This window comes from Micromonospora purpureochromogenes (assembly GCF_900091515.1).
Classification (GTDB): domain Bacteria; phylum Actinomycetota; class Actinomycetes; order Mycobacteriales; family Micromonosporaceae; genus Micromonospora; species Micromonospora purpureochromogenes.
Genome location: NZ_LT607410.1, coordinates 3,787,719 through 3,842,775, shown reverse-complemented (window position 1 = coordinate 3,842,775; position 55,057 = coordinate 3,787,719). Strand labels below are relative to the sequence as shown.

Annotated in this window: 55 protein-coding genes, 1 tRNA gene and 4 pseudogenes (2 of these 60 only partly in view); 24 read left to right on the top strand and 36 right to left on the bottom strand. The window is 74.3% G+C overall.

The features are described 5' to 3' along the window. Positions 1-191 carry the 3' portion of a phosphatidylethanolamine-binding protein gene (locus GA0074696_RS17735; RefSeq protein WP_088962130.1) on the top strand. It extends 19 nt beyond the left edge of the window, so only the last 191 of its 210 coding nucleotides appear in the window; its start codon lies beyond the left edge, outside the window; it ends in the stop codon at positions 189-191. Continuing rightward, entirely contained in the window at positions 188-664 is a 477-nt protein-coding gene (locus tag GA0074696_RS17730; RefSeq protein ID WP_088962129.1) for a hypothetical protein, read from the top strand. The genes GA0074696_RS17735 and GA0074696_RS17730 overlap by 4 nt, the downstream gene beginning before the upstream one ends. On the opposite strand, the gene GA0074696_RS17725 is transcribed toward GA0074696_RS17730, so the two are convergent. Beyond that, positions 661-873, bottom strand: coding sequence for a hypothetical protein (locus GA0074696_RS17725; protein WP_088962128.1), 213 nt, complete (start codon positions 871-873; stop codon positions 661-663). The genes GA0074696_RS17730 and GA0074696_RS17725 overlap by 4 nt on opposite strands. A 127-nt stretch (positions 874-1,000) precedes the next feature. Between GA0074696_RS17725 and GA0074696_RS17720 the strand changes: the two genes are divergently transcribed. Further along, entirely contained in the window at positions 1,001-1,654 is a 654-nt protein-coding gene (locus GA0074696_RS17720) for a hypothetical protein (protein WP_088962127.1), read from the top strand. Between the two features lie 3 nt (positions 1,655-1,657). Here GA0074696_RS17720 and GA0074696_RS17715 read toward each other — a convergent pair whose 3' ends face one another. From GA0074696_RS17715 to GA0074696_RS17670, 10 genes are all read right to left on the bottom strand, one after another. After that, complete coding sequence (locus GA0074696_RS17715; protein WP_088964647.1) at positions 1,658-1,843, bottom strand: hypothetical protein; 186 nt, start codon at positions 1,841-1,843, stop codon at positions 1,658-1,660. Between the two features lie 65 nt (positions 1,844-1,908). Further along, entirely contained in the window at positions 1,909-3,186 is a 1,278-nt protein-coding gene (locus tag GA0074696_RS17710) for a hemolysin family protein (protein ID WP_088962126.1), read from the bottom strand. A 57-nt stretch (positions 3,187-3,243) separates the two neighbouring features. Beyond that, positions 3,244-3,441, bottom strand: a complete 198-nt coding sequence (locus GA0074696_RS17705) for a hypothetical protein (RefSeq protein ID WP_088962125.1) — start codon at positions 3,439-3,441, stop codon at positions 3,244-3,246. 73 nt (positions 3,442-3,514) lie between these two features. After that, the gene (gene selB / locus GA0074696_RS17700; RefSeq protein WP_088962124.1) at positions 3,515-5,278 is read right to left on the bottom strand and encodes a selenocysteine-specific translation elongation factor; all 1,764 of its coding nucleotides are present in this window, start codon (positions 5,276-5,278) and stop codon (positions 3,515-3,517) included. A 1-nt stretch (position 5,279) separates the two neighbouring features. Further along, on the bottom strand, positions 5,280-6,584 hold the full coding sequence (selA, locus tag GA0074696_RS17695; RefSeq protein WP_088962123.1) for an L-seryl-tRNA(Sec) selenium transferase: 1,305 nt from the start codon (positions 6,582-6,584) through the stop codon (positions 5,280-5,282). 24 nt (positions 6,585-6,608) lie between these two features. Continuing rightward, positions 6,609-6,704 (bottom strand) — tRNA-Sec (locus GA0074696_RS30835). A 44-nt stretch (positions 6,705-6,748) separates the two neighbouring features. Further along, positions 6,749-7,780: an NrfD/PsrC family molybdoenzyme membrane anchor subunit gene (gene nrfD / locus GA0074696_RS17690; RefSeq protein WP_088964646.1), complete on the bottom strand. Its 1,032-nt coding sequence runs from the start codon at positions 7,778-7,780 to the stop codon at positions 6,749-6,751. Positions 7,781-8,229: 449 nt separating this feature from the next. After that, positions 8,230-9,321 (bottom strand): 4Fe-4S dicluster domain-containing protein, encoded by a 1,092-nt coding sequence (locus GA0074696_RS17685; protein WP_088962122.1) that lies wholly within the window; start codon positions 9,319-9,321, stop codon positions 8,230-8,232. Continuing rightward, positions 9,314-12,610 (bottom strand): formate dehydrogenase, encoded by a 3,297-nt coding sequence (gene fdh / locus GA0074696_RS17680; protein WP_269458674.1) that lies wholly within the window; start codon positions 12,608-12,610, stop codon positions 9,314-9,316. Before fdh ends, GA0074696_RS17685 begins: the two co-directional genes overlap by 8 nt. 705 nt (positions 12,611-13,315) lie before the next feature. Continuing rightward, complete coding sequence (locus GA0074696_RS17670) at positions 13,316-13,909, bottom strand: hypothetical protein (protein ID WP_088962119.1); 594 nt, start codon at positions 13,907-13,909, stop codon at positions 13,316-13,318. Between the two features lie 749 nt (positions 13,910-14,658). On the opposite strand from GA0074696_RS17670, the gene GA0074696_RS17665 reads away from it, so the two are divergent. Further along, complete coding sequence (locus GA0074696_RS17665; RefSeq protein WP_088962118.1) at positions 14,659-14,991, top strand: hypothetical protein; 333 nt, start codon at positions 14,659-14,661, stop codon at positions 14,989-14,991. Then, positions 14,988-15,647, top strand: coding sequence for a nucleotidyl transferase AbiEii/AbiGii toxin family protein (locus GA0074696_RS17660; protein WP_231925054.1), 660 nt, complete (start codon positions 14,988-14,990; stop codon positions 15,645-15,647). Before GA0074696_RS17665 ends, GA0074696_RS17660 begins: the two co-directional genes overlap by 4 nt. A gap of 31 nt (positions 15,648-15,678) precedes the next feature. On the opposite strand, the gene GA0074696_RS17655 is transcribed toward GA0074696_RS17660, so the two are convergent. Continuing rightward, positions 15,679-16,581: an SDR family oxidoreductase gene (locus GA0074696_RS17655; RefSeq protein WP_088962116.1), complete on the bottom strand. Its 903-nt coding sequence runs from the start codon at positions 16,579-16,581 to the stop codon at positions 15,679-15,681. 228 nt (positions 16,582-16,809) lie between these two features. On the opposite strand from GA0074696_RS17655, the gene GA0074696_RS17650 reads away from it, so the two are divergent. Continuing rightward, the gene (locus tag GA0074696_RS17650) at positions 16,810-18,603 is read left to right on the top strand and encodes a bifunctional metallophosphatase/5'-nucleotidase (protein ID WP_088962115.1); all 1,794 of its coding nucleotides are present in this window, start codon (positions 16,810-16,812) and stop codon (positions 18,601-18,603) included. 78 nt (positions 18,604-18,681) lie between these two features. Here the strand turns inward: GA0074696_RS17650 and GA0074696_RS17645 are convergent, their stop codons facing one another. Beyond that, entirely contained in the window at positions 18,682-18,873 is a 192-nt protein-coding gene (locus GA0074696_RS17645; RefSeq protein WP_088964645.1) for a hypothetical protein, read from the bottom strand. Positions 18,874-18,975: 102 nt separating this feature from the next. On the opposite strand from GA0074696_RS17645, the gene GA0074696_RS17640 reads away from it, so the two are divergent. Next, complete coding sequence (locus GA0074696_RS17640; RefSeq protein WP_088962114.1) at positions 18,976-20,010, top strand: NAD(P)-dependent alcohol dehydrogenase; 1,035 nt, start codon at positions 18,976-18,978, stop codon at positions 20,008-20,010. Between the two features lie 10 nt (positions 20,011-20,020). Here the strand turns inward: GA0074696_RS17640 and GA0074696_RS17635 are convergent, their stop codons facing one another. Next, positions 20,021-21,199 (bottom strand): geranylgeranyl reductase family protein, encoded by a 1,179-nt coding sequence (locus GA0074696_RS17635; protein ID WP_088962113.1) that lies wholly within the window; start codon positions 21,197-21,199, stop codon positions 20,021-20,023. Positions 21,200-21,337: 138 nt separating this feature from the next. Between GA0074696_RS17635 and GA0074696_RS17630 the strand changes: the two genes are divergently transcribed. Then, entirely contained in the window at positions 21,338-21,574 is a 237-nt protein-coding gene (locus tag GA0074696_RS17630; RefSeq protein WP_088962112.1) for a hypothetical protein, read from the top strand. Positions 21,575-21,611: 37 nt separating this feature from the next. Continuing rightward, positions 21,612-23,042, top strand: a complete 1,431-nt coding sequence (locus GA0074696_RS17625; protein ID WP_088962111.1) for an MFS transporter — start codon at positions 21,612-21,614, stop codon at positions 23,040-23,042. A gap of 440 nt (positions 23,043-23,482) precedes the next feature. On the opposite strand, the gene GA0074696_RS17620 is transcribed toward GA0074696_RS17625, so the two are convergent. Beyond that, the gene (locus GA0074696_RS17620; protein ID WP_088962110.1) at positions 23,483-24,076 is read right to left on the bottom strand and encodes a hypothetical protein; all 594 of its coding nucleotides are present in this window, start codon (positions 24,074-24,076) and stop codon (positions 23,483-23,485) included. A 981-nt stretch (positions 24,077-25,057) separates the two neighbouring features. Here GA0074696_RS17620 and GA0074696_RS17615 point away from each other — a divergent pair. Next, positions 25,058-26,686 carry an alkaline phosphatase D family protein gene (locus tag GA0074696_RS17615; protein WP_088962109.1) on the top strand — a complete coding sequence of 543 codons (1,629 nt, stop codon included), beginning with the start codon at positions 25,058-25,060 and terminating at the stop codon, positions 26,684-26,686. Positions 26,687-26,763: 77 nt separating this feature from the next. Here GA0074696_RS17615 and GA0074696_RS32740 read toward each other — a convergent pair. The 4 genes and pseudogenes from GA0074696_RS32740 to GA0074696_RS17600 all read right to left on the bottom strand — a co-directional run. Continuing rightward, positions 26,764-27,195: pseudogene (locus tag GA0074696_RS32740) on the bottom strand (hypothetical protein); the annotation flags it as partial. Positions 27,196-27,276: 81 nt separating this feature from the next. Further along, positions 27,277-27,456: pseudogene (locus tag GA0074696_RS32735) on the bottom strand (hypothetical protein); the annotation flags it as partial. A gap of 241 nt (positions 27,457-27,697) precedes the next feature. Further along, a complete protein-coding gene (locus GA0074696_RS17605) occupies positions 27,698-28,807 on the bottom strand; it encodes a DUF3626 domain-containing protein (protein ID WP_088962107.1) in 1,110 nt (369 codons plus the stop codon). 53 nt (positions 28,808-28,860) lie between these two features. Further along, a complete protein-coding gene (locus tag GA0074696_RS17600; RefSeq protein WP_088962106.1) occupies positions 28,861-29,325 on the bottom strand; it encodes a VOC family protein in 465 nt (154 codons plus the stop codon). 200 nt (positions 29,326-29,525) lie between these two features. Here GA0074696_RS17600 and GA0074696_RS17595 point away from each other — a divergent pair, with 200 nt between their 5' ends. From GA0074696_RS17595 to tsaA, 3 genes and pseudogenes are all read left to right on the top strand, one after another. After that, a complete protein-coding gene (locus tag GA0074696_RS17595) occupies positions 29,526-30,383 on the top strand; it encodes an MEDS domain-containing protein (RefSeq protein WP_172894315.1) in 858 nt (285 codons plus the stop codon). Continuing rightward, positions 30,380-31,333, top strand: a pseudogene (locus GA0074696_RS32285) (anti-sigma factor RsbA family regulatory protein). Before GA0074696_RS17595 ends, GA0074696_RS32285 begins: the two are co-directional and overlap by 4 nt. Continuing rightward, positions 31,330-31,743 carry a tRNA (N6-threonylcarbamoyladenosine(37)-N6)-methyltransferase TrmO gene (gene tsaA / locus GA0074696_RS17585; protein ID WP_088962104.1) on the top strand — a complete coding sequence of 138 codons (414 nt, stop codon included), beginning with the start codon at positions 31,330-31,332 and terminating at the stop codon, positions 31,741-31,743. The pseudogene GA0074696_RS32285 and the gene tsaA overlap by 4 nt, the downstream one beginning before the upstream one ends. Before the next feature lie 18 nt (positions 31,744-31,761). Here tsaA and GA0074696_RS17580 read toward each other — a convergent pair. Both GA0074696_RS17580 and GA0074696_RS17575 read right to left on the bottom strand, forming a co-directional pair. After that, positions 31,762-32,389 (bottom strand): annotated as a pseudogene (locus GA0074696_RS17580) (MBL fold metallo-hydrolase). Beyond that, on the bottom strand, positions 32,386-33,474 hold the full coding sequence (locus tag GA0074696_RS17575) for an S-(hydroxymethyl)mycothiol dehydrogenase (RefSeq protein ID WP_088962103.1): 1,089 nt from the start codon (positions 33,472-33,474) through the stop codon (positions 32,386-32,388). Before GA0074696_RS17575 ends, GA0074696_RS17580 begins: the two are co-directional and overlap by 4 nt. A 142-nt stretch (positions 33,475-33,616) precedes the next feature. Here GA0074696_RS17575 and GA0074696_RS17570 point away from each other — a divergent pair, with 142 nt between their 5' ends. Further along, entirely contained in the window at positions 33,617-34,036 is a 420-nt protein-coding gene (locus GA0074696_RS17570) for a hypothetical protein (RefSeq protein ID WP_088962102.1), read from the top strand. Positions 34,037-34,049: 13 nt separating this feature from the next. Here GA0074696_RS17570 and GA0074696_RS17565 read toward each other — a convergent pair whose 3' ends face one another. From GA0074696_RS17565 to GA0074696_RS17555, 3 genes are all read right to left on the bottom strand, one after another. Continuing rightward, the gene (locus GA0074696_RS17565) at positions 34,050-35,357 is read right to left on the bottom strand and encodes an MFS transporter (protein WP_197700738.1); all 1,308 of its coding nucleotides are present in this window, start codon (positions 35,355-35,357) and stop codon (positions 34,050-34,052) included. Beyond that, positions 35,354-36,016, bottom strand: coding sequence for a GntR family transcriptional regulator (locus GA0074696_RS17560; protein ID WP_088962101.1), 663 nt, complete (start codon positions 36,014-36,016; stop codon positions 35,354-35,356). Before GA0074696_RS17560 ends, GA0074696_RS17565 begins: the two co-directional genes overlap by 4 nt. Positions 36,017-36,103: 87 nt before the next feature. Beyond that, positions 36,104-37,225, bottom strand: coding sequence for a CapA family protein (locus tag GA0074696_RS17555; protein WP_088964643.1), 1,122 nt, complete (start codon positions 37,223-37,225; stop codon positions 36,104-36,106). A gap of 100 nt (positions 37,226-37,325) precedes the next feature. Here GA0074696_RS17555 and GA0074696_RS17550 point away from each other — a divergent pair, with 100 nt between their 5' ends. Beyond that, on the top strand, positions 37,326-38,240 hold the full coding sequence (locus GA0074696_RS17550; protein ID WP_088962100.1) for a glycosyltransferase family 2 protein: 915 nt from the start codon (positions 37,326-37,328) through the stop codon (positions 38,238-38,240). A gap of 42 nt (positions 38,241-38,282) precedes the next feature. Here GA0074696_RS17550 and GA0074696_RS17545 read toward each other — a convergent pair whose 3' ends face one another. From GA0074696_RS17545 to GA0074696_RS17535, 3 genes are read right to left on the bottom strand one after another with little or no spacing between them, the layout of a single operon-like run. Then, a complete protein-coding gene (locus GA0074696_RS17545) occupies positions 38,283-39,221 on the bottom strand; it encodes an alpha/beta fold hydrolase (protein WP_088962099.1) in 939 nt (312 codons plus the stop codon). Beyond that, positions 39,218-40,120 (bottom strand): SDR family NAD(P)-dependent oxidoreductase, encoded by a 903-nt coding sequence (locus tag GA0074696_RS17540; RefSeq protein ID WP_088962098.1) that lies wholly within the window; start codon positions 40,118-40,120, stop codon positions 39,218-39,220. The genes GA0074696_RS17545 and GA0074696_RS17540 overlap by 4 nt, the downstream gene beginning before the upstream one ends. A gap of 38 nt (positions 40,121-40,158) precedes the next feature. Further along, positions 40,159-41,658 (bottom strand): flavin-containing monooxygenase, encoded by a 1,500-nt coding sequence (locus GA0074696_RS17535; protein WP_088962097.1) that lies wholly within the window; start codon positions 41,656-41,658, stop codon positions 40,159-40,161. A 112-nt stretch (positions 41,659-41,770) separates the two neighbouring features. Between GA0074696_RS17535 and GA0074696_RS17530 the strand changes: the two genes are divergently transcribed. Next, positions 41,771-42,427, top strand: a complete 657-nt coding sequence (locus GA0074696_RS17530; RefSeq protein ID WP_088962096.1) for a TetR/AcrR family transcriptional regulator — start codon at positions 41,771-41,773, stop codon at positions 42,425-42,427. Between the two features lie 36 nt (positions 42,428-42,463). On the opposite strand, the gene GA0074696_RS17525 is transcribed toward GA0074696_RS17530, so the two are convergent. Both GA0074696_RS17525 and GA0074696_RS17520 read right to left on the bottom strand, forming a co-directional pair. Next, positions 42,464-42,922, bottom strand: coding sequence for a hypothetical protein (locus GA0074696_RS17525; RefSeq protein WP_088962095.1), 459 nt, complete (start codon positions 42,920-42,922; stop codon positions 42,464-42,466). Continuing rightward, a complete protein-coding gene (locus GA0074696_RS17520) occupies positions 42,919-43,395 on the bottom strand; it encodes a hypothetical protein (RefSeq protein WP_088962094.1) in 477 nt (158 codons plus the stop codon). The genes GA0074696_RS17525 and GA0074696_RS17520 overlap by 4 nt, the downstream gene beginning before the upstream one ends. Positions 43,396-43,439: 44 nt before the next feature. On the opposite strand from GA0074696_RS17520, the gene GA0074696_RS17515 reads away from it, so the two are divergent. Then, positions 43,440-44,477, top strand: coding sequence for a helix-turn-helix transcriptional regulator (locus tag GA0074696_RS17515; RefSeq protein WP_088962093.1), 1,038 nt, complete (start codon positions 43,440-43,442; stop codon positions 44,475-44,477). A gap of 2 nt (positions 44,478-44,479) precedes the next feature. Here GA0074696_RS17515 and GA0074696_RS17510 read toward each other — a convergent pair whose 3' ends face one another. Both GA0074696_RS17510 and GA0074696_RS17505 read right to left on the bottom strand, forming a co-directional pair. Further along, positions 44,480-44,839 carry a hypothetical protein gene (locus GA0074696_RS17510; RefSeq protein WP_197700736.1) on the bottom strand — a complete coding sequence of 120 codons (360 nt, stop codon included), beginning with the start codon at positions 44,837-44,839 and terminating at the stop codon, positions 44,480-44,482. Positions 44,840-44,959: 120 nt separating this feature from the next. Continuing rightward, positions 44,960-45,565 (bottom strand): MBL fold metallo-hydrolase, encoded by a 606-nt coding sequence (locus GA0074696_RS17505; protein ID WP_088962092.1) that lies wholly within the window; start codon positions 45,563-45,565, stop codon positions 44,960-44,962. 211 nt (positions 45,566-45,776) lie between these two features. On the opposite strand from GA0074696_RS17505, the gene GA0074696_RS17500 reads away from it, so the two are divergent. Next, positions 45,777-46,460, top strand: a complete 684-nt coding sequence (locus tag GA0074696_RS17500; protein WP_088962091.1) for an esterase/lipase family protein — start codon at positions 45,777-45,779, stop codon at positions 46,458-46,460. 57 nt (positions 46,461-46,517) lie between these two features. Here GA0074696_RS17500 and GA0074696_RS17495 read toward each other — a convergent pair whose 3' ends face one another. Then, positions 46,518-46,850, bottom strand: coding sequence for a hypothetical protein (locus GA0074696_RS17495; protein ID WP_088962090.1), 333 nt, complete (start codon positions 46,848-46,850; stop codon positions 46,518-46,520). Positions 46,851-46,909: 59 nt separating this feature from the next. Here GA0074696_RS17495 and GA0074696_RS17490 point away from each other — a divergent pair, with 59 nt between their 5' ends. After that, entirely contained in the window at positions 46,910-47,335 is a 426-nt protein-coding gene (locus GA0074696_RS17490; RefSeq protein ID WP_088962089.1) for an archease, read from the top strand. A 5-nt stretch (positions 47,336-47,340) separates the two neighbouring features. On the opposite strand, the gene GA0074696_RS17485 is transcribed toward GA0074696_RS17490, so the two are convergent. Beyond that, complete coding sequence (locus tag GA0074696_RS17485; protein WP_088962088.1) at positions 47,341-48,759, bottom strand: RtcB family protein; 1,419 nt, start codon at positions 48,757-48,759, stop codon at positions 47,341-47,343. 76 nt (positions 48,760-48,835) lie between these two features. Here GA0074696_RS17485 and GA0074696_RS17480 point away from each other — a divergent pair, with 76 nt between their 5' ends. Continuing rightward, entirely contained in the window at positions 48,836-49,645 is an 810-nt protein-coding gene (locus GA0074696_RS17480) for an SDR family oxidoreductase (protein WP_088962087.1), read from the top strand. 309 nt (positions 49,646-49,954) lie between these two features. Next, the gene (locus tag GA0074696_RS17475; RefSeq protein ID WP_088962086.1) at positions 49,955-50,374 is read left to right on the top strand and encodes an SSI family serine proteinase inhibitor; all 420 of its coding nucleotides are present in this window, start codon (positions 49,955-49,957) and stop codon (positions 50,372-50,374) included. 51 nt (positions 50,375-50,425) lie between these two features. Here GA0074696_RS17475 and GA0074696_RS17470 read toward each other — a convergent pair whose 3' ends face one another. Next, a complete protein-coding gene (locus tag GA0074696_RS17470) occupies positions 50,426-51,034 on the bottom strand; it encodes a hypothetical protein (protein ID WP_088962085.1) in 609 nt (202 codons plus the stop codon). Positions 51,035-51,210: 176 nt separating this feature from the next. Between GA0074696_RS17470 and GA0074696_RS17465 the strand changes: the two genes are divergently transcribed. Then, positions 51,211-52,116 carry a pentapeptide repeat-containing protein gene (locus tag GA0074696_RS17465; protein WP_157745998.1) on the top strand — a complete coding sequence of 302 codons (906 nt, stop codon included), beginning with the start codon at positions 51,211-51,213 and terminating at the stop codon, positions 52,114-52,116. Positions 52,117-52,158: 42 nt separating this feature from the next. Further along, positions 52,159-52,413 carry a hypothetical protein gene (locus GA0074696_RS17460; protein ID WP_088962083.1) on the top strand — a complete coding sequence of 85 codons (255 nt, stop codon included), beginning with the start codon at positions 52,159-52,161 and terminating at the stop codon, positions 52,411-52,413. A gap of 166 nt (positions 52,414-52,579) precedes the next feature. On the opposite strand, the gene rnhA is transcribed toward GA0074696_RS17460, so the two are convergent. Then, positions 52,580-53,080, bottom strand: a complete 501-nt coding sequence (gene rnhA / locus GA0074696_RS17455) for a ribonuclease HI (protein ID WP_088964642.1) — start codon at positions 53,078-53,080, stop codon at positions 52,580-52,582. A gap of 213 nt (positions 53,081-53,293) precedes the next feature. Here rnhA and GA0074696_RS17450 point away from each other — a divergent pair, with 213 nt between their 5' ends. Further along, a complete protein-coding gene (locus GA0074696_RS17450; protein ID WP_088962082.1) occupies positions 53,294-53,875 on the top strand; it encodes a dihydrofolate reductase family protein in 582 nt (193 codons plus the stop codon). Here GA0074696_RS17450 and GA0074696_RS17445 read toward each other — a convergent pair. Next, a protein-coding gene (locus GA0074696_RS17445; protein ID WP_088962081.1) for a lycopene cyclase family protein crosses the window boundary here: on the bottom strand, positions 53,860-55,057 show its 3' portion. It continues 29 nt past the right edge of the window; the window shows 1,198 of its 1,227 coding nt (coding positions 30-1,227); the start codon falls outside the window, past its right edge; the stop codon is at positions 53,860-53,862. The genes GA0074696_RS17450 and GA0074696_RS17445 overlap by 16 nt on opposite strands.

Below are 55,057 nucleotides of genomic sequence, written 5' to 3'. Positions count from 1 at the left end.
GAAGCAACGCGTACGACAAGGCACGCGCGCGCCTGCGCGACCTGATCGAGCAGTCGGGGCGGGCGGCGGACCAGGAAGCCAACCAGGTCGCCAACCGGATCCTGCAGGAGGATCGCGGCCAACGGGGCGTGGTCCGGGGGGAACGGACGTTCGGCCCGAAGGGTGAGCGCGAACCCGGCGATCCGAAGTGAGGGTTTCGGGTGTGGTCGACGGGGCGATCGCCGGCGCGGTCGGCAGCGCCGCGTTGAACGTGGTCAGCTACCTGGACGTAGCGGTCCGGGCCCGACCGACGAGCAGCACCCCGGAGGAGACCGTCGGACGGCTCGCCGGTCTCGCGCATGTGGACCTGGGCCCCGAGGACCGGGCGGCCAACCGCCGCTCGGGCCTCGGGGCCGTCCTCGGCTACGCCCTGGGTATCGGGGCCGGCGCCGTGTTCGGGGTGCTCGCCGGCACCCGCCGGATGCCGCTGCCGGTGGCGACCGCGCTGCTCGGCGGCGCGGTGATGGCCACCACGGGCGGCTCGTTGGCCGTCCTGCGGATCAGCGACCCGCGCACCTGGCGCCGGTCCGACTGGGTCGCCGACCTCGTGCCGCACCTGGCGTACGGAATGGCGGCCGCAGCCACCTTGAACCGGCTGCGGCCGCCCTCCCTGCGGTGCGGTTAGCCCCGGTCGTCGGTGTCGTCCTCGGCGATCGGCTCACCGGCCGGGCCGTACGGCGACACCTGCCCCTTCGGCACCGGCCGCCCCACGTCCGCGTTGGACGTGCCCTTGTTCAGCGGATGCCCGCTCGCGTGCGTGGCGGTCTTCCGACTGTCCGTACTGGTCGCGCCCTTGGCGTTGCGGCGGAACTCCATCTGCTGCGGGTTCACCACGGGTCTCTCCTTCCGACGGGGTGCACGGCCGACAGGTCGCGCACCCCGTCGGCTTACCCGCCGCCGTGGCGCACATTCGACCGGCGGCGGCCCGGCTGATCCGCGCCAGGGCGGGTACTGCACGGTGATGGGGGACGACCGACGGGTGGCCCGGGCCCTGCTGGACCGACAGGGACGCACCTACGCCGAGGAGGCCGGCATCCGGCTGACCGACCGGCCGGGGCCGCTGTACCAACTGCTGGTGCTGGCCACATTGCTGAGCACCCGGATCCGGGCGGGGGTGGCGCTCGCCGCCGCGCGGGAACTCTTCGCCGCCGGCTGGCGCACCCCGCAGGCGATGGAGGCGGCGAGCTGGCAGGAGCGGGTCGACGCGCTGGGGCGCGGGCACTACCGCCGTTACGACGAGCGGACCGCCACGATGCTCGGCACCGGCGCCCGGCTCTGCCTGGACCGCTGGCACGGTGACCTGCGCCGGCTGCACCGGGAGGCCGACGGGCAGCCAACCGCGCTGCGCCGGCTGCTCACCGAGTTCCCCGGCATCGGTCCGACCGGCGCGGACATCTTCCTGCGGGAGGCGCAGGAGGTCTGGCCGGACGTGCGCCCGTACGCCGACCGGCGGACCCTGACCGGGGCGCAGCGGCTCGGGCTGCCGGCGAACCCGCGCGGGCTGGCCGGCCTGGTCGGCGAGGGGGACTTCGGCCGACTCGCCTCGGCGCTGGTCCGGGTGGCCCTCGGCGAGGAGTCCGCGGGCGAGGTCAACCGGACGGCGGCGGCGCGTTGAGCCTCACTTGACCGGCTTGTCCCCCGGCTTGGTCAGGTTCCACACCAGCAGCGCGGCGGCCAGGGCCAGCAGGACCACCCCGCCGGAGATCCCGCCGCCCTCCTCGGCGCTGCGCCCGGTGGCGCCGAAGTAGATCACCGCCAGTCCGGCGAGCACCGCCAGGAACGTCCGCATTCCTCGGTCCTTCACGTTCCGCACGGTACGACGGGTTCCGCCCCGGTACGGCGGTTTTCGTGGCCGGTAACCCGTCCGGGTCACTCCGCCCGGCCGCCGGCCGCCGGGCCGCGCAGCCGGACCTGCCGGACCGCCCGGTCGGCCACCTCGACCACCTCGACGGTGAGTCCGGGCAGCCGCACCGACTCCCCCGGCCGCTCGGGCAGCCGGCCCAGCCCGGCCAGGACCAGCCCGGCGACGGTGGTGTAGTCGCGCGGCAGCGGGAAGGCCAGCCGCACCCCCACGTCGGCCAGGTCGTGCAGCGGGAAGTCACCGGGGAGCAGCAGCGCCCCGTCCGCCTCCCGCAGCACCCCGGAGACGTCCCGGTCGGTCTCGTCGTACAGCTCGCCGACCACCTCCTCCAGCAGGTCCTCCATGGTGATCAGGCCGTCGATCCCGCCGTACTCGTCGACCACCAGGGCGAGCTGTTCGTGGCGTTGCCGCAGCTGGCGCATGGCGTCGGCGACCGGCAGCGTGCCGGGCAGCAGCACCGGTCGGCGGGCCCGCTGGCCGGCCGTGTCGCCGTGGCCGTCGACCAGGTCGCGGATGTGCACCATGCCCCGGACGTCGTCGAGCCCACCCGGCCCCACCACCGGGGCGCGGGAGCGCCCGGTCGCGGCCATCCGGCGCATCGCCTCCGCGGCCGACAGCGAGGCGGGCAGCACCGTCACGTCCCGTCGGGGGACCAGGATCTCCCGCAGGGTACGGCCGGCGATGTCGAACGCCCCGGACAGGATCTCCCGCTGCTGCGCCGACAGCCCGCGCTGGCTGACCAGCATCTCCCGCAGCTCCTCCTCGGTCACCTCCTGGCGCCGCGCCCGCGGGTCCCCGCCGGCGAGCCGGACCAGCAGGTCGGTGGCGCGGCTGAGCAGCCAGACCGCCGGCCGGGACAGCCGGGCCAGCACGTCCAGCGGGGGCGCGCTGAGCAACGCCCACCGCTCCGCCCACTGCATCGCCAGCCGTTTCGGGGCCAGCTCCCCGACGACCAGGGTGACGAAGGTCAGCACCACGGTCACCAGCACCACGGCCACCGGCCGGGCCGCGCCGCCGAGGAAGCCGAGCGGGCCGATCAGCGGCTGGGCCAGCGAGACGGCGGCGGCCGCCGAGGCGAGGAACCCGGCGAGGGTGATGCCGAGCTGGATGGTGGCCAGGTAGCGGTTCGGTTCCCGGGCCAGCCGGGCCAGCCGCGCCCCGGCCCGACCGGAGCGCCCGAGCCGGCGCAGCTGGGCCTCCCGCAGCGTCACCAGCGCCATCTCGCTGCCGGACAGGGCGGCGTTGACCAGCACCAGCACCGCCACCAGTGCGAGCTGCCCGAGCATGCCACCCCCTCCACCTGGCCCCTACTCAACCGCAGCGGTGCCGCCGGGGAGGCCGGGTCAGTCGTTTTCCAGGTCGTCGAGGGAGATGGCGTGGGTCATCAGCCAGCGGGCCAGCGCCGACATGCCGAACAGCCACAGCGGGGCGGACTCGGTGGTGCCGTTGGTGGCGAAGATCGCGAACCGCAGGTCCGGCGCCCGGTACGCCTCGATCCGCCAGCGGTGGTTCTTGTCCCGCCAGACCGCCGATGGGTCCATGGCGTCACGGTAGGCGACCCGGCGCCCGCCCCGGTGCGGCTTCGGGCCAGCCCGCAGCCTGAGATTGCGGAGGTCAGGACGGGCGGCCGACCACCTCGCGGGCGTCGTCGGGCAGCCGGCGGGTGGCGCCGCGCCGGTCCAGCAGTTCCAGCAGCGGCACGGCGACCCGGCGGGTGGTGTCCAACGCCTGCCGGGCGGCGCTGAGCGTGAACGGCTGCGGCAGCCCGGCCAGCACCCGGACCGCGTCGTCGACCGCGCCGGGCAGCAGCACCACGTTCTCCGCCAGCCGCAGCAGCGCCCCGGCGCGCACGGCAGCGCCGATCTCCCGGGGGCCCAGGCCGAGGGTGGCCAGGCGGTCCGCCTCGGGGGCGCGGAACGGGTGGTCGGCGTACTCGGCGCGGACCCGCTGCACGGCCCGGGCCACCGGTGCGGGCAGCGCGTCGACCTCGGCGGCGGTGACCCGGCCGGCGCGCAGCGTCAGCGGCGGGCGGACCAGGGCCTCGACCAGCGCGCGGTCGGGCAGGTTGAGACGCCGGCGCAGCACCTCCACCGGGACGCCCGGGTCGAGGGGGTGCTCGCGCGCGTACCGTTTGGTCTCCTCGGCCAGCCGGGTGGCCAGCCGCCGCCAGTGCTCGGGGTCGGCGAGCCAGTCGCCGGCGACCGGGGCGACGGTGGCCCGCACCCCCATCCGGGTCAGCTCCCCGGCGCGGACCAGGGCCCGGCGGCGCAGCTCCCCGGCGAGGTCGGGCCGCCCGTCGAGGTCGGCGAGGACGGCGGCCCGGGCCGCGGCGGCGCCGCGCCGGCGCAGGGGCGGTGGCGCCACGTCCAGCACCGTCACCCCGCCGCTGACGTGGTGCCGTCCGGGGTCGCGCAGCAGCGCCCGGTCACCGACGAGCAACGGCAGCGGCCGGGCCAGCCGCAGCCGGACGGTGTCGTGCCCGAGCGGGCGGACCCGGGCCGGCACGGCCGCCGAGCCCACGTGCAGGGTGAGGGTGGCGGGCAGGTCGCCGGCCGGGTCGCCGGCCAGCCGGACGTCGAGCAGGTCGGTGAGCCGGAACCGGCCGGCGGTGAGCAGCGCGTCACCCCGGCCCAACCGGTCCTTCGGCACGCCTCGCAGGTTGACCGCGACCCGGGCCACCGCGGCCACCCGGTCGTGGGCGGCGCCGAGGGAGTGCAGGCCGCGTACCCGGACCGGCTCGCCGGTGGTGGCCAGCTCCAGCTGGTCGCCGACCAGCAGCCGGCCGCCGCCGAGGGTGCCGGTCACCACGGTGCCGCTGCCCCGGATGGTGAAGGACCGGTCCACCCAGAGCCGCACCGGCACGTCCGGCGCGGCTGCCGGCAGGCGGGCGACCAGCCGGTCCAGGGCGGCGCGCAGCTCGGGCAGGCCCGCGCCGGTGACCGCGCTGACCGGTACCGCCTCCACCGCGCCGAGGCTGGTGGCGGCGAGCTCGGCCCGGGCCCGGGCCAGCGCGGGCCCCGGGTCGGCCAGGTCCGCGCGGGTCACCGCCAGCAGCCCGTACGGCACCCCGAGCGCGTGCAGCGCGGCCAGGTGCTCGGCGGACTGCGGCATCCAGCCCTCGTCGGCGGCGACGACCACCAGCGCGGCCGGGACGGGCCCGACGCCGGCGAGCATGTTCGGCACGAAGCGCTCGTGGCCGGGAACGTCGACGAAGGCGATGGTGCCGCCGGCGGGCAGCGTGGTCCAGGCGAAGCCGAGGTCGATGGTCATGCCCCGGCGGCGTTCCTCGGCCCACCGGTCGGGTTCCATCCCGGTCAACGCCCGGACCAGCGTCGACTTGCCGTGGTCGACGTGGCCGGCGGTGGCGACGACGTACATGTCAGCCGGCCGCCGGGACCCGCAGCACCGCGGCGCGCAGGGTGTCGTCGGCGGCCGCGGGGACGCAGCGCAGGTCCAGCAGGAGGCGGCCACGCAGCACCCGGCCGAGCACCGGCGGCGCGCCGAGGCGCAGCGGCCCGGCGTACGCCTCGGGCAGGCTCAGCGCCCACGAGTCCAGCACGACGCCGGGTGCGCCGCCACCGCCGACCACGGCGCTGCTCGGCACCACCTCGGCCTTGCAGCCGTCGGCGCCGAGCGCGTCACGCAGTCGTTCGGCACGCTCCCGCAGCGCGGCGGGGTCGGCGTGCAGGGCGGACCGGGTGGGGGTGTCCGGGCCGTGCAGGGTGGCCGCCAGGGCGGCCAGGGTGAGCTTGTCGACCCGCAGCGCACGGGCGAGGGGGTGCCGACGCAGCCGCTCGACCAGCGCGGCGTCGCCGAGCAGCAGCCCGGCCTGCGGCCCGCCGAGGAGCTTGTCGCCGCTGGCGGTGACCAGCGCCGCGCCGGCCCGTAGGGTGCCGGCGGCGTCCGGCTCGTCGGGCAGCAGCGGGTCCGGCGCGAGCAGCCCGGAGCCGATGTCGGCCACCACCGGCACACCGAGGGTGGCCAACGCGCGGACCGGCACGGCCGAGGTGAAGCCGGTGACCAGGAAGTTCGACGGGTGCACCTTCAGCACGAAGCCGGTCGCCGGGCCGATCGCCGCCGCGTAGTCGGCCAGGGCGGTGCGGTTGGTGGTGCCGACCTCCCGCAGCCGGGCGCCGGTGCTCTCCAGCAGGTCGGGCAGGCGGAACCCGTCGCCGATCTCCACCAGTTCGCCCCGGCTCACCACGATCTCGGCGCCGGCGGCCAGGGCGGTGGCGGCGAGGACCAGCGCGGCGGCGCCGTTGTTCACCACATGCACGGCCGCCGCGTCCGGCACCGCCGCGGCGAGCGCGTCGAGGGCGTCGCGTCCCCGCCGGGCGCGCCGTCCGGTGCGCAGGTCCAGCTCCACGTCCGTGTGCCCGGCGGCGGCGGCGACCGCCTCGACGGCGGCGGCCGACAGCGGCGCCCGGCCGAGGTTCGTGTGCAGCACGACGCCGGTGGCGTTGAGCACCGCGCGCGGCGCCGGCGCGGGCAGCGCGGCGAGGACGTCGTCGGGTACCTGTTCGGGGGTGATGTCGCCGCGGCGGGCGCGCTCCTGGGCGCGGCCCACGGCGGCCTTGACCCGCTCGCGGCCGAGGGTGGCGACCGCCGCGGCCAGGCGCGGGTCGGCGAGCAGGGTGTCGGTGCGCGGCACCCGCCGCCGTGGGTCGGCCGGCGCCTCGCCCATGCGCGTCATCTCTCTCGAGCGGTTTGGCGGAGACGGACGGGAATCGAACCCGCCTGACCCGGGTCCCGGGCCACACCGGTTTTGAAGACCGGGAGGGGCACCAGCCTCCTGAACGCCTCCGCCCAGGAGTCAACCACAGCCCTCGGCCCGCCGCGCGGCGAGCCTCAGCCTTCGCCGGCCTCGCGGCGGCGCACCCGCTCCCGCTGCGGCACGACCGTGTACTTCGGATCGCGGGCCGAGGCGACGCCGCCGTGGAAGATGCCGAACCGGGTGGCCACCGACGCGGCGAGCAGCGCCCCGCCGGAGAGCGCGGAGATCACCCGGCTGCGCCGGCCGACCAGCGCCCCGGCCACCCCGGCGGCGGTCAGCGCCCGCCCGGCGCGCAGCAACCGGCCGGCCCGGCCCGTCCGGTACGGCTCGCTGAGCAGCCCGAGCCGGGTCTCCACCGAGTGCGAACCGAGCAGCTCCAGCGCCGCGCCGGCCACGGCCATCCGCCGCGCCGGGCCGGCCTGCGCGCACGGGGCGGCGATCAGCCCCACGCCGGCGCCGCTGGCCAGCGCGCTCCCCGCGAAGATGGTCGGCAGTTCCGGGTACGCCTCGTGCCAGGACGGCACCGCCGTCCCGGCCAGCAGTACCCCGGTGTACGTGGCCAGGGCGGGCGCGGTGGCGGCGGCGGCCAGCCCGGCGGCCTGCCCGACCGGGGGCAGCACCCGGCGGGCCAGCCCGAGCACGCCGCGCTCGGGGAGCCAGGGCGCCGCCTCGGCGATGGCCGCAACGCCGGCGGCCGGCCCGAAGGCGCTCAGGATCCAGGTGCCCACCGACATCGGCGAGGTCGGCTTCGCGACCCGCAGCATGTGGTGGAAGCGGGACGGCCGCCCCAGGTCGTGGATCAGGAAGTACGCGCTGGCGGTGACCGCGCCCAGCGCGGTGACCCGGCCGGCGCGGCGCAAGGCGGGGCGGCCGGTGAGCTGCCCGCCGGCGGCCAGCAGCGAGGAGCCGGCGGCCAGGCCCCCGGTGAACAGGTACGCGGCGATGTCCCACCGCCACACCGGCGCCTTGAGGATCGGTCGGCCGTAGTACGAGGTGAACTCGGCCTCCGGCACGCGCAGTTCCTCGCCGCCGCGCCCCGCTCGTCTGCGGCGAGCGCGGCGATCGACCGGCGCGACGTCGCGGGGCGGGTGCGGGGCGAGGTGCACCTCGGCGGCTCCCGAGTCGGTACGGGCCGCACCGACGCCGGTACCGCGCGCACGGCCTTCGCGGTCGATGGCCCGGGCCCCGTTCACGGCGCCCCGGTCCGCCTCCGTCGTCCGCGCGGCGTCCACGGTGGCCTGGTCGGGCCCTGTTGCCCGGGCGTCCATGGCGGCCCGGTCAGGCCCTGTCGCTCGGCGGGCGTCCACGGTGGCCTGGTCGGGCGCGGGGGCGGGTCCGGACGTCATGGCGCCCGCACCGACCCGCCGCTGGTCGTCGCCCGGACCGCCGGGTTCTCCGGCGGAGGGCTCCGACGGCTCGGGGCCGGCGGGCCCCACGCCGACTTTCGGCCCGTGGCCGCCCCGGTGGCCGGGGCCGCCGAGGCGGCCCGGTCCCTGCGTCTCCAGCCGGTCGCGGAAGCGACGGAACAGCGAGCCGACGGGCGCGCGGTCCGGACTCACGACGAACCCCCGACGAACGCGGCGACCACGGCCGCCGTCATGGCCAGCGCGGCCAACCCGGCCCGCTTCCACATCTTCGGCAGGTCGCGGGTGGTCACCACCGGGTCCGGCGGCAGGCCGTACACCTCGGGCTCGTCGAGCAGCAGGAAGAACGCGCCGTCACCGCCGACGCCGTCGGTGGGGTCGTTGCCGTAGAGCCGCGCCTCCGGCACGCCCCGCTCGTGGAGCTGGGCCACCCGCCGCGCCGCCCGCTCCCGCAGCTCGTCCAGCGGGCCGAACTGGATCGACTCGGTGGGGCAGGCCTGCGCACAGGCGGGCGTCATGCCCGCGCCCAGGCGGTCGTAGCAGAGGGTGCACTTCCACGCCCGGCCGTCGCCCTTACGCTGGTCGATCACCCCGTACGGGCAGGCCGAGATGCAGTAGCCGCAGCCGTTGCAGATGTCCTCCTGGACCACCACCGTGCCGAACTCGGTGCGGAACAGCGAGCCGGTCGGGCAGACGTCCAGGCAGGCGGCATGGGTGCAGTGCTTGCAGACGTCCGACATCATCAGCCAGCGGAAGTCGGTGCGCTCCTCGACGCCGGTGGACCGGCCGGGCGGCTGCGAACCGGGCATGCCGAGGAACTGGCCGCCCGTACCGGTGCCGTTGCCGCCATCGGTGGCCGGTGCGGCGGCGCCGGCCACGGCCATCCGGGCGGCGGCGGAGGCCGAGCCCGGCGGCACACCCGGGTCGGTGCCGGTCGGGTTGCCGGTGCCGGCGGCCACGGCCGCCGAGGACGCGCTGACCGACCCGTCGGTCGGGGTGCCGGCGAACGGCGGGGTGCGGTGCCCGGCCGGGACGGGCTGCTCGATGAAGGCCACGTGCCGCCAGGAGTTGGCGGTCAGCGCGCCGGTGTTGTCGTACGACATGCCGAGCAGGTCGAACCCGGAGTCCGGTACCCCGTTCCACTCCTTGCAGGCCACCTCGCACGCCTTGCAGCCGATGCAGACGCTGGTGTCGGTGAAGAAACCCACCCGCGGGCCGGCGTCGACCCAGCCGGCGTCCGGGGCGGGGTCGAGGGGGCCGTAGAGGCTGTTGGCGTCAGGCATCGTCGACATCCTCCCCCTCGCCTGGCGGCGGCGCAGGGGGGCGTACCCCGTCGGTCACCGTGGGCGCCGACCGTCCCGGCACGATCCCGGCCCGCCGCTGGTAGTCGGCGACCAGGTCCCGCAGGGCCGGCCCGGTCGGCCGCCGCCCGGGCCGCACGGCGCAGGTGCCGACCTTGCTCTCCTGGATCAGTACGTTCGGGTCCAGGGTGATGCCGAACAGGTCGTTGGCCGAGTCGCCGGTCACCAGGCCCTCGAAGCCGAAGTGGTACGGCAGCCAGATCTGGTGGATCACCCGGCCGTCCACCCGCAGCGGGGTGAGCCGGTCGGTGACCAGCACCTTCGCCTCGATCACCGCCCGGCCGCTGACCAGGTGCGCCCAGCCCAGGTGGGTCACCCCGGTCTCGGCGGCCAGCTCCGGCGACACCTCGACGAACATCTCCGGCTGCAACTCGGCCAGCGGCCGCACCGTCCGGCTCATCGCGCCGGCCGTGTGGTGCTCGGTCAGCCGGCTCACCGTGAACACGTACGGGAAGACCTGGCTGTGCTCCTCGGGCGGGCTCGGGTTCACCGAGTTCACCGGGTGGTCGTAGACCTTCCGGATCGGGTTGGCCTGCTGACCGTAGAGCGGGTTGCGCAGCGGCGACTCGGCCGGCTCGAAGTGCGTCGGCAGCGGGCCGTCGAGCACCCCGCTCGGCGCGTACAGCCAGCCCTTGCCGTCGGGCTGCATGACGAACGGGTCGTCACCGGCGATCCCCGCCGGCCCCGACGCGCCCTCCGGCGGCCGGTACGTCGGCGGTTTGGTCTTCTCGAAGTCCGGTACGTCGTAGCCGGTCCACTCCCCGGCGTCCGGGTCCCACCAGACGTAGCGCTTGCGCTCGCTCCACGGGCGGCCCTGCGGGTCGGCCGAGGCGCGGTTGTAGAGCGTTCGGCGGTTCGCCGGCCAGGCCCACCCCCACTCGGCGGCCACCCAGTCCTGCTCGTGCCGGGACTTGCGCCGGGCGGCCTGGTTGACCCCGTCGGCGTAGACGCCGGTGTAGATCCAGCAGCCGATGGCGGTGGACCCGTCGTCCCTGGCCTCGGCGAACGCGGACAGCGGGCGCCCGGTCGCCACGTCGTACCCGTTGATCTCGCGCAGCACCGCCTCGGCGCTGGGCTCCGCGTGCGGACCGTGCGTGGGATAGTCCCAGGCCAGGTCGAGCAGCGCCCGGTCCCGCGGCTGGTCCGAGTCGGCCAGCTTCTCCCGCAGCCGACAACCCAGGTGGTAGAAGAACCACAGCTCGGAGCGGGCGTCGCCCGGCGGGTCGAGCGCCTTCTCCCGCCACTGCAACAGTCGCTGCGTCTGGGTGAAGGTGCCCTCCTTCTCCACGTGCGAGGCGGCGGGCAGGAAGAACACCTCGGTGCGGCACTCCTGCGGCACGATCTCGCCGGTGGCGACCTCCGGGCCGTTCTTCCAGAAGGTCGCGCTCTCGATCATGAACAGGTCGCGGACGACCAGCCAGTCGAGGTTGGCCATGCCCAGGCGCTGGGCGCGACCGTGCGCGGAGCCGACCGCCGGGTTCTGGCCGAGCAGGAAGTAGCCCTTGACCTTGCCGTCGATCATGTTCAGCACCTGCTGGTAGGTGCCGTGGTCGCCGGTCATCCGGGGCAGGTACCCGTAGCAGAAGTCGTTCTCCGGCGTCGCCGCCTCACCCCAGTACGCCTTGAGCAGGCTCGCCCCGAAGGCGCGCGCGTTGCCCCAGAAACCCTTCTGCCCGGGGTGCCGGATGCTGTCCACCCACTGGTCGAAGGTCGGGTGGTCGGCGTGATGCGGCATCGGCAGGTAGCCGGGAAGCAGGTTGAACAGCGTCGGGATGTCGGTGGACCCCTGGATGCTGGCGTGCCCACGCAGCGCCAGGATCCCGCCGCCAGGCCGACCCATGTTGCCCAGCAGGAGCTGGATGATCGCGCCGGTGCGGATGTACTGCACGCCGACGCTGTGCTGGGTCCAGCCCACCGAGTAGATGAGCACCCCGGTGCGCTCCCGCCCGGAGTTCTCCGTCCAGGCGCGGGCCAGCTCCAGGAACCTCTCCTGCGGGATGCCGCAGACCCGCTCCACCATCTCGGGCGTGTAGCGGGCGAAGTGCCGCTTGAGGATCTGGTAGACGCAGCGCGGGTGCTGCAACGTCTCGTCCCGCGGCACCTGACCGGCGACCTGCGCGCCGTGCGACTCGTGTCGCAGCCCGGCCGCGCTGTCCCGCTCCTTGGCGGTGTGCCCGCTGCCGGAGGTACCCTCGTGGCCCTCGTACTGCCAGCTGTCCTGCACGTAGCTGCTGGTCTCCGGATCGAATCCGGAGAAGAAGCCGTCACCGTCCTCGGCGTCGACGTACCGCTCGCTGACGATGGTGGCGGCGTTCGTGTACGCCAGCACGTACTCCCGGAAGTCCAGCTCGTTCTCCAGGATGTAGCGCACCACCCCGCCGAGCAGCGCGATGTCGGTGCCCGCGCGGATCGGCAGGTACGTGTCGGCCACGGCGCTGGTCCGGGTGAACCGGGGATCGACGTGGAACACCTTGGCGCCGCGTCGCTTGGCCTCCATCACCCACTGGAAGCCCACCGGGTGGGCCTCGGCCATGTTCGAGCCCTGGATGACGATGACGTCAGCGTTGGCGACGTCCTGCTGGAAGTCCGTCGCGCCACCGCGACCGAAGCTGGTCCCCAGACCGGGGACGGTGGCGGAGTGTCAAATACGCGCCTGGTTCTCGATCTGGAGCGCCCCCATCGCCGTGAACAACTTCTTGATGAGGTAGTTCTCCTCGTTGTCCAGCGTCGCCCCGCCCAGGCTGGAGATGCCCAGCGTCCGGTTGAGCGGCCGGCCCTCGCTGTCGACGTCCTCCCAGGTCTCCTCGCGGGCGGCGAGGATCCGGTCGGCGATCATGTCGAGCGCGGTGTCGAGCTCCAGGTCCTCCCACTCGGTGGCGTACGGCCGGCGGTAGCGGACCGTGGTCTGCCGCAGCGGGCTGGTCACCAGGCTCTTGCTGGCCGAACCCTTCGGGCAGAGCCGGCCGCGGGAGATCGGGCTGTCCGGGTCGCCCTCGATCTGGGTGACCCGACCGTCGGTGACGAACACCCGCTGCCCGCAGCCCACGGCGCAGTACGGGCAGACCGAGCGGGCCATGCTGTCCGCCGTCTCGGTGCGCGCGGTCAGCTCGGCGGACCGGCCGGACTGCGCGGCGGCACCCCGACCCAGCGGGTCGGTGCCGGTGAGCTGCCGGTAGACCGGCCAACCCTCGATGAAGGTACGCAGACCCATGCTCCCGCACCCCCTCCCCGACGCCGTCGACCCTCTGAAGATAGGACAGCGCGGCGGCGCCCGCGAGCGGAGCGGAGGGATCGCTTTCCGCCGGTACAGACAGCGCCGCCCCCGGCCCTGGTGGGTCGGGGGCGGCGCTGGGGTGTCGGTGTGCAGGTCGCCTCTCGGCGAGTGGCACGACGCGGCTCCAGCCGAACGGTATTCCGCGAAGGCAATTTAGGTGAGGCCCGGGGACACTGGACACACCGACACCTGACTCAACAGGCTACCCGCTCCGGGTCTTCCATCTGCCTTCGTGACGCGTGCCACTGGGTCCGTGGGTTGCGGTGGTGGGGTGTGGCCCGCCGTGCCCGGCTCCGGGCGGTCAGGCTTGATCCCTGCGCCGGGCACGGCGGGCCACACCCCCGTCGTGCGCGCCCTCCGCCCGGCCCTCGCCGCCCCGCACCCTCCACCCCTACCGCGCCGCGCCGCGCCTACCGGCATGGGTTGATCATGAGGTTGGCAGCGGAGTGAATCTCCCCCACCGCCGCCAACCTCATGATCAACGGGGTGGTCGGGGTCCGGTCCGGGGGATCTTGGACAGTTGCCGTTCCGACGGAACGGTAAGTGTCCAAGATTCGCTCGGACCGGGTGGGTTCCCGGGCGGATACGCCGCTGGCCGGCACCCCGCTCGGGGGTGCCGGCCAGCGTGAGTGTTCAGGTGGGTCAGTTGTTCCAGTGCTTGGCGACGAGGTCGGCGGCCTGCTGCTCCCACTGGGCGTAGTGGTCGGGGTAGGCCGAGACCTGCACGGTCTGGGCTGCCTTGGTCAGCGGCATGTCCTGCCAGCCGTCGACCTGCTTGAGGCCCTTGAGGAACGCCATCGTGCTGTATTCGGGGTCGGTGATCTGCTCGACCGTGCCCCAACCCGAGGACGGGCGCTGCTGGAACAGGCCCTGCGAGTCGAAGTCGTTGCGCTCACCCAGGTGACCCAGGTTCTCCAACTTCGACTCCTGCAGGCTGGTCGCGATGGCCACGACGGCGGCCCGCTCATCCATGCCCGACTTCTTCGTCGCCGCGATGATCGCCTTCACATTCTTCGTCTGCTCGGCGCCCACATCGATGCGCGACTGCTTGCCCTGCACACCGTGCGGGATCAACTTGCCCTCATCCACACCCGGCTTGTCGGCCTGCACCACGGCGACGGCCTTGGCGTCCACCGGGTTGGCGTGGGCCTCGGTGACCGGGCCGGCGAAGACGCCACCGGCGAAGGCCAGACCAGCAATACCCAGCACGCTCTTACGCAGAATGGTGGTGTTCATGGGGGAAGCTCCTTCAGGGGGTTGACGCCGCCGGTCGACCGGGGGATCGACATGACAGGCGGCGTAAGCACCACGAGCAGGCGCTCACACACAAAGGGGGAAAAGTCTCTGCCCGGCAGGCTTCACGAGCGGGGGGCTCGCGGCGCCGGGTCCATGTGTAACGACCGGCGGCCCACCATCATTCCGGGGGCCCGCATCCCGGGCGGCCCAGGTGATCGGGCCAGGCCAGCGGGGGGTGCTGCTGCGATCGTCCAAGTGATGTAACGACCCCGGGCCGGCCACCATTCCACCGCCACAGTGCCCCCGGTCACCGGACGACCCACCACTCGCGCGCCCAGATCCGGACAAATGGGCACGCCCAGCCGAGCTTGTAACCGGATATCCAGCACGGCGAGGCCGATCCGCAGCGGGACACCCCAGGCGCCTCGATCCGAGGCTGGAACCGGACAGCCCGCCACGGCGAACGACCGGAACCGGACTTCCACGCCTTTCCGCCCTCAGTTCGCAGCGGTGCCGCCAGTAGGCGCGAGCGCGGACCTTGGTCGCGCACTGACCGAACACCGACCGGGCGGCCGGCCTGAGGCGGTCGAGGCCGGCCTGTCTCGCCGGATGATCGGGGCCGGAAACGGGCGTGAGCGGCCGGCGCGGGGTGGTGGGAGCGGGGACGCGAGACAGGGGAAATGGGCGGAGAGCGGAATGCGGGCGACCGGGTCGGCTGCGCGGAGCGCAGTCGGCGTTACCCTGACACCATGCAGGCCGTCGTCAGCACCGCGCCCCACCTGGCCCGCCCGGGCCGTCCGGCGGTGGTGGCGCGCACCCTGGCGGAGCTGGCCGGCCCCACCCGTGGGTTGGTGGAGCTGCCGGTGCGGTTGATGTGGAACGCCGACCGGACGTTCGACCTGGGCGACCCGGACCAGCTGCTCTGGATGTACGAGAACGTGCTGCGGGAGACCACCCGCGCCGAGGACCTGCGGCACCTGATCAACGGCCGGACGTTGCGGCGGGTGTGGCGGCGGCTGAACCTGCCCCGGGGCGTCCGGCAGGCGTGGGAGAGCCGGCACCGGGGTCTGCGTACCGCGTGAGCGGCCCCCACCTGCACGAGTTCTACCGGGAGGTCGCCCGGGTGGCGCTCACCGCGGCCGGCCCGCACCGGTTCGTGCTCGGCGGCGGGGTGGCCTGGGCCGCGCACGGGCTGGTCACCCGCCCCACCGAGGACGTCGACCTGTTCGCCGACGTGGAGGGCGCGGCCGCGGCCGCCGCCGCGGAGGTGCGGGCGGCGCTGGAGCGCGCCGGGTTCGAGGTGGCCGACGCCGACCCGGACAGCGACCTGGGCGGGCTGTTCGACGGCTTCGACCGCGACATGAAGGACTTCGTGGTCACCCGCGGCCCGAGGCGGATCCGGCTGAGCCTCGCCCGGCTCGACCGGTACCGCTCCCCCGTGGTGATGGACTTCGGCCCGGTGATGGACGTCCGCGACCTGGTGGCGAACAAGACCGCCGCGCTGGTGAACCGGCGCGAGGTCCGCGACTACATCGACGTGTCGGCGGCGCTGGACCACTACCCGGTGGCCGAGCTGCTGGCGCTGGCCCGGCAGGTCGACCCGGCGCTGGACGACGACGACGTCCGGGAGGCGGGCCGCTACCTGGACCGGGTGCCGGACCAACGGTTCACCCGCTACGGCCTGGACGCGCCGCGCATCGCCGAGGTCCGTCGCCGGCTGGCCGCCTGGCCCCGCTGACCGCCGCGACGGCCAGCGGGGCGCGCCGTGCTCACTTGGTGAAGCGGCCGCCGGTCACGCCGAGGATCTCGCCCGTGACGTAGCTGGACTCCTGCGAGGCGAAGAAGACGTACGCGGGGGCGAGCTCCGCCGGCTGGCCGGGTCGTCCCATCGGGGTGTCCGTGCCGAACTGCTTGACCTTCTCCTGCGGCATGGTGGCCGGGATGAGCGGCGTCCAGATCGGGCCGGGGGCCACCGCGTTGACCCGGATGCCCTTCTCGGCGAGCTGCGCCGCGAGCCCCTTGGTGAAGTTCGCGATCCCCGCCTTGGTGGTGGCGTAGTCGAGCAGCTGCGGTGACGGGTCGAAGGCCTGGATCGACGTGGTGTTGATGATCGTGGCGCCGTCGTCCAGGTGCGGGATCGCCTCCTGGCACAGCCAGAACATGGCGTACAGGTTGGTCTTGAGGACCCGGTCGAACTGCGCGGTGCTGATGCCGGCGATGCCGTCGTCCTGGGACATCTGGTAGGCGGCGTTGTTCACCAGGATGTCGAGGCCGCCCAGGTCGGCCAGGGTCCGCTTGACCAGCTCCCGGCAGTGGCCCTCGTCGGTGAGGTCGGTACGCACCGCCACGCCCCGGCGGCCGGCCTCCTCGACCAGCCGCACCGTCTCCCGGGCGTCGGCGTCCTCCTCCTCGCCCAGGTAGGAGATGAGGATGTCGGCGCCCTCCCGGGCGAAGGCGATCGCCACCGCGCGGCCGATGCCGGAGTCACCGCCGGTGATCAGGGCCCGCTTGCCGCTCAGCCGGTCGCTGCCCCGGTACGACTCCTCGCCGTGGTCGGGCTTCGGGCCCATCTCGCGGGTCGAGCCGGGCGCGGACTGCTGCTGGGCGGGCTGGCCCTGCTGCTGGCCGTACTGCTCGGTGGGGTCCTGCTGGCTGTACTGGTCCTCGCTCACCGGTGCTCCTCGGGGTAGTTCGTCCGGCCTTCTGCTCGTCTGCCCTACCCGGCGGACCGGGCCGGAAACGAGGGCGACCGCCGCCGGGATGACCTCGGTGTTACGCCACGGTGGCCGGCGGCGCTGGTGGGGTGGAACACCTCGGGCCGCTGTGGCGGTAGTGACAGCGGCTCGTTATGGTGCGCAAGGGCGCCCACGAGGCGCCTCACCCCCATTGGAAGGCACCGCATGACCTCCTCCTCCGGCGCCTCGCGGCGCCAGGTGCTGGCCGTCGCCGCCGCCGCGGCGACCGCCCCCCTGATCGCCGGCGCCCCCGCCCGGGCCGCCGAAGCGACGGGACCGCAGACCTGGGACCTGACCGTGCTCGGCACGTCGGACACGCACGGCAACGTCTACAACTGGGATTACTACAAGGACGCCGAGTACGACGACAGCAAGCACAACGACGTCGGCGTCGCCAAGCTGGCCACCCTGGTCAACCAGATCCGCGCCGAGCGCAAGGGCAAGGCGACCCTGGTCCTCGACGCCGGCGACACCATCCAGGGCACGCCGCTGGCCACGTACTACGCCAAGCAGGAGCCGATCACCACCAGCGGTGAGACGCACCCGATGGCGAACGCCATGAACATCCTGAAGTACGACGCCGTCACGCTGGGCAACCACGAGTTCAACTACGGCCTGCCGCTGCTGGCCACCTGGATCTCGCAGCTGGGCTTCCCGGCGCTCGCCGCCAACGCGGTCAACGCGGCCACCGGCAAGCCGGCCTACCTGCCGTACGTGATCAAGAAGGTCCGCCTCGGCGGCTGGGACTCCCCGACCATCAACGTCGGCATCCTCGGCCTCACCAACCCGGGCGTGGCCATCTGGGACAAGGGCAACGTCGAGGGCAAGCTGGTCTTCCCGGGCATGGTGGAGACCGCCGCCAAGTGGGTGCCGATCATGCGTGAGCGCGGCGCCGACCTGGTCATCATCTCGGCGCACGGCGGCGACAGCGGCACCTCCAGCTACGGCCCGGAGCTGCCGAACGAGAACCCGGTCGCGCTGATCGCCCAGCAGGTCCCCGGCATCGACGCGATCCTCTTCGGTCACGCCCACGCCGAGGTGGTGGAGAAGTTCGTCACCAACACGGCCACCGGCGCGCAGGTGCTCACCGCCGAGCCGTCCAAGTGGGGCCAGCGGCTGACCCGGATGGACTTCACCGTCCAGAAGGTACGCGGCACCTGGAAGGTCCTCACCAAGCGCGCCACCATGCTGAACACCAACACGGTGGTCGAGGACCCGGCGGTGCTCGCGGCCGTGCGCGGCCAGCACGGCAAGACCGTCGACTACGTCAACACTGTCGTCGCCCGGTCCTCCGAGGAGCTGTCGGCCGCCGAGTCGCGCTACAAGGACACCCCGATCCTGGACTTCATCAACCACGTCCAGACCGAGGTCGTCACCGCGGCGCTGGCCGGCACGTCGTACGCGTCGCTGCCGGTGCTGTCGATCGCCGCCCCGTTCAGCCGCACCGCGGTCTTCCCGCAGGGCGACGTGCGGATCCGCGACGTGGCCGGCCTCTACGTCTTCGACAACACCCTCGAGGCCGTGGTGCTCACCGGCGCCGAGGTGAAGGCGTACCTGGAGTACTCGGCGAAGTACTTCGTCACCCTGCCGGTGGGCGCGGCCGTCGACCCGGCCACCATCAGCGACCCGGCCGTGCCGGACTACAACTACGACGTGATCTCGGGCGTCGACTACGACATCGACATCAGCAAGCCGGTCGGCCAGCGGATCACCCGCCTGGTGCTGGCGGGCACCGACACCCCGGTCGCCGACACCGCGCAGTTCGTCATCGCGGTGAACAACTACCGGCGCAGCGGCGGCGGCAACTTCCCCGGCATCGTCAAGACCCAGGTCTACAACGAGCAGCAGGAGATCCGCCAGCTGCTGATCGACTGGGCGCAGGCGAAGGGGACCATCGACCCGGCCGACTTCTACGTCCCGAACTGGAAGCTGGTGCGCGAGGGCGTGCCGGTCTTCTGAGCCGTACCACCGACACACGCCGACGGGCTGCGGGGATCGACACCCGCGGCCCGTTCGTGTCTGCCCCGCTGGTCGTGGTCAGCCGCCCGGCCCGAGCCGGAGGTGCCACTCGTCGTCGTTGGTCGACTCGGGCCGGTCGCGCCGCGGATCGGTCTCGGTGAGCTCCACCCGCTCGTCGGGGCGGACCGCCGGCGGCAGCTCACCGAAGCGCACGTGGCGGAGGAAGGCGTACTCCTCGTCGTCGAACGAGGTGGGCTCCGGATCGGTCATGCCCGCATTGTGCCGCCGCCGGTCCAGCACCGCCGTCGCATCAACGACGCCCGCGCGGGTAAGCGCGCCGCGACCTGGCGTCGGCGACGAGGTGGGGACGACATGCGCGCGGTACGGATGACCGCTCCCGGGGTGCTCGAACAGGTGGCGGTGCCCACCCCCGTGCCGGGGCCGGGCGAGGTGCTGCTCGCCGTCGGCGCCGTCGGCGCCTGCCACTCCGACCTGCACGTCCTCGACGCGCCCGCCGGGTTCTTCCCCACCCCGATCACCCTGGGCCACGAGATCGCCGGCACGGTGGAGACGCCCGGCGCGGGCGTCACCGGCTGGTCGCCCGGGGACCGGGCGGCGGTCTACGGGATCATCGGCTGCGGCGGCTGCCGGGCCTGCCTGCGCGGGCGGGAGAACCAGTGCCGCCGGGTGCCTCCCGGTGGCATCGGGCTCAGCCGGGACGGCGGGCTGGCCGAGTACGTGCTGGTGCCCGCCTCCCGCCTGCTGCCCGTGGGCGAGCTGGACCTGATCCAGGCCGCGCCGCTGACCGACGCCGGGCTGACTCCGTACCACGCCGTCGAACTGGCCCGCCCGGCGCTGCGACCGGGCACCTGCTGCGTGGTGATCGGCGTCGGCGGCCTCGGCCACCTGGCGGTGCAGATCCTGGCGGCCACCACCGCGGTACACATCATCGCGGTGGACACTGACGTGGCCGCGCTGGACCTGGCCACCCGGATGGGGGCGCACCACGTGGTGCGGGCCGACCCGGAGGCGGTCGACCGGATCCGGGAGATCGTCGGGCCCTCGCCGGACGGCGCCGACGTGGTGATCGACTGTGTCGGTGTCGACGCCACCCTGACCACCGCCCGCACGGTCGTGGCCACCGGCGGCCGGCTGCTGCTGGTCGGCCTCGGCGGCGGCACCCTGCCGGTGCGGCCCGTCGTCGACGCACCGCCCACCCTGCCGCTGGAGGTCGGCGTCGACATCCCGTTCTGGGGCACCCGCGCCGAACTCCAGGAAGTGATCGCCCTGGGTCAGCTCGGGCTGATCAGCGCCGAGGTACAGACGTTCCCGCTGGATCGGGCGCCGGAGGTGTACGACCTGCTGCGCCGGGGTGAGATCCAGGGCCGGGCGGTGGTTGTTCCGTGACCGAGGGGTGTCAGCCGGATCGGGTGGTCATGGGCTGGGCGGGGGCCGACGGCGTGCGCTGCCGTACCGGCGGGAGGCGGTCCAGCAGGGCCAGCCCGGCCCGGACGGGAGCCCGCATCAGCGTCTGGTCGAAGCTGGCCCGGCCCTGGCAGAACCGGACGAACATCCCCCAGCCGGCCGGCGTCGCCAGCAGGGCGTGGAAGACGTCGGGCCGGCGTTCGAACACCTCCAGCAGCCGGTGCCCGGCCCGCATCGACGGGACCAGCTGCTCGGTCACGTCCCGCTCGTAGCCGGCCAGGTCACCGGCGGCGACCGCCGCGCCGGCGAGCGCCCCGGAGCGCAGCGCGTAGCTGATCCCCTCCCGGCTCCACGGCTCCAGCAGGCCGGCCGCGTCGCCGGCGACCAGCACCCGGCCGTGCCGCAGCGGTGACCCCTCCGCCCGGCAGCGGGTCAGGTGCCCGGAGTCGTGCTCGGCCGCCACCCCGGACAGCCCGAGCCGGTCGACGAAGCGGCGCAGGTACTCGCGGGTCCGCTCCCCCTCGCCGCGAGCGGCGATCACCCCGACCGTCAGGCTCGACCCCTTGGGGAAGACCCAGGCGTACGAGCCGGGCACCGCTCCCCAGTCGAGCAGCAGCCGGCCGCGCCAGCGCCGCTGCTCCGCCGGCGGCACCGGCAGCTCCCGCTCCAGACCCAGGTCCACCTGGCGGAAACGGACACCCACGTGCCGGGAGGTGACGCCCGAGGAACCGTCCGCCCCGACCACCGTCCGGGCGTGCACGCTCCGACCGTCGGCCAGCCGTACGCGTACCCCGTCGGGGTCCTGGTCGATGCCGCGCACCGCGACGCCCTCGCGCAGCTCGGCCCCGGCGGCGACCGCGGCCGCGCGCAGCCGGTCGTCGAACTCGTCCCGGCGGACCATGGCCACCAGCGGGGTGCGGTTGCGGCGGGTGAAGGCGCGTCGCCCGTCCCGGGTGAAGGTCACCCGGTCGACCCGGTCGTGCGCGGGCACCTCGATGCGGCCGGCGACAGCCGTCAGCGAGGTGCCGATCAGGCCGCCGCCACACGTCTTGTACCGCGGGTGCACGGCCCGGTCCAGCACCAGCGTGCGCACCCCCGCGCCGGCCGCGGCGTGGGCGGCGGAGAGCCCGGCGGGGCCGGCGCCGACGACGACGAGATCCCAGGTGATCACGGGCTCCACCCTAGGGCACCCCGGCGCGGCCGGCCGCTCACGACCGACCGATCGGGTGGGCATTGTCGGTCATTCGGCGGGTAAGCCGCGGTACCCAGACCGCCCGTGCGACGGGCGGGTCACGGCAAGGAGGTCACCATGCAGCAGGTACGTCTGTCGGAGGCCGAGGTACGGGTGTACGACGCGGTCGCCACGCTGGAGGCGCGCGGCCAGGTCCCGTACCCCGACTCGATCGCTCAGGAGGCGGGGATGGCGGAGGAGGAGGTGCACGGGCCGTTGCACCTGCTCACCGAGAAGGACCTGCTGCACCGGGAGGACTCCCCGATGGCCGGTCTGGACTTCGGCCCACGGTGGTGCGCCCGCCAGATGGCGTGACCGGTTTGCCCGACGGGGCGCCGGGTAGCGGTCGGTCATGGATGATCGACGGGCCGCCGTGACGGACGCGGGTGACCGACGCCGCTGGCAGGCCCTCGGCGTCGGGCTGGTCGCGGCGTTCATGACGCTGCTGGACGTCAGCATCGTCAACGTGGCCGTCCCGTCGATGGACCGGGCGCTGCATGCGAGCCCGAGCGACCTGCAGTGGGTGCTCTCCGGGTACGCGCTGACGTTCGGCCTGATCCTGGTGCCCGCCGGCCGGTTCGGCGACGCTCGCGGGCGACGCACCGCCTTCGTGGTGGGCGTCGCCCTCTTCACGCTCACCAGCGCCCTCGCCGGCCTGGCCACCTCACCCGCGTGGCTGGTCACCACCCGGCTGCTCCAGGGCGCCGCCGCCGGGGTGGTCAACCCCCAGGTGACCGGCCTGATCCAGCAGCTGTTCCAAGGCGCCGAACGGGGTCGGGCGTTCGGTCTGCTCGGCGCGACCATCGGCATCTCCACCGCGGTCGGCCCGCTGCTCGGCGGGCTGCTCATCCAGCTCGGCGGCGAGGAGCACGGCTGGCGTTGGGTGTTCTTCGTCAACGTGCCGGTGGGCATCCTCGCGATGGTGCTCGGCTGGCGGCTACTGCCCGCCCGACCGGCCGGGCAGCCCGACCGGCACCGCCTCGACCCGGTCGGCGTCCTGCTGCTCGGCGTCGGCGTACTGCTCGTGCTGCTGCCGCTGGTGCAACGCGAGCAGTGGGAGAGCCCATGGAAGTGGGCGCTCGTCCCGGCCGGCCTGGCGGTCCTGGTCGGCTTCGGCCTCTGGGAGCGCCGGTACGCCCGCCACCGGACACCCCTGTTCGACCTGCGGCTGTTCCGGCTGCGCTCGTACACCCTCGGCGCGTTGATCGCGCTGGTCTACTTCGGCGGGTTCACCGCCATCTTCTTCATCTTCACGCTCTACCTGCAGAACGGCCTCGGCTACAGCCCGCTGATCGCCGGCCTGGCGATCACGCCGTTCGCCCTCGGCTCCGCACTCGCGTCGACGCTCGGCGGCCGGATCGTCAACCGCTTCGGCCGCCCGCTGGTCGGCATCGGGCTGGCCGTCGTGGTGATCGGCCTCGGCACGGTGGTGCTCGTGCTGCGCGGCTCGCCGCAGCACTCCGTACCGCTGCTGACCGCGGTGCCGCTGCTGGTGGCCGGGCTGGGCAGCGGGCTGGTCATCACGCCGAACCAGACCCTCACCCTCTCCCAGGTGCCGGTGCCGCAGGCGGGCAGCGCGGCCGGAATGCTCCAGACCGGCCAGCGGATCGGCTCGGCGGCCGGGATCGCGGCGGTCGGGGCGCTGTTCTTCTCCTCGCTCGCGAGCACGGGTGGGGACTGGGCAGCGGCGTTCCGGCACTCGTTGTTGCTGGCGGTGGGGGTGGTCGTGCTGGCGTTGGTCGCGGCGGGGGTGGACATCTGGGTGGGGCATCGGCGGGGGTGACTCCGCTGGTTGATTTGGCTCCGCCGGCTGGTCGGTGGGTTTCGGTGCCGCCGGCTGGTCGGTGGTGGGTGTGGCCCGCCGTGCCCGGCTCCGGGCGGTCAGGCTTGATCCCTGCGCCGGGCACGGCGGGCCACACCCCCCGTCGTGGGCGGGCGCCGCGCGGCCCTCACCGCCCCGCACTCCCCACACCCCTGGACCTTTCGCCGTCGCCTACCGCGCCGCGCCCCGCCGACCGGGATGCGTTGATCATGAGGTTGGCAGCGGTGAAGGAGATCCACTCCGCTGCCAGCCTCATGATCAACACGTCGGGTCGGGTCTGGTCCGGGCGATCTTGGACAGTTGCCGTTCCGTCGGAACGGCAACTGTCCAAGATTCCCAGGGTGGATACGCCGCTGGCCGGCACCCCGTGCGGGGGTGCCGGCCAGCGTGTCGTTCACGTGTCAGTTGTTCCAGTGCTTGGCGACCAGGTCGGCGGCCTGCTGCTCCCACTGGGCGTAGTGGTCCGGGTAGGCCGACACCTGCACGGTCTGCGCGGCCTCGGTCAGCGGCATGTCCTTCCACCCGTCGACCTGCTTGAGACCCTTCAGGAACGCCATCGTCGAGTACTCGGGGTCGGTGATCTGCTCGACCGTGCCCCACCCGCTGGACGGGCGCTGCTGGAACAGGCCCTGCGAGTCGAAGTCGTTGCGCTCACCCAGGTGACCCAGGTTCTCCAACTTCGACTCCTGCAGGCTGGTCGCGATGGCCACGACGGCGGCCCGCTCATCCATGCCCGACTTCTTCGTCGCCGCGATGATCGCCTTCACATTCTTCGTCTGCTCGGCGCCCACATCGATACGCGACTGCTTGCCCTGCACACCGTGCGGGATCAACTTGCCCTCATCCACACCCGGCTTGTCGGCCTGCACCACGGCAACCGACTTGGCGTCGACCGGGTTGGCGTGGGCCTCGGTGACCGGGCCGGCGAAAACGCCACCGGCGAAAGCCAGACCAGCAATACCCAGCACGCTCTTACGCAGAATGGTGGTGTTCATCAGAAGTGGCTCCATTCGGGGGTTGGCACCCAGGCTCGATGGGGGTCGAGCGGGCGCAAGCACCACGACGGCGCTCAAAGATCAGGGGAAAGTCTCTGCCCGGCAGGCTTCGCGAGTGAGGGGCTCACGGCGCCGGGTCCATGTGTAACGACCGGCGGCCCACCATCATTCCGGGGGCCCGCATCCCGGGCGGCTCATGTATCGGGGCCAGGCCAGCGGGGGTGCTGCTGCGATCGTCCAGGTGATGTAACGACCCGGGGCCCGTCATCATTCCGGGCCGGGCACCCCCGGGCGACCCACGTGATCGGGTCCGGCCAGCGGGGTGCTGCTGCGGTCGTGCAGGTGATGTAACGACACCGGCCCGGCCACCATTCCGCCGCCAGGGCATCCGACTTCCGGAGCGATCTGCGCGAAACCGGACGGCAAGCGGCCCGGATATCGGACACGCGGGACGGCGAGGATCGGCCACCGTACGACCTGGACACGGCGCGACGCGGACACTCCGGCGCAGACCTCAGCGTCAGGCCCGGATCCGTCGCGGCGCTGAACGAGCCGCCGCCGCACGATCCGGACAGACCGCCCGGCCCGAACGTTCGGGGCCACACACCGCCCCAGCGGACGGGCCGGGCACAGCCGTCGCGACCACCCGGAGTCCGGGCGGAGCGCACAGGCAATCCCGACCGCCACATCCGGGCGGCCGCACCCCTCCCGCCGAGGAGCGGAACACCAGGGCCTGCGCGGGAGACAACGGTGACGTCTCGCGGGTCGGCGGCGGGAGGCGGCGGTCGGCGGAGAACACCACCAGGCAGCGGATGTGTCCGTGCCAACGGGCAAGCGGACGAGTCTCGGCCAATTGGTCCACAAAGGATGCCGTTAACAAAGTGATCGTTGGACGGGAAAGCGAAACACAATGGAAGGACTGGCGAACAGTCACCGCAGGGGGCAGCGGAATCGCGGTAGGTACCGGTAAACACATAGACCATGACCAACACCCTCGACCGCCGCACCCTCCTGCGTATGGCCGGCGCATCCGCCGGCACGGCCGTCCTCGCCGGCGCCACCCTTGCCGGCGCCGGTGCCGCCCACGCCGCCGGTGGCGCCTTCCTGCACGGCGTCGCCTCGGGCGATCCGCTGCCGGACGGCATCCTGCTCTGGACCCGGATCACCCCGACCCCCGACGCGACACCCGGCTCCGGTGTGGGCCCCGATGTGGAGGTGAGCTGGCAGGTCGCCACCGACCCCGACTTCGTCACGGTGACCGTGCAGGGCCAGCTGACGACCGGTCCCGCCCGCGACCACACGGTCAAGGTGGCGGTCTCCGGTCTGGCGCCGGCGACGACGTACTGGTACCGGTTCGGGTACGCCGGCGGATGGTCGCCGACGGGCCGGACCATGACCGCCCCGCCCACCGACGCGGCCATCGACCGGTTGCGGATGGGCGTGGTGTCCTGCGCGAACTGGGAGGCCGGCTACTTCGCGGCGTACCGGCGGCTGGCCGACCGGGGCGACCTGAACCTGGTGGTGCACCTCGGCGACTACCTGTACGAGTACGGCACCGGCCAGTTCGACGCGGCGGGCACGGTGGTGCGCAAGGTCGAGCCGGCGCACGAGGTGCTGACCCTGGCGGACTACCGGATCCGGCACGGGCTCTACAAGTCCGACCCGGACCTGGTGGCGCTGCACGCCGCGCTGCCCTGGGTGATCACCTGGGACGACCACGAGGTGGCCAACGACGCCTGGTCGGGCGGGGCGGAGAACCACACCCCGTCCACGGAGGGCGCCTGGGCGGACCGGGTGGCCGCCGCGCGGCGCGCGTACCAGGAGTGGATGCCGGTACGGATGGGCGAGGACGGCGCGATCTACCGGCGGTTCCGGTACGGGCAGCTCGCCGAACTGTCCATGCTGGACCTGCGGACGTACCGCTCGCAGCAGGCCTCCGGCACGGCGGTGGACGACCCGCGGCGCACCATCACCGGCGCCGCCCAGATGACCTGGCTCAAGGCCGGCCTGGCCGCGTCGACGGCGCGCTGGAAGCTGGTCGGCAACCCGGTGATGATGGCGCGGGTCGACGTCGGCTCGCTGCCGGCGTGGCTACTCGGGCCGCTCGGCACGCTGCTCGGCATCCCGCAGAACGGCGCGGTGCTCAACGCCGACCAGTGGGACGGCTACAACGCCGACCGCAACGAACTGGTCGACCACCTGCGGGCGACCGGGACCCGCGACGTCGTCTTCCTCACCGGTGACATCCACACCTCGTGGGCGAACGAGGTGACCACGAAGTCGACGGGGTTGTCCAACCCGGCCGCCGCGGAGTTCGTGGTGCCGTCGGTGACCAGCGACAACGTCAACGACTTCCTCAAGCTGCCGGCCGGCAATCCGCTGAGCGCCCTCGGCGCCGGGCTGATCCGGTCGACGAATCCGCACGTCAAGTGGACGGAGCTGGACGGGCACGGGTACGGCGTGCTGGAGGTGACGCCGCAGCACTGCCGGATGGACTGGTACCACCTGGCCGACCGGACCCGGGCCGGCAGCGCGAGCCGGTGGGTGGCCGGGTTCTCGGTGGGCGCGGGATCGGCGAAGCTGCGCCGGGAGACCGCCCCGACGCTCTGAGCCCGGGTACGCCCGCGAACGACGACCGGCCGGCCCCCGTGACGGGGACCGGCCGGTCGTGCTGCTCGTTCAGGAGGTCACCAGAGCTGCTGGACGATGTCCGCAGCCTGCTCCTCCCACTGGGCGTACGCGTACGGGAAGGCCGAGTACTGGACGGTCTGCGCCGCGGTGGTCAGCGGCAGGTCCTCCCAGCCGTGCACGTTCTTCAGTGCCTCGAAGAACGCCCGCGACGAGTACTCGGGGTCGGTGATCTCCTCCGGCGTGCCCCAACCCGACGACGGGCGCTGCTGGAACAGCCCCTGCGAGTCGTGGTCGTTGTACGCGCCGAGGTGCCCCAGGTTGTAGAGCTTCGACTCCTGCAGCGAGGTGGCGACGCCGATCACCGCGCCGCGCTCCCCCACGCCGGTCTTCTTGGCCGTCTTCACGATGGCCTTGGCGTTGGCGAGCTGTTCGTCGTCCAGCGGGATGCGGGACTGCGCGCCCTCCACGCCATGCGGGATGAGCTTGTCCTTGCCCGGCTTGCCGCTCGGGACCTTGCCGGTCGCGCTGCCGGTGGTCAGGCCCGACTCGACCGTGGCGCCCTGCCGGCTCTTGCCGGTGGCGAGGTCGATGGCGGCCACGGCCCCGGCGTGCGGTCCGCTGGTGACGGGGGCGGCCACAGCGGCGGGTCCGAACGCCAGGCCACCGAGACAGGCGACGCTGGCGACCTTCAGTGCGGTGGTGCGGTTCTTCGCGATGGCGGGGAGCCATCGAGTGAAGTCGGCCTTCACGATGGTTGCCCTTTCGTCGTGTCGACGCGCTCGCTCACTGAGCGCCCCTCGGGGGAACTACCTGGCCCGCCGGGGTTTGCCTGCCGGCGGTACGGGGGACACAACCAGGTTCACCTGTCGGGCATTCCGGAAATGCCGGGGCCCGCGGGGGCTGCGGCGCGGGTCACTCCGAGGATCGGACGGCCCGCGCCGAACGGGACGCCAGGCGCGGGGCAGGATGGCGCGCGCGTCGAACCGGACGTCAGGCGCGGGGTGCGCCGAACCAGACGAGGACGTGCCAGAGCTGCTTGAGGTGCTGGAGGGTGTCGGCCGTCGGCCCCCGGTCCGCCCAGCGCTGCGGCTCGCGGACCACCGAGGCCGCCGCCCGGCCGATCAGCGCGGCGTCCACCGGCGCCCCCGGCGTACCGAACTCGGCGTGCACCCGGGCGGCCAGCACCGGGATGGCCGGTCCGCGGAAGTCCGGGTCGACGTCCTCGACCGGCAGCGCGAAGCCGGTGTGGAAGAGCAGCTCGATGCGGCACCGGTGGGCGATCCGGGTCAGTACGCGCCCGGTGTCCGTGTCCCGGAACGAGGGGTCGACGACGATGGCCTCGACGTCCCGGGCCAGTTCGATGCCGCCGTGGACCTGCGCCTCGACGTAGTCGTCCAGGGCGCGCCCGGCGGACCCGGGCGCCCACGCCTGCCGCTCCCGCCGGCGCAGCAGCGTCGCGACGAGGCGCGCGGTGTCCATGCCGGCGACGCCCAGGCTGACACCGGTGCCGGCGGTCGCCTCCAGCAGGGCGGCCAGCACCGGCTCGGCGACATCGACCGTGCCGAAGTCCTTCGGCCCGAGGTGGCTGTCGCCGAAGCAGAACGTGGTCCGGGCCAGCACCTCGGGGCGCAGCCGCAGGTGACAGGAGCCGAAGCGGGGGCAGGCGCCGTCGGGGTGGTCGAGCAGGTTCAACCCGCCGTAGACCGGTCGCTCGGCGGGGCGTACGCCCGGAGCCTGGTACGCACCGCCGAACATCGCCTCCTCCCAGCGGTCGCGGTCCCCGCCCGGGTACGCGGTGAGCCCGCCGTTGGAGATGCCGGTGACGAACTGGCTGCGGTAGCTCCCCTCCTCGGCGAGCGCCTCGGCCACGGTGCGACCACCGGCGATCAGCCGGTCGGGATGGAAGTTGACGGTCAGCCCTCCCCCGGCGGTGATCGCGGCGATCAGCTGCTCGGGGTGGTGGCCGGCGCCGGACCCGGCGAGGTGCCGCGCGATGGTGGCCAGCGCGGTCGAGCGGTCCCGCAGCGCGACGGCGCGGACGTGGCGCAGCGCGGCGGACTGCGCCGAGGTCAGGGCGACGGGGCGGGTGGCGGCCGGCATGGTCAGCAGTATCGGCGGCGACCCGCGACCCGTCGACCGGCTTCGGGGCGGCGTCAGCGCTCGCGATCGGTGTCGAAGCCGTCGAGGGTGGCGCGCTGGTCGAGGTCCCGCAGCTCCTGGAAGAGGGTGAGCTGCAACCCGGCCGGCGCGTCGATTCGCGAGTTGAGCGAGTGCCAGGGCGTCACGGTGGGCGGGGCGATCTCGGTCGCGCCGGCGGCCACCAGCCGGACGGTGGCGGCCGACGCGTCGTCCACCTCGAACGCCACCCGGATCTTCGGCGCCACCTGCCGGCCCACCTCGACCTCGTCGATCATGCGCTTCTGGGCCGGGTTGGCGATCTCGAGGGTGGCCCGGCCGGCGTCGAGGATCACCACGCGGGCGTCGCCGGCACCGGAGAACGCGGCCTGCTCCGGCAGGCCCAGGGCGTCGCGGAAGAAGGCGACCGCGGCCTCGTAGTCCTCGGCCTCCACCACCAGGCGCAGCTGTCGTACGGACGGCGGTCGGTCGTCGGTGCTCACCCGGTCGATCCTAGAACCGCGGCTTCGGTTGGCGGCAGGGGCGACCGCAATCCGTGGACGGTCCACCTCGGACGGACCGGGAGGTTCGGTGGCAGCGTCCACGGGGGGCGGACCGATGGGCCACCGGGCGTCCGTGGGCGTTGGGTGGGGCCGGGGCGCGGGCTAGAGTGGGGGCGCGCGGCGACCGGAAGGCGATGAGGGTGACTGCAAGCGCGGTGGTCGACCAGCTGCACCTGGGTGACCACGTCTGCTGGGTGGACGACGACGAGACCGGCAGCCTGCACGCCGCCGGCCGCTTCGTCGCCAGCGGTCTCCGCCTCGGTCACAAGGTCGTCTGGTTCACCGACGGGGTCTCACCGGCCGCCGTCCGGGCCCACCTCGACGGTGCGGGCGTGCCCACGGAGGCCGCGCTGGCCGGCGGCCAGCTGCGGATCGCGCCGGCGGTGGAGGGCTACGCCGCCGAGGGTCCGTTCACCCCGGACGAGATGATCGGCAACCTCACCACCGAGATCCTCCGGGCCCGTCGCGAGGACCGGGCGGGGGTACGCGTCGTCGGCGACATGGGCTGGGCGATCCGCCAGGGCGTCTCCGTCGCCGACCTGGTCCGGTACGAGGCCGAGGTCAACCGGCTCTTCCTCGACGGCGAGGCCGCCGCGATGTGCCTGTACGACCGGCGGCTCTTCCCCGCCGAGTACCTGCTGCCGACCACCGCCGCCCACCCCGCCACCGTGGGACGCAACGCCGGCCGGGCCTGGGCGCCGATGCTGCGGGCGTACCGGACGCGGGAACCGCACGGCCTGCGCCTCGTGGGCGAGGTCGATCAGAGCAACCGGGGGGCCTTCGCCGCCATGCTCGAGCACCTCACCGGTCCGGGCACCAACCAGCGGACGGCGGTGCTCGACGTCTCCGAGCTGCGCTTCGCCGACGTCGGCGCCGCGAGCGCGCTGGCCCGCGTCCGCCGCAACGCCCCCTCGGAGGTACGCCTGGTCGGCTGCCGCCCGGCGTTGACGCGGCTGCTCGACCTCGTCGACGGCACCGACCCGGGGCCACCGGCGTGACGGCCGCGGTGGCGACCGGGCCGATACCGGGGGCACTGCACCACGAGGGAGCGTTCTACCGGGACGCCCCGGACTTGCTGGCGCTGACGGTGCCGTTCGTCCGGGACGGTCTGACCCGCGGAGAACCGGTGCTGGTGGCCGCCCCGGAGGACCGGCTGGCGCTGATCCGGGCCGCCGTCGGCGCGGACGACGACCGGGTCCGCTACGTCGACCTGACCGTGCAGGGGCGGAACCCGGGGCGGATCATCCCGTGGGTGTTGCAGGCCTTCGTCGACCGGCACCCCGACCGTCGCGTGCGGATCGTCGGCGAGCCGGTGTGAGCGGAGCGTACCGAGCTGGAACAGCCGGCCTGCGCGCAGCACGACGCCTTGATCAACGTGGTGTTCGCCGAGCGGGACGTCGCGATCCTCTGCCCGTACGACGTGTCCCGGCTCGCCCCCGCGGTGCTCGCGGACGCTCACCGCACCCACCCGGTGCTGGTCGACGGGGCCGGCCGGCGGCCCAGCCCCACCTTCGCACCGGAGCAGGTCGTCGCCGGGCACAACAAGCCGTTGCCGGTCCCGGCCGAACCGGTCGCCGTGCTGCGCTACGACCTCGACACGCTGGCCGACGTGCGCCGCTTCGTCGCCGGGCACGCGCAGGCCGCCGACCTGCACCCGGACCGGGCGGCCGACCTGCAGATCGCGGTGACCGAGCTGGCCACCAACAGCATCGCCCACGCCGGTGGCGGCGGTGCGCTCCAGGTGTGGCGCACCGGTGAACACCTGGTGTGCGAGATCCACGACGGCGGCTGGCTGACCGATCCGCTCGCCGGCCGGCTGGCGCCCCGGCCCGACGGCATCGGCGGGCGTGGCCTGGTCATCGTGCAGGCCCTCTGCGATCTGGTGCTGGTGCACACGGCCCCGGCCGGCACCAGCGTACGGCTGCACCTGCGCCTGGTGGGCGCGTGAGCGGGGCGTACGAGCTGCGGCCGGTCGGGCGGGTGGAGTCCCCGCTGACCGAGGCGGATCTCGCGCCGAAGCAGGGGGACGAGGGCGCGCCGGAGGCGTGGCTGGTCTTCTCCCCCACCCTCGGCGCGGGCCTGCGCGACCTGCGGCCGGGCGCGGAGGTGCTGGTGCTGACCTGGCTGGACCGGGCCCGGCGGGACGTCCTCACGGTGCATCCGCGGGGCGACCGCAGCCGGCCGGAGACCGGGGTGTTCAACACCCGCTCCCCGCACCGGCCCAACCCGATCGGGCTGCACCGGGTGCGGGTGCTGGCGGTCGACGGCCTGCGGGTCCGGGTCGCCGACCTGGAGGCCCTGGACGGCACGCCGGTGCTGGACGTCAAACCGGTGCTGGCGGGGCCCGGGGAACGCTGAGCCGACCCCCGGCGTCGGTCAGTGCCCCCGGGCCAGCCAGTCCGGAAGGTGCGGGGCCTCCGCGCCGATGGTGGTGTCGTCGCCGTGCCCGCTGTGCACCACGGTCTCCGGCGGCAGGGTGAGCAACCGGTCGCGGATCGACGCGACGATGGTGCCGAAGTCGCTGTACGAGCGGCCGGTGGCGCCCGGGCCGCCGGCGAACAGGGTGTCGCCGGTGAAGACCACGCCGAGGTCGGGCGTGGAAGCTGCACGCCCCGGGACTGTGGCCGGGAGTGTGCAGGACCCGCAGGGTGGTGCCGGCGACGTCGATGACCTGCCCGTCGGCGAGTGTGCCGTCGGGCGGCAGGTCGGGGTGGACCAGGTCCCACAGCACCCGGTCGGCGGGGTGCAGCAGCACCGGCGCTCCGGTGGCCTTCGCGAGCTCGGGAGCGACCCGTACGTGGTCGTCGTGGGCGTGGGTGGCCAGGACGGCGACGACCCGGCGACCGGCGACCGCGCGCCGGATGGCGTCCACGTCGTGCGGGGCGTCGATCACCACGCACTCGGTGTCGTCACCGACCACCCAGACGTTGTTGTCCACGTCGAAGGTCTGGCCGTCGAGGGAGAAGGTGCCGGAGGTGACGGCGTGGTCGACGCGGGCGGTCACGGGAACACCACCACCGAGCGCAGCACGTCGCCGTGGTGCATCCGGCGGAACGCCTCCTCGACCTGGTCCAGGGCGATCTCCTCGGTGACGAAGGCGTCCAGGTCGAGGCGGCCCTGCAGGTAGAGCTCGGTGAGCAGGGGGAAGTCCCGGCTGGGCAGGCAGTCGCCGTACCAGCTGGACTTGAGGGCGCCGCCCCGGCCGAAGACGTCCAGCAGGGGCAGCTCGACGGTCATCTCCGGGGTGGGCACCCCGACCAGCACCACTGTGCCGGCCAGGTCGCGGGCGTAGAACGCCTGCTTCCAGGTCTCGGGGCGGCCGACCGCGTCGATCACCACGTCGGCGCCGAACCCGCCGGTGGCGGCGCGGATCGCCTCGACCGGGTCGTCCGCGGAGGCGTTGACGGTGTGGGTGGCGCCGAACCGGCGCGCCCACTCGAGCTTGCGGGCGTCGGTGTCCACCGCGATGATCGTGGTCGCGCCGGCGAGGGCCGCGCCGGCCACCGCGGCGTCACCGACCCCGCCACAACCGATCACGGCGACCGAGTCGCCCCGGGTGACCTGGCCGGTGTTCATCGCCGCGCCGAGCCCGGCCATCACTCCGCAGCCGAGCAGCCCGACGGCGGCCGGCCGGGCGGCGGGGTCGACCTTGGTGCACTGCCCGGCGTGGACCAGCGTCTTCTCGGCGAAGGCGCCGATGCCCAGCGCCGGGGCGAGTTCGGTGCCGTCGGTGAGGGTCATCTTCTGGGCGGCGTTGTGGGTGTTGAAGCAGTACCAGGGCCGCCCACGCCGGCAGGCCCGGCACACGCCGCAGACCGCCCGCCAGTTGAGCACCACGAAGTCGCCCGGCGCGACGCCGGTGACCCCCTCCCCCACCTGCTCGACCACGCCGGCCGCCTCGTGGCCGAGCAGGAACGGGTACTCGTCGTTGATCCCACCCTCCCGGTAGTGCAGGTCGGTGTGGCAGACCCCGCAGGAGCGCACCTTCACCACCGCCTCGCCGGGCCCCGGGTCGGGCACCACGATGGTGGTGACCTCGACCGGCGCGCCGTTGCGCCGCGACACGACTCCCCGGACTTCCTGGCTCACGGTGTCCTCCCGGCTGCGCGCACGATCATGCCTCCCGCGAACCTACCGCCGCCCCACCTCGGGGACACAGCCCCGCGCGGCGGGTTATCGCGGCCGATGCGGGGTAGGCGGGGGCACGAATCTCCGCGGGACGGGAGTGCACATGAAGCTCACGCATGCGCCGTTGCGGCTCATCATCGGCGCGTTCTTCCTCAATTCGGGGCTCAGCAAGCGGACGCTGGAGGGTGAGGCCGCCGAACAGCTGCACGGCATGGCCGCCGGGGCGGTCCCCCAGCTACGGCAGATCGACGCGGCCCGCTTCGCCCGGCTGCTGTCCACCAGCGAGATCGCGCTGGGCGCGGCCCTGCTCACCCCGTTCGTGCCGTCCCTGCTGGGCGGGCTGGGGCTGACCGCGTTCGGGGCCGGGCTGGTGCAGCTCTACGTGCGTACGCCCGGCCTGCGTGAGCCGGGCAGCCTCAGACCCACCCAGGCGGGCATCGGCCTCGCCAAGGACTCGTGGCTGGTCGGCGTCGGGCTCACCCTCGTCCTGGACTCGCTCACCCACCGCCGGTTGGTCCGCTGACCGCCGCGCGCGGTCAGCGGCCGGCCACGCTCCCGACGGGTACGACCTCGGCGGCCCGTTCGGCGGCGTACCGGCGGCGGGCGGCGTTGCGGTAGCGCAGTACCTGGACCGCGCCGAGCGCCCAGAGCAGGTACTGCACGGCGAAGGCCCAGCGGTAGGCGTCCAGCGTCGGGGGCGCCGGTCCGGCCGGGCCGGCCAGGTCCAGGACGACGCCGACCGCGAGGATCAGCACGATCGAGGCGACGAACCCGCCGACGTTGACGATGCCGGTGGCGCTGCCGATCCGGTGCACCGGGTTGAAGGTGCGCGCGTAGTCGAACCCGATCACCGAACCGGGGCCGTTCACCGCCAGGACCAGCACCAGGACCACCAGCAGCCAGTGCGGCGCGCGACCCGGCCAGGCCAACACCACGGCCCAGACCGCGGCGGTCGCGGCGGTGATGGCGAAGACCACGACCGAGCGGCGGAACGGGTGCCGCGCGCACAGGTGCGCGACGACCGGGCCGCTGAGCAGCGTCGCCACGGTCATCAGGGTGAGCAGCCCGGCCGCCGCGGTGGGTGACAGGCCCTGCCCCTGCACCAGGAACGGGTAGCCCCAGAGCAGGGCGAAGACCGCCCCGGAGAACTGGGTGACGAAGTGGGTCCACAGGCCCAGCCGGGTGCCCGGCTGCGCCCAGGCGGCGGCGAGCTGCCGGCGTACGGCGGCGAGGTCGGGGGCGAGGGCGCCGGCGTGTTCGCGCTGCGGGGTGTCCCGGACGCCGGCGGCCACCATCAGCAGCACCGTCGCGCCGAGCGCGGCGGCGGTGAGGAAGGCCGGGGTCCAGCCGGCGTGGTGCAGCAGCGCCACCAGCGGCACCGCGCCGAGGATCGCCCCGAGCTGGCCGAGGGTGCCGGTGAGCTGCACCATCAGCGGGTTGCGCCGGCCGGGGAACCAGAACGCGACGATCCGCAGCACGCTGATGAAGGTCATCGCGTCGCCGAGGCCGACCAGCACCCGGGCGGCCACGGCCAGGCGTACGTCGGTGGCGAAGGCGAAGCAGAGCTGCCCGGCGACCATCAGCGCGCCACCGACGAGCAGCAGCCGGCGGGAGCCGTAGCGGTCGAGCAGCACCCCGACCGGCACCTGCATGGCCGCGTACACGGCCAGCTGTGCCACCGAGAAGGTGGCCAGGGCGGCGGCGTTGATGTCGAACCGGTGCGCGGCGTCGACCCCGGTCACCCCGAGTGAGCTGCGGTGGAACACGGCCGCCACGTACGCGCAGAGCGCGACCGCCCAGACCAGCGCGGCGGACCGGCGCGGGATGGCCGGGGCGGCGCTCACCGCAGGGACCGGAAGACGGTGGCGGCGCTGTCGATGTGCGCGCCGACGGCGTCGAGCCAGGCGTGCGGGTCGTCGCCGTCGAGGGCGGCGAGCTGGCCGGCGTGCTCGGTGAGCGCCACCCGGGCCCAGCCGGGCGAGAGCCGGAAGCTGGCCTCCCCCATCCGCAGCTGGCGGTCGCGCAGCCGGTGGTACAGCTCGGCGAGGATCTCGTTGCCGGCCGCCTCGACCACGCTGGCGTGGAAGGCCCGGTCGGCCTCCATCAGCGCGCGCAGGTCACCGGCGGCGTGGGCCGCGCGCATCCGGTCGAGCCGGTCGGCGAGCACCGGCCGCAGGGCGTGCCGCTGCGGCCAGACCCGCTCGGCGGCGTGCAGCTCGACCAGCCGCCGGGCCTCGACGACGTCGGTGATCTCGCGGGCGGAGACCGGCCGGACCAGCGCGCCGCGCTTGGGATAGAGCGCCACCAGGCCCTCGGCCTCGAGCCGGAGCAGCGCCTCGCGGACCGGGGTGCGGGACACCCCGGCCGCCTCGGCGATCTCGCCCTCGCTGATCAGCGACCCGCCCGGATGGACCTGCTCCAGGATGGCCCGCTTGAGGTGGCGGTAAGCCCGTTCCGCGGCCGACGGCACGGCGGCGCGCGCCGGCGCGCTGGGATGCGTCATGTATCTATGATGCGTCCCTGCTCGGTGGGGTCGCTGTGGCGGGAGGGTCGTTGGTGGGACGCGCCACACCCCGCCGGGCCGGCCGGATCAGGCGGTGCCGCCACCGGCCCGGTCGAACGCGATCAGGCCGTCGTCGCCGAGGCGGAACCGGGTCTGGTACGGCGCGCCGAGGCGGTCGGCCAGCTCGGCGAGCCAGCGGGCCTCGTCGGGCGACGCCGGCTCCAACCGCATCCGGCGGACCCGCACCGGCACCAGGCGCAGCCCGGCCAGGCCGTCCGCGTCGAACGTGGGCAGGTACAGCGTCCGCAGTTCCGGACGGAACGACTCCTGCCCACCGATCCCCTCGTAGTCGTCGATCAGGTCACCGCAGCCGTACAGGATCAGCCCACCCCGGTACGCCTCGATCGGTCGCGGGTGGTGCGAGGAGTGGCCGTGCACCAGGTGCGCCCCGGCCGCCACCAGCCGGCGGGCGAAGCTCACCTGCTCCGCCGGCACCTGGTAACCCCAGTTCGATCCCCAGTGCACGGAGACCACCACCAGGTCACCCGGCCCGGCCTCGCCGGCCACCCGCTCGGCGAGCGCGTCGGCGGACGCCTCGGTCGTCTCCGGCAGGTACGCCACCCCCGGTCGCCCCTCGGCCGCCGCCCACTGTGGCGGGACCCCGGCGGACGGGGCGCCCACCGACCAGAGCAGCAGCAGGCGGCCGCCCCCCAGGTCGATCCGGGCCGGCCGCCAGGCCTCCGCCGCGTCCCGGCCCGCGCCCGCCGGCGTGATGCCGACCCGGCACAGCCCGTCGAGGGTGTCGGTGAGCCCGTCCGGGCCGAAGTCGAGCACGTGGTTGTTGGCCAGTGCGCAGATGTCCAGCCGGGCGGCGCTGAGACAGGCCAGGTTGTCCGGGTGCATCCGGTAGTGGATCTCCTTGCCGGCGGCGAACTCGCCGCGGCCGGTCACCGAGGTCTCCAGGTTGACGATCCGCACGTCCGGTCGCAGCTCGTCGAGCAGCCGCAACGCCTCCCCCCACGGCCAGTCCGACGGGACCGGGCGCGGGATGGGCCCGGACGCCCGCTCGGCCAGCTCCACGTACCCGCGGGCGTCGCCCATCATCGGCTCCCGCAGCTCGGGCGGTCCCGGTCGGGGCAGGATCTGGTCGACGCCGCGACCCGTCATCACGTCGCCGCTGAGAAACAGGGTCACCTGGTCGCCGGGCATGACGCCAGCTTCCCCGTACCGGCGGCGTCGTACCCCGACCATGGTGGGAATTGCACCCACGATTGCGTGAGTCACCCGGATCGGGGGTACCAGGGCCGCCATGACGGCGGACGTGACGGTGGTGGTGGCCACCCGGAACCGGCGCGAGCAGCTGCTCGACGTGCTGCGCCGGCACTCCGGGCCGGTGATCGTGGTGGACAACAACTCCGACGACGGCACCCCGGAGGCGGTCGCGGCGGCCTTCCCCGAGGTACGGGTGGTGCCGCTCGGCGCCAACCTGGGCGCCGGCGCCGCCCGCAACGCCGGGGTGGCGCTGGCCCGTACCCCGTTCGTCGCCTTCGCCGACGACGACTCCTACTGGGCGCCGGGGGCGCTGGAGCGGGCGGTGGAGATCCTGCGGGCGCACCCGCGTACCGGGCTGCTGACCGCCCAGGTGCGGGTCGGCGCGCAGCGTCGGCTCGACCCGGTCTCCGCCGAGATGGCGCGGGCGCCGCTGGGCACCCCGGCGGGCGCGCCGGGTCCGGCGGTGCTGGGCTTCCTGGCCTGCGCGGTGGTGCTGCGCCGCGCCGCGTTCACCCAGGTCGGCGGGTTCGCCGACCGGCTGGGGACGTACGGCGAGGAGGCGCTGCTGGCGATGGACCTGGCCGCCGCCGGCTGGCACCTGGCGTACGTGGACGAACTGGTCGTCCACCACCTGCCGCTGCCGGCCGGTCGGGACCGGCGGGCCCGGCACCGGCAGGAGGCGCGCAACCGGGTGCTGACCGCGGCGCTGCGCCGGCCGCCAGGGGTGGTCGCCGGGGTGGTCCGCCAGACCTGGCGGGACCCGGAGCGCCGGGCCGGCCTGCTCGACGCGGCACGACAGATCGGCTGGGTGCTGCGGGAGCGCCGGCGGTTGCCGGCCGCCGTCGAGGCGGACCTGGCGGTCCTGGAAGGCGCCGCCGGACCGCGGGTGCCCGCCCAGGGCACACCGGTGCCGCGCGCAGTGCCGGCGTCGGCCGGCACGGAGGTGGGGTAGCTCCCGCTCGGGCCGGCGCCGGTCGCGGTCAGCCGGCCTCGGTCACCGCCTGCCGCTGCGGGTGGCGGTCCGGGCCGCCGGGACGGAACCGGAGATGCCGGGCTGGGCGGCCTCGTCGGCGAGGTCGCCGGCCTCGGCCGCGGCCCAGAAGTCGACCAGCAGCCGGTGGAACTCCTCGGCCCGCTCGATCTGCGGCATGTGCCCGCAGTCTTCGAACAGGTGGGTCCGGGCCCGGGGCAGCCGGGCCCGCGCGGCGTCGAGGTGCCCGGCGGGGAGGATGAGATCCCGGTCGCCCCAGACGATCAGGGTCGGCACGTCGAGCCGGGAGACCTCGGTCAGCAGCTCCTCGCGCCACTGCGGGCGGACGCCCCGGACGGTGCCGAGGTCACGGCACGTCTCCAGCATCACCCGGGCGGTGTACGGCTGACGGGCCACCTCCAGGGCGTACGCGATCCGCTCCTCGGTGGCGAACGACGCGTCGTGGAAGAGGGCGCGCTCGACGCGGCGGGCGAAGGACCGGTTGGGGCGCAGCAGCAGCCGGCCGAACGGACGCAGGGCGAGCACCCGCAGTGCGGCGGTGACCTCCTGGCCGAACCCGGCACTGTTGATCAGCACGAGGCTGGCCACCCGGGCCGGCTCGGTCACCGCGAAGCGCATCGCGACGGCCCCGCCGAGCGAGTTGCCGACCAGATGCGCCGGCTGGTCGACGCCGACCACGTCGAGGTAGTCCCCGACGAAGCGGCCCAGCGCCGGCAGGGTGCACGGCTCGGCCATCGGCAGCGACCCGCCGTACCCGGGCAGGTCGACGCTGTGCACCCGGAAGCCGCGGGCGAGCAGCTCGTGCTGCTCGGTGAAGTCGCGCAGGGTGCGCCCGATGCCGTGCAGCAGCACCACCGGCGGGCCGTCGCCGTCGACCCGGTGGCGCACCCGGCGTCCGTTCACCGTGACGTGCCGGGGGCGCGGATCGGTCGTGGCGGTCATGCCCGCTCCCCCGTGGACAGCTCCGGCGTGGTCGCCGTGGGCGTTCGGCCGGCCTGGCGCGCCGGATCGCCGGCGCCCCGGTTGAGCCCGGCCACCAGCACCCGGTGGTACGACGCGGGGGCGACCCGGGCCAGCAGGTCGGGCAGCTTCGCCGACCAGCCGATCAGCACCCGGCCGCGCCGCCGCTCGACGCCGCGGAGGATCACCTCGGCGGCCTTCGCGGGTGGAATGGAGAGCAGTTTCTCGAACTGCCGCAGCCCGGCCTCGTACTCCTCGGGCGCCACGCCGCTGCCGATCCGGGCGTTGCGGGCGATCCGGGTGGCGATGCCGCCGGGGTGCACCGAGGTCACCCCGATGCCGTCGTCGGCCAGCTCGTGGCGCAGCGCCTCGGTGAAGCCGCGCACCGCGAACTTGCTGGCCGAGTAGGCGGCCTGGCCGGCGGGGGCGATCAGTCCGAAGAGGCTGGAGACGTTGACCAGGTGGGCGCCGGGCTCGGCCTTGAGCGCCGGCAGCAGGGCGTGGGTCAGCCGCACCACCGCCCGGAAGTTGATGTCGACCACCCAGTTGAACTCGTCGAGGGTGACCTGGTCGAACCGTCCGCCGAGGGCGACCCCGGCGTTGTTGACCAGCAGCCGGATCCGGGGGTGCCGGGCCCGGATCTCCTCGGCGACCCGGTCGGTGGCGGCCGGGTCGGCCAGGTCGACCAGGTGCGTGTCGACCTGCCGGTCGGGGTGCGCGGCGCGGATCGCCGCCGCCACGGTGTCGAGCCGGTCGGCGTCCCGGTCGAGCAGCACCAGGTCGGTGCCGCGCCGGGCCAGCCCGTGGGCGAGCGCCTCACCGATCCCGCTGGCGGCGCCGGTGACCACGGCGGTTCCGGCGGGGAAGACGAACCTTCGCACGGCGTTCTCCTTCTGCGGTGCGGGTGGTGGAGCCCGGGTCAGGCGACCGGGGCGTCGGCGGTACGGGCGCCGGCGGCGGCCGGCGTGGCGAGGGAGAACCGGATGCCCTCGTCGACCAGCCGCCCGCGCTTCATCAGCAGCACGTCGCGGGCGTAGTTCTGGTGCAGCCGCCAGGGGGCTCGGGCACCCTGCTTCGGCAGCGCGTCGACGCTGCGCAGCACGTACCCGGACTTCAGGTCGATCAGCGGCACCAGCTCGCCGGAGCCCGGCGCGACCGGGGTGACGACCTGCTGACCGGTGGCGTCGAGGTGGCGCAGCAGCCGGCAGACGTAGGTGGCGACCAGGTCGGCCTTCAGGGTCCAGGAGGCGTTGGTGTAGCCGATCGTCATCGCGAAGTTCGGCACGTCGGAGAGCATCATCCCCTTGTACGCGACGGTCTGCGCGAGGTCGACGTCGACGCCGTCCACGGCGAGGGTCATCCCGCCGAGGGCGAGCAGGTTCAGCCCGGTGGCGGTGACGACGATGTCGGCGGGCAGCTCCTCGCCGGAGCCGAGCCGGACGCCGCCCTCGGTGAAGGTGTCCACGGTGTCGGTGACCACGGACGCCCGACCGGCCCGTACCGCGTGGAACAGGTCACCGTCGGGAACCACGCAGAGCCGCTGGTCCCAGGGGTCGTAGCGGGGCGAGAAGTGCCGGTCGACGTCGTAACCGGCCGGCAGGCGCCCCTTGGCGGCCCGCAGCAGCAACGACCTGACCAGCTTGGGAGCGCGCCGGCTGAGTTGGAAGTTGACCGTGCCGAGCAGCACGTTCTTCCAGCGCACCACCGGGTACGCGGTCTTCGCCGGCAGCCAGCGCCGCAGCGCGTCGGCGACCACGTCGCGCGACGGCAGCGAGATGACGTACGTGGGTGAGCGCTGGAGCATGGTGACGTGGGCGGCGCGTTCGGCCATCGCGGGGACCAGGGTCACCGCCGTGGCGCCGCTGCCGATCACCACCACCCGCTTGCCGGTGTGGTCGAGGTCCTCGGGCCAGTGCTGCGGGTGCACCAGCTCCCCGGTGAACCGCTCCGCCCCGGGGAACTCGGGCGTGTAGCCGGCGTCGTAGCGGTAGTAGCCGGAGCAGGCGAAGAGGAAGGCGCAGGTGAGGACGACGTCCTCGCCGGTGTCGTCGCGGTGCGCGTGGACGGTCCACCGGGCGGTGGCGCTGTCCCACTCGGCGCGCAGGACCCGGTGGCGGAAGCGGATGTGCTCGTCGACGCCGTACTCGCGGGCGGTCTCGCGCACGTAGCGGCGGATGGCGTCGCCGTCGGCGATGGCCTTCGGGTCGGTCCACGGCTTGAAGGAGTAGCCGAGGGTGAACATGTCCGAATCGGAGCGGATGCCCGGGTAGCGGAACAGGTCCCAGGTGCCGCCGATCGCGTCGCGGGCCTCGAGCACCGCGTATGTCTTGTCCGGACAGTTGCGCCGCAGATGGCAGGCCGCGCCGACGCCGGACAGGCCGGCTCCGACGATGAGCACGTCGACGTGGTCGGAGGCCATGGCAACTCCCTGGCTGAGGCGGTGGACGGACACTATCCACCACCGTCGACGCCCGTCAACACTCTGTCGAGAACAATCGACACCCTGTCGAGCGCGTGTAACATCGGCGTTCATGACGACCGTCCGTACCTCCACCGGCGCCGCAGCGGGGCGCGGACGGCGGGCCGGCCGGTCCGCGGGCGACGATCGCGAGCTGGCCATCCTGGCCACCGCCGAGCGGCTGCTGGAGCAGCGCGCGTTCGGCGAGATCTCCATCGACGACCTGGCCCGGGGCGCGGGCATCTCCCGGCCGACGTTCTACTTCTACTTCCCCTCCAAGGACGCGGTGCTGCTGACCCTGCTGGACCGGGTCACCGAGGAGGCCGACACCGCCGCCGGGGACGTGCTGGTCCACCTCGCCGAGGACCCCCGGGCCCGGTGGCGGGAGCTGATCAGCCGGTTCCACGCCACCTTCGGCGGCCACCGGGCCGTGGTGCTGGCCTGTGCCGAGGTGCGCGGCACCAACGCCGAGGTGCGCCGGCTCTGGGCCCGGGTGCTGGAGCGCTGGGTGCAGGCGGTGGAGGCCGCCATCGAGGCGGAACGCCGCCGCGGCGCCGCCCCACCGGGCCTGCCCGCACGGGACCTGGCGATCGCGCTGAACTCGATGAACGAGCGGGTCTGGTACGCGACCTTCGCCGGCGACGGGCCGGCCGTGGCCGAGCGGGACGTGGTGGACGTGCTGCTCGACGTCTGGCTGACGGGCATCTACCGCACCACCGATCCGCGCTGAGGGCGGGGCGGCCCTGCCGCCACGCCCCCCGACCCCTCAGCCGGCCCGGGTGAAGTCCATGATCCAGTTGGTCTCCCAGGTCGTCCCGTCGTCGATGGAAAATGCCTGTTCCCACCGGCAGGAGGTGGCGGTGATCCCGGACCAGACGAACCGGCACCGGATCGGGCGACCCTCGTCGCTGTCGTCGGCGTAGAAGGTGCCCACCTGATCGGTGAACCCTCCGACGACCGGGGGCAGTTCCAGCTGGCCGCGCTGGCTGTGCATCCAGTAGATCGACCACTGCGCGGAGACCGGGTCGAAGATCCGCACGGTGGCACCGGAGAAGCCCCTGGTCGGGCAGGTCATCTCGTCGAAGCTGCCCGCGCCGGCGAAGAACCGGTGGGCGAGCATGGTGCCGGGGAACTCGTCCCAGTCGTCGCTGCCGACGTGCCGCCGGGTGAGGCGACGGTTGGCGACGTCCCACCGGCCGGCCAGGAAGTCGAAGTCCCCGCTCACCGGCCCACCGGTCCTTCCGCCCGGCTGTCGGTCAGGTACCCGGCCAGGTCCGGCAGGTCCGGGGCCAGCACGTGGCGCACCCAGGCGGCCCGCTCGTGCTCGAGCACGCCGAGTTCCCAGACGCAGCCGACCCCGGGCCGGTCCAGCGGCACGAAGTGCGCCGGGTCGTCGTCCGGGCAGCGCAGCGCCGGCTGCCCGGCCACCGCGATCCGGCACTCCACCACGTTGTCCCAGAACCAGGTGTACGCCAGCAGGTAGGCGCCGGTGTCCGCGCCCCGGTGCAGCACCACCCAACCCGCCGGCGGGGTGCCGCCGTCGGGCGGAGGCAGCAGGCGGGGCAGAAAGGCGTACGCGCCGCGCTCCACCTCCGGCGTGAGGCGCGGCTCCGGCTGGTCGATGTGGTAGCGCTTGAGCTGCCGCCCGGCGACCGTGACCGGTCCCGGCGTCCGCAGCTCCTTGTCTCGGAAAACCATGCCGGGACGGTAGACCCGATCTGCTGACAACTACTGTCAGCGGAATGCGCGCCAGTCGCCTGCTCTCGGTCCTGCTCCTGCTCCAGACGCACGGCCGGATGACCGCCGCGGCACTCGCCGAACGGTTGGAGGTCTCCACCCGCACCATCTACCGGGACGTCGAGTCGCTGCACGCCGCCGGCATTCCGCTCTACGGCGAGGCCGGGCACGCCGGCGGTTACCGACTGCTCGACGGCTACCGCACCCGGCTGACCGGGCTGACCACCGAGGAGGCCGAGCGGCTCTTCCTCGCCGGGCTGCCCGGCCCGGCCGCCGAACTCGGCTACGGCGCCGTGGTCGCCGCGCTGCAACTGAAGCTGGACGCCGCGCTGCCGGCGGCGCTGCGGGACCGGGCCGAGGCGCTCCGCCAGCGATTCCACCTGGACACCCCGAGCTGGTACTCCGACGGCGACGCCTCGCCGTACCTGGCGTCCACGGCGGACGCGGTTTGGCGGCAGCACCGGCTGCGCGTGCGCTATCGCAGCTGGCGCGGCGAGCGGACGACGGTGCTGGCGCCGTACGGGCTGGTGCTCAAGGGCGGTCGGTGGTACGTGGTCGCCGACGGGGGAAACGGTCCAGCCAGCTACCGGGTCAACCAGATCCTCGACCTGACCGCCCTGCCGGAGACCTTCGAGCGGCCGGCCGGCTTCGACCTGCCGACCTGGTGGCGGACCCACGTCATGGAGTTCCGTGCCCGCCTGCACCGCGACGAGGCGTTGATCCGGCTCTCCCCCGCCGGCCGGGAGCGACTCCGGGACATCGGCAGTGCGGTGGTGGTCGCGAGGGCCGAGGCGGGCGCGGGCGCCCCCGACGCCGACGGATGGGTCACCACCGTGGTGCCGATCGAGTCGCTGACCCACGCCCACGGCGACCTGCTGCGGCTCGGCGCCCAGGTGGAGGTCCTCGCCCCGACCGAGCTGCGCGACCTGCTGGCGGAGACGGCGGCCGGGCTCGCCGCCCTCTACCGGACCGCGACCGCCCCGTCATCGGGGCCCTGCTCGCCGGAAGTGGCCTCGACGCCGGGCCAGCGACCACGTCCCTGAGGTCACGCGGGACCCGGACGGCCGCGGAGCACCCCCCCGATGGCGGCGACGCCCTCGTCGATCTCGCTCGCGGTGTTCGCCGCGTAGCCGAGGACCAGTCCGGGCGGATGCGGGCGCTGCGCGTGCCAGGACAGCGGCTGGGTCTTCACCCCCCGGCGCAGCGTGGCGGCGGCGAGTTCCGCGTCGGGCAGGTCGCCGGCGAAGGTGACGGTCAGGTGCAGCCCGGCCGCCGCCCCGTGCCGGCGCTGCTGGACACCCTGACCGCGGAGCTGGCCGCCGGCTGCCAGGTCGAGACACCGGGTGCGGTGCTGACGGGGGCCGCGCCGGCCGTCGACGTACCCGGCTGAGGTTCCCCGTCGCACCGGGGCCGCCCGCTCCCCACGGCGACATCGGTCAGCGGAGCGCCGCGGGGAGCGGACCGCGGCCCGGACCGGGACGGCGCGCCACCGGACGGCGGAGCCGGGCGCGGCGCCGGGCCCGGGTCAGGCCGTCTCGCCGGGCGCGAGGTAGCGGTAGCCGTCGCCGAGCGTCTCGGCGAACCAGCCGTTCACGCTGGCCATGCCCCGCTCGTTGACCTGAGCGTCGTGGATCGGGTGGGTGCGCGCCGCACCGACCGCACGGGCGAACCCGATCGCCTCGGTCAGCTTCAGCCAGGACGCCTGGGCCGGCACCAGCAGCGTCCGCACCGGCTGCCCGGGCAGGTGCAGGGCGTCACCCGGGTGGTAGACCTCGTCGTCCACGACGTACCCGAGGTTGGCGCAGTCGGGCTGGCCGTCGTGGATGGTGGCGTGCCGGCCACCCACCGCGGTGACCGCGAAGCCGGCGGCGGTGAACCGCTGCCCGGCCCGTACCCGCTGGACCGGCAGCGTGGGCAGGGCGGGCAGCTCGGCGCCCTCGGGCACGAAGACCGGTACGCCGAGGCCGGCCAGCGGCAGCACGTCGATGTGGTCGGTGTGTTCGTGGGTGACCAGGACCGCGTCCGCGCCCACGAGAGCAGCGGGCTCGCTCCAGGTGCCGGGGTCGACGACGAGCACGCGACCGTCGCGTTCCAGCCGCACGCAGGCGTGGGTGTACTTCGTGATCAGCATCGGACGCACGCTACCGCGGCCCTCCTCGACGTCGCTGTCCGTGCCGCCAGCAGCACAGATTGATGTATTGACATCAAAAGGCAACCGGTCAGTAACATCTGTCACACATCGGAGTACCGAGACCCCCGTCGACCGACGTCCGACCACCAGTTGGGCGTCGGTCCGCGCACACCCCCCTTCCCGCGCGGGCATCCGAGAGAGACAGACGACCATGAGGACGTACATCAGCAGGTGGCTGTTCGCGGTCGGCGTGGCGGTCGCCACCGTCGCCGTCGCACCCACCCCCGCACAGGCCGCCGCCTACACCGCGTCGAGCAATCCGATCCTGTTCGTGCACGGCTGGAACAGCAGTGCCAGCACCTGGAACACCATGATCAGCCGGTTCCAGGCCGACGGCTGGCCGTCGAGCCGGCTGCGCGCCTTCTCCTACAACACCAGCCAGTCCAACGCCACCACCGCGCAGCAGGTCGGCCAGGAGGTCGACAAGCTGCTCGCCAGCACCGGCGCGACGAAGGTGGACATCGTCACCCACTCGATGGGCGGGCTCTCCTCCCGCTACTACCTGAAGAACCTCGACGGCGGGGGCAAGGTGGACCGCTGGGTCTCCCTCGGCGGCCCCAACCACGGCACCAGCTCCGCCAACGCCTGCTACAGCACCGCCTGCCTGGAGATGCGGATCGGCTCGACGTTCCTGGCCAACCTCAACTCGGCCGACGAGACCCCCGGCGTCCCGACGTACGGCACCTGGCGGTCGAACTGCGACGGCGTGATCAACCCCGTGGACAGCACGGTGCTCTCCGGGGCGAGCAACACGCTGGCGGGCTGCGTGGCCCACACCAGCCTGCAGAGCGACGCCACCATCTACGGCCAGGTGCGCGACTTCGTCAACCGATGACGCCGGTGGGGCCGGCGGTGCGCGGAGACCCCTCCGCAAGCCGGCGGCCCCTCGGGGTCAGCCTCGGGTCGGCCCGCCGTCGTCGTCCATGATCTCGTGGAACTCGGCCGGCGTGATCTCCCCCTCGCGCGACCGCCGGGCGTTGGCGGCGAACGTGCCGATCGCCGCGCCCCGCGCGGACTCCGGCGTCGCCGGAGCTTCGTCGGGCTCGCCGTGCAAGCGGCGCAGCGCGTCGGCCAGCCGGGCGTCGGCGGCCGGCCCGGTGCCCCAGTCGCGGGCCAGCTCGATGGTGCGGCCGAGGGTGTCGGCACCGGGCCGCTCGGCGGCGAGAACGGCCCGCATCATGCGGTGGAACGTGACGGCCAGGGCGTCCGCATCATCGGCGATCATGCGAGCAACGTAGCGTCCCGGTGCGACAGTTCCGGCCGCCGGACAGCCGTGGCGGGGGCATGATCGGGGGCATGGACCGAGGGCACCGCGCCGTCCCGCACACCGCCGACGTGCGGATCGAGGCGTGGGCGCCGGACCGGGAAGGCTGCCTGGCCGAGGCGGTCGCCGCGCTGGTGCAGACCTTCGTCGACACCACCGGCGCCCACCCGGACGGCGAGACGACGGTCGAGCTGCCGGCCGACCGGGACGAGGACCTGCTGGTGGGGATCCTCGACGAGGTGATCTTCCGGTTGGAGACCGAGGGCACGGTGCCGCTGGCCACCGAGGTGCGGCCGAGCGCCGACGGCCTGCGAGTGCGATGGCACACCGTCGGCACCGACGCGGTGGAGCTGGTCGGCGCGGTGCCGAAGGCGGTCTCGCTGCACGAGCTGCGGTTCGCCGGCACCGACTCCGGCTGGCAGTGCGCGGTGACCGTGGACGTCTGACCGGCTCAGCCCTTCACCACGCCGATCGGCACCAGCCGGGCCACCTTCCGGCACAGGCCGGCCCCCTCGGCCGCCGCCACCACGGCGGTGACGTCCTTGTAGGCGGCCGGCATCTCCTCGGCCAGCCCGCGCCGGCTGGCGCCCCGCACCGCGATGTCCTGCGCCTCCAGCTCCCGGCGCGGGTCGTGCCCGCGGACCGCCTTGGTGGCCTGCTTGCGGCTCTGCATCCGGCCAGCGCCGTGGCAGGTTGACGCCCAAGCCGGCGAGCCGGCCACGCCGGTGAGCACGTACGAGCCGGTGCCCATCGAGCCGGGGATGAGGACCGGCTGCCCGGCCGGGCGCAGGTCGTCGGGCAGCTCGGGGTGTCCCGGCGGGAGGGCCCGGGTGGCGCCCTTGCGGTGCACGCAGAGCGGGCGGGGCTTCCCGTCCACCTCGTGCGTCTCGATCTTGGCGAGGTTGTGCGAGATGTCGTACACCAGGTCGAGGTCGCAGCCGGTGACCCGGGCGAAGACCTGCCGGGCGGCGTGGGCGAGCAGCTGCCGGTTGGCCCGGGCGTAGTTGGCCGCGGCGGCCATCGCCCCCAGGTAGGCCCGGCCCTCGTGGGACGAGACCGGCGCGCAGGCCAGCTGCCGGTCGGGCACGTGGATGCCGTGCCCGGGCATCACCTTCTCCATCTCCCGGACGTAGTCCGTGCAGATCTGGTGGCCCAGCCCGCGCGAGCCGGAGTGGATCATGACGCAGACCTGGCCGGCGCGCAGCCCGAAGGCCCCCGCCACGGCCTCGTCGTAGACCTCCTCCACCGCCTGCACCTCGAGGAAGTGGTTGCCGGAGCCGAGGCTGCCCACCTGGCGGGCGCCGCGCTCCACCGCCCGCTCGCTCACCTGGGCCGGGTTCGCGTCGCCCACCGCGCCGTAGTCCTCGCAGCGGTCCAGGTCCCGTTGGACGCCGAAGCCGCGCTCGACGGCGTACCGGGAGCCGCCGCGGAGCACGGCGTCGAGCTCGGCCCGGTCGGTCAGGTGCCACACGGCGCCCTTGCCCATGCCGCGCGGGGTGGACTCGCTCAGGCCGTCCATCACGGCCTCCAGCCGCGGGCGCAGCGCGGCCCGGTCCAGGTCGGCGGTGAGCAGCCGTACCCCGCAGGAGATGTCGAAGCCGACCCCTCCGGGCGAGACCACTCCCCCGTCCTCGACGGCGGTGGCGGCGACCCCGCCGATCGGGAAGCCGTAGCCCCAGTGCACGTCCGGCATGGCGTAAGAGGCGCCGACGATGCCGGGCAGGGTGGCCACGTTCGCCACCTGCTCCAGCGACTTGTCCGCCCCGGCGTCCGGGAGCAGAGCCCGGGACGCGAACACCACTCCCGGCACCCGCATCGGATCGTGCCGGTCGATGCGGAACCGGTACGGCGACTCCTCGACCAGGTCCATTCCGCCCGGCTACCCCGGCCCGGACCGGCTACACCCCTCCGGTTCCCCCTCGCCCGATCCGGGTAGTGCTGGCAGCATGCCCCAGCGATACGAGAACTACCCGAAGGTCGCCATCGTCACCGGCGCGGACTCCGGCATCGGCAAGGCCTGCGCCGTCGCCCTCGCCGAGGCCGGCTTCGACATCGGCATCACCTGGCACCGCGACCGCGCGGGCGCGCAGCGCACCGCCGGAGAGGTCGGCGCCCTGGGCCGCCGCTGCGAGATCGCCGAGCTGGACCTGACCAGGCTGCCGGAGGCCGCCACCGTCGTGGACGAGCTGGCCGACCGGCTCGACGGGATCGGCGTGCTGGTGAACAACGCCGGCACCGGGGCGTCCGCCCCGTTCGTCGACACCGGCTGGGAGCAGTGGCGCGAGGTGCTCGCGGTGGACCTGGACGGCCCGTTCCTCTGCTCACAGCGGGCGGCCCGGCGGATGCGCGCCGCCGGGCGGGGCGGCCGGATCATCAACATCACCAGCGTGCACGAGCACGCGCCCCGGGTCGGGTCGGCCGCGTACTGCGCGGCGAAGGGCGGGCTGGGCCTGCTCACCCGCGTGATGGCGCAGGAGCTGGCCGCCGACGGGATCACCGTCAACGCCGTGGCCCCGGGCGAGATCTCCACCCCGATGACCGGCCAGGAGGACGTGGACCCGTTCACCGAGGACCGTCCGGGCGTACCGGTGGGCCGGCCCGGCGATGCGCGGGAGGTCGCCGCGGTGGTGGCGCTGCTCGCCTCCCCCGCCGCGGCGTACGTGACCGGCGCGTCCTGGCCGGTGGACGGCGGCATGCTGCTGATGGGCCCGCAGGCCGGCTCGCACCTGCGCTCGGACGACTGGCGCTCGGTCTGAGTCATCCCTGCGTCCGGGGGCGGCCGGCCGGGGCGGACGACGCCGGGCGGCCGCGTGGGCGGGTGGCCGGCAACAGCGCGGCAACTCATGCGTCGGGCCGGAGACCATGTCGCGGCGGGCGGGCGCCCTCCCGGCGCGCGCCAGGGCAGGTTGTCACACCTGATGCCCTCCGGAGGGCGGGCGGTGTAACAAATCGTGACGCTTCGCGTTCACACCGTCCACCTAGGGTTCTCGACGGCCCGGCCACACCGCGGACGGGCCGTCCACCGGCCCCGAGACCCGGGGTCCCGCAACCGGAAGGACGTCACGATGCCCTTCGCCCGACGCGCCGCCGCCACGGCGGCCGCCCTCGCCGTCGCCGTGCTGACCGCCCAGGCGGCCCTGCTCCCCCAGGCCGCGCAGGCCGCACCCCGATCCGGCCCGGAGACCCCGTCGGTGCTGCTGCTCGACATCGACCGGCCGGGCACCGCCGAGGACCGCTCGGCCGTGCTGGTCTGCGGACCGACCGGCGGCACCCACCCCGACGCGGCCGCCGCCTGCCGCACTCTGGCCCGCGTCGACGGCGACCTGTCCGCGCTGTCGGCGGACCCGGGCCCCTGCACCTTCGAGTACGCGCCGGTCACGGTCCACGCCTGGGGGTTCTGGCAGGACCGGCCGGTGGCCTGGTCGAAGTCGTACGAGAACCGGTGCCTGCTGCTGCGCGGCACCGGCGCCCTGTTCGCCTTCTGACCGGATCGGCGCGGCGCCCGTCCCTGGGGAACGGGCGTCGCGCCTCCCGGGTCAGGACACGCGCGAGATGGACCGGCGGCTGATGAAGGCGAGTTGGAAGGCGAAGGCGGCCAGCGCGACCACCACCCCGACGCCGACGGCCACCGCCGACCCGGCGCCGAGCAGCCCGACGAGCAGCGTCACGCCGAGCCCTACCAGCAGGGCGTTGACCGCCCCGACCATGGCCGCCGTGGTGAGCATCAGCTGGAACCACCCGGGCCGGGCGCCAACCTCCCGCCAGGCGGCGCGGGCGATGTCCTCGTCCGACACCGCGTCGGCGAAGAAGTCGTGGCCGGTGGAGACGTTGCGGTGGTAGTAGGCCCGGATCCGCTGGATCCGTTGCAGGTCCAGCGAGTTCTCCACCATGTTCTGCACCAGCCGGGCGAACGTCAGCAGCCCGGTCACCACCAGCGTCGGCAGCACCGCCCCGAGGTACGGCGTGACGAGCCGCTCGCTGCTGGAGACGAAGCCGAGACCGATCAGCGACGCCGACAGCAGCGACAGGAACACCGTCGCCCGCCCCACCGACTCGGTGACGGTGGCGCCGCGGGAGGTCTGGAGCACGAAGTGCTCGGTGGTCAACGCGGTGAGCAGTGCCTGCTCCCGCTCGCCCTCGTCCATGCCCCGACCCCCGGCCGTCCTGGATAGGCCCACCATACGAAAGCGGGCCGCCCGGTCGGCGTCGAATCCGCGGACCCTCCCCCGGGCGGCCCGGGCACCCCGCTGGCGGACAATGAGGTACGCCGACCCGGGCGACCCGGGCGGCAGACCAACCAACCAGTGGGAGACCGGTCAGCGTGTCCGAAACACCCCGAGGCGGCACCGAGCTGCGCGCCGACTGCGCCCGTTGCGTCGGGTTGTGCTGCGTCGCCCCGGCCTTCGCCGCCTCGGCGGACTTCGCGCTGGACAAGCCCGCCGGCCAGCCCTGCCCGAACCTGGGCGCCGACTCGCGCTGCGGCATCCACCCGCAACTGCGCGAGCGGGGCTTCCCCGGCTGCACCGTGTTCGACTGCTTCGGCGCCGGCCAGCACGTCACCCAGGTGACCTTCGGCGGGCGGGACTGGCGGGACGACCCCGCGACGGCGTCGGCCATGTTCGCCACCTTCGCCGTGGTGCGCCCGCTGCACGAGCTGCTCTGGTATCTCACCGAGGCGCTGGCGCTGACCCCGGCGGGGACGCTGCACGACGAGCTACGGGCGGCCGTGGACGAGACCCGAGGCCGCACCGCCGGCGGCGCCGACGCGCTGCGCGACGTGGACGTCGACGCGTACCGGGGGCGGATGAACCCGCTGCTGGTGCGGGCCAGCGAGCTGGCCCGGGCCGGCCACGACGGCGTCGACCGGCGGGGCGCGGCGCTGCTCGGCGTCGACCTGCGCGGGGCGGACCTGGTGGGGGCGAACCTGCGCGGCGCGTGCCTGATCGGCACGGACCTGCGGGGTGTGCGGCTGCGGCTGGCCGACCTCACGGGCGCGGACCTGCGCGGCGCCGACCTGCGCGGCGCGGACCTGTCCGGCGCGTTGTTCCTGCACCAGTCGCAGCTCGACGCGGCCCGCGGCGACCGGCGCACCGTGCTGCCGCCCGCGCTGCGCCACCCGCCGCACTGGTCGGGGCTCGGCATCACCCCGGTCGGCCGTCCCCGCCCCGGCGGGACCCACGCCGCGGCCCGCCCGACCGCCCGGCACAAGCGCGATCCCCGCCGCTGACCGGCGTGTTTGCCGGCCGGCCAGACGGGCAGGTAGGGCGGTATGACGGATGAACAGCGTTCCGACCGGGCCGACTCCGACGAACCGGACGGCACCCCCGCGTACGAGGCGTCGCTGCGCCCGCCGGGCGACTCGCTGCGCAGCACGCACGACACCGGCGACGACTTCGCGGACCTGCCCGCCGAGGAGCACCTCTCGGCTCGGGAGACCAGCCGCGCCGGCTACGACGTGGACGCGGTATCCGGCACGGCCGACCCCTCCCAGGAGGAGGCGGTCAATCCCCCCACCGAGCGGTGACCGCGCCCCGATGCGGATCGGGCCCGGCCGGCGGCGTCCGACCGGGCCCGACGACGTAGCGGGACGGCGCGAGCGGCCCGCGCGGATCATCGAGCTCTTCCCGCCGACCTGACCGCCGTGCACGGCTCGGTACGCGGCTACGCCCGCGACGTCGACGACGCCCTGGTCACCGCCCTGCGCGAGCGCCTGCTGGAGCGCTGAGCGGCGCCGCCGCCCGCGCCTCGGTCATCCCCTTGTTGGCCAGCGCGTCCGCCCGCTCGTTCTCCGGGTGGCCGTTGTGCCCCTTGACCCACAGCCAGGTCACCTCGTGCCGGGCGCAGGCCGCCTCCAGCCGCTGCCACAGATCGGCGTTCTTGACCGGCTGCTTGGCCGCCGTCAGCCAGCCGTTGCGCTTCCACGACGCCAGCCACCCGGTGATGCCGTTGCGCACGTAGGTGCTGTCGGTGTGCAGCCGCACGGTGACCGGTCGGGTCAGGCTCTCCAGCGCCCGGATGGCCGCGGTCAGCTCCATCCGGTTGTTGGTGGTCGGCGTCGCCTCGCCGCCGCACAGCTCCCGCTCGTGGCTGCCGTAGCGCAGCAGCGCGCCCCAGCCGCCCGGGCCGGGGTTGCCGCTGCACGCCCCGTCGGTCCAGATCTCCACGACCCTGCCGTCCGCCGCCTCCACCATGGCGCCGAACCTACCGGTGCCGCCCACCGCCGCTGGGCGCGGGCGTCCCGGCGCGCCGCACCACCGGGGGCTCTCTCACCGCGCGGAGGTAGCCGCGCTGCTCGGCGAGGTCGACGGGCTACGCCCGCTGACGGTGTGTCGAAAGGGCCGGCCGCCGTCCGTCTGGGAGGTGAGGGGCCGGCGTCGGGCCGGCCGTGACCCGCGAGGACCGGCATGAGACGCGTCGTCGTGACCAACAACGTCAGCCTGGACGGCGTGATGCAGGCGCCCGGACGCCCGGACGAGGACACCCGCGACGGCTTCGACCGGGGCGGCTGGGCGGTGCCGTACACGGACCCGGTGCTGGGCGAGAAGATGGGCCGGGGCATGGCGTCCACCGGCGCGCTGCTGCTCGGTCGCCGCACGTACCAGGACTTCGCCGGCTTCTGGCCGCACCAGACCGACAACCCGTTCACCCCGGTGCTCGACCGGCTCACCAAGTACGTCGCCTCCACCACCCTGACCGCGCCGCTGCCGGGGGCGAACTCGGTGCTGCTCGACGGGGACGCCGTCGCGGCGGTCGCCGAGCTGCGGCGGCAGGACGGCCCGGACATCGCCGTGCTCGGCAGCGGCGAGCTGGTGCGGTCGCTGGCCCCGCACGGGCTGATCGACGCGTACGTGCTGATCATCCACCCGCTGGTGCTCGGCACCGGGCGGCGGCTGTTCCCCGACGGCGGGCACCCGGCCCGGCTGACGCTGGTCGAGAGCGTCACCACCACGACGGGGGTGGTCGTGGCGACCTACGAGCCGGCCTGACCCGCCCGGTCCGGGCCCGCGCCGAGGGACGCGGGGGCCGGGCCGGGGCGCAGCCGGGCGCGCAGCCGGCCGACGGCGTCACCGACCACGGCCGAGGTCATCGGCAGCAGCGGACTGGACCGCATCACCGCCAGGTCCTCCGCCGGGGTGGTGGCGCCGTCGAGGAAACGCAGCACCCGCTGCGCCGGATTGCGGTCGAAGAGCCGGTCGAAGAACTCCGGGCCGCCGACCGCCCCACGGTCCAGCGCCCGCAACGCGACGGCGTCCATCCACAGGTGTCGACGGGGGTACGCCAGCCGGGGCACCGGGGCCCGGCCGGCGGCCAGCGCCCGGGCCACGTCGTCGGCCTGCCGGTGCATGGCGGAGAAGGTGAACCCGGTCGACGGCCGGGTGGCCCCGCCGGCGGTGCCCAGCCGCACCACCCTCGGCGACGGCCGGCCCTCGAACGGGGCGTCGGTCATCGGGATCACCCCGTCCTCCACCTCCCGCACGGTCAGCGCGGTCAGGTCCAGGCCGAGCAGGTCGGCGTAGCCGCGCAGCGCGGTGTCGTAGCCGGCGTCGGTCAGCCGTCGCGGGGAGAACTCGGTGTACTCGACCAGGGCGTACCGGTCGCTGACCGGCAGCAGGTAGCCGAAGGAGACACCCCGCGCCGGCTGCGGGGTGCGGAAGTCCATCAGCACCGCCCGGTCCGGGTCGAACACCGGCCCGGCCGACTCCAGCCACCAGCCCCGGAAGTGCTGCAACCAGCTCGTCCGCCCCGCCCGCCGGGGCGGCCGGGGGCGGGAGTCCAGCACCCACCGGGCCCGCAGCAGCGCCGTGCCGTCGGCGTCCCGGACGGTCACCGACCCACCGTCGTCGTCGAGGGCGCCGACCGCCGCGTCGACCCGGGTGGCGCCGAGGCGCCGCTCCGCCTCGGCGGCCCGCTCGTAGACCGGGGCGGAGCGCAGCATCGCGTACCGCAGCGGGGCGAGGTCGAGCCGGCGCCGCCCGGCCGGCGTGGTCACCTCCACCTGCCGCCAGCTCGCGCTGAGCATCGGCTCCAGGTCGGTGCCGGGCGTACCCCAGAACGCCCAGGTGCGGTCCTGGCCGCGCTTGCGCACCCGGTCGACCACGGCGATCCGCAGCTCACGCAGGTCGTGCCGGTCCAGCGCGGCGAGGAGCAGGGAACCGGCGCCGCCACCG

Bases quoted from the DNA above. Each gene is read 5' to 3' on its own strand.
- GA0074696_RS17720 (WP_088962127.1), top strand. From the start codon at position 1,001: ATGGGGGACGACCGACGGGTGGCCCGGGCCCTGCTGGACCGACAGGGA.
- GA0074696_RS17710 (WP_088962126.1), bottom strand. From the start codon at position 3,186: ATGCTCGGGCAGCTCGCACTGGTGGCGGTGCTGGTGCTGGTCAACGCC.
- GA0074696_RS17705 (WP_088962125.1), bottom strand. From the start codon at position 3,441: ATGGACCCATCGGCGGTCTGGCGGGACAAGAACCACCGCTGGCGGATC.
- selB (WP_088962124.1), bottom strand. From the start codon at position 5,278: ATGTACGTCGTCGCCACCGCCGGCCACGTCGACCACGGCAAGTCGACG.
- selA (WP_088962123.1), bottom strand. From the start codon at position 6,584: ATGGGCGAGGCGCCGGCCGACCCACGGCGGCGGGTGCCGCGCACCGAC.
- GA0074696_RS17685 (WP_088962122.1), bottom strand. From the start codon at position 9,321: ATGCCTGACGCCAACAGCCTCTACGGCCCCCTCGACCCCGCCCCGGAC.
- GA0074696_RS17670 (WP_088962119.1), bottom strand. From the start codon at position 13,909: ATGAACACCACCATTCTGCGTAAGAGCGTGCTGGGTATTGCTGGTCTG.
- GA0074696_RS17665 (WP_088962118.1), top strand. From the start codon at position 14,659: ATGCAGGCCGTCGTCAGCACCGCGCCCCACCTGGCCCGCCCGGGCCGT.
- GA0074696_RS17650 (WP_088962115.1), top strand. From the start codon at position 16,810: ATGACCTCCTCCTCCGGCGCCTCGCGGCGCCAGGTGCTGGCCGTCGCC.
- GA0074696_RS17645 (WP_088964645.1), bottom strand. From the start codon at position 18,873: ATGACCGATCCGGAGCCCACCTCGTTCGACGACGAGGAGTACGCCTTC.
- GA0074696_RS17640 (WP_088962114.1), top strand. From the start codon at position 18,976: ATGCGCGCGGTACGGATGACCGCTCCCGGGGTGCTCGAACAGGTGGCG.
- GA0074696_RS17630 (WP_088962112.1), top strand. From the start codon at position 21,338: ATGCAGCAGGTACGTCTGTCGGAGGCCGAGGTACGGGTGTACGACGCG.
- GA0074696_RS17625 (WP_088962111.1), top strand. From the start codon at position 21,612: ATGGATGATCGACGGGCCGCCGTGACGGACGCGGGTGACCGACGCCGC.
- GA0074696_RS17620 (WP_088962110.1), bottom strand. From the start codon at position 24,076: ATGAACACCACCATTCTGCGTAAGAGCGTGCTGGGTATTGCTGGTCTG.
- GA0074696_RS17615 (WP_088962109.1), top strand. From the start codon at position 25,058: ATGACCAACACCCTCGACCGCCGCACCCTCCTGCGTATGGCCGGCGCA.
- GA0074696_RS17605 (WP_088962107.1), bottom strand. From the start codon at position 28,807: ATGCCGGCCGCCACCCGCCCCGTCGCCCTGACCTCGGCGCAGTCCGCC.
- GA0074696_RS17570 (WP_088962102.1), top strand. From the start codon at position 33,617: ATGAAGCTCACGCATGCGCCGTTGCGGCTCATCATCGGCGCGTTCTTC.
- GA0074696_RS17560 (WP_088962101.1), bottom strand. From the start codon at position 36,016: ATGACGCATCCCAGCGCGCCGGCGCGCGCCGCCGTGCCGTCGGCCGCG.
- GA0074696_RS17555 (WP_088964643.1), bottom strand. From the start codon at position 37,225: ATGCCCGGCGACCAGGTGACCCTGTTTCTCAGCGGCGACGTGATGACG.
- GA0074696_RS17550 (WP_088962100.1), top strand. From the start codon at position 37,326: ATGACGGCGGACGTGACGGTGGTGGTGGCCACCCGGAACCGGCGCGAG.
- GA0074696_RS17545 (WP_088962099.1), bottom strand. From the start codon at position 39,221: ATGACCGCCACGACCGATCCGCGCCCCCGGCACGTCACGGTGAACGGA.
- GA0074696_RS17535 (WP_088962097.1), bottom strand. From the start codon at position 41,658: ATGGCCTCCGACCACGTCGACGTGCTCATCGTCGGAGCCGGCCTGTCC.
- GA0074696_RS17530 (WP_088962096.1), top strand. From the start codon at position 41,771: ATGACGACCGTCCGTACCTCCACCGGCGCCGCAGCGGGGCGCGGACGG.
- GA0074696_RS17520 (WP_088962094.1), bottom strand. From the start codon at position 43,395: ATGGTTTTCCGAGACAAGGAGCTGCGGACGCCGGGACCGGTCACGGTC.
- GA0074696_RS17515 (WP_088962093.1), top strand. From the start codon at position 43,440: ATGCGCGCCAGTCGCCTGCTCTCGGTCCTGCTCCTGCTCCAGACGCAC.
- GA0074696_RS17505 (WP_088962092.1), bottom strand. From the start codon at position 45,565: ATGCTGATCACGAAGTACACCCACGCCTGCGTGCGGCTGGAACGCGAC.
- GA0074696_RS17500 (WP_088962091.1), top strand. From the start codon at position 45,777: ATGAGGACGTACATCAGCAGGTGGCTGTTCGCGGTCGGCGTGGCGGTC.
- GA0074696_RS17495 (WP_088962090.1), bottom strand. From the start codon at position 46,850: ATGATCGCCGATGATGCGGACGCCCTGGCCGTCACGTTCCACCGCATG.
- GA0074696_RS17490 (WP_088962089.1), top strand. From the start codon at position 46,910: ATGATCGGGGGCATGGACCGAGGGCACCGCGCCGTCCCGCACACCGCC.
- GA0074696_RS17485 (WP_088962088.1), bottom strand. From the start codon at position 48,759: ATGGACCTGGTCGAGGAGTCGCCGTACCGGTTCCGCATCGACCGGCAC.
- GA0074696_RS17480 (WP_088962087.1), top strand. From the start codon at position 48,836: ATGCCCCAGCGATACGAGAACTACCCGAAGGTCGCCATCGTCACCGGC.
- GA0074696_RS17475 (WP_088962086.1), top strand. From the start codon at position 49,955: ATGCCCTTCGCCCGACGCGCCGCCGCCACGGCGGCCGCCCTCGCCGTC.
- GA0074696_RS17470 (WP_088962085.1), bottom strand. From the start codon at position 51,034: ATGGACGAGGGCGAGCGGGAGCAGGCACTGCTCACCGCGTTGACCACC.
- GA0074696_RS17460 (WP_088962083.1), top strand. From the start codon at position 52,159: ATGACGGATGAACAGCGTTCCGACCGGGCCGACTCCGACGAACCGGAC.
- rnhA (WP_088964642.1), bottom strand. From the start codon at position 53,080: ATGGTGGAGGCGGCGGACGGCAGGGTCGTGGAGATCTGGACCGACGGG.
- GA0074696_RS17450 (WP_088962082.1), top strand. From the start codon at position 53,294: ATGAGACGCGTCGTCGTGACCAACAACGTCAGCCTGGACGGCGTGATG.